General features: G+C 40.9%; 49 protein-coding genes, 1 tRNA gene and 1 other annotated feature (1 of these 51 cut by a window edge). Of the genes, 48 read left to right on the forward strand and 2 right to left on the reverse strand.

Translation table 11 applies throughout. From position 1 onward, the window contains the following. Positions 1 to 62: 62 nt before the first annotated feature. The 16 genes from rplS (at position 63) to WKT03_RS03075 (ending at position 14,388) form a co-directional block, all read left to right on the forward strand. Positions 63 to 413: a 50S ribosomal protein L19 gene (rplS, locus tag WKT03_RS03000; RefSeq protein ID WP_021943941.1), complete on the forward strand. Its 351-nt coding sequence runs from the start codon at positions 63 to 65 to the stop codon at positions 411 to 413. A gap of 80 nt (positions 414 to 493) precedes the next feature. Beyond that, positions 494 to 1,066, forward strand: a complete 573-nt coding sequence (gene lepB, locus WKT03_RS03005) for a signal peptidase I (RefSeq protein ID WP_021943940.1) — start codon at positions 494 to 496, stop codon at positions 1,064 to 1,066. Further along, entirely contained in the window at positions 1,063 to 1,920 is an 858-nt protein-coding gene (gene ylqF / locus WKT03_RS03010; protein WP_021943939.1) for a ribosome biogenesis GTPase YlqF, read from the forward strand. Before lepB (WKT03_RS03005) ends, ylqF begins: the two co-directional genes overlap by 4 nt. Before the next feature lie 5 nt (positions 1,921 to 1,925). Next, positions 1,926 to 2,837, forward strand: coding sequence for a signal peptidase I (lepB, locus tag WKT03_RS03015; RefSeq protein ID WP_021943938.1), 912 nt, complete (start codon positions 1,926 to 1,928; stop codon positions 2,835 to 2,837). A 60-nt stretch (positions 2,838 to 2,897) separates the two neighbouring features. Then, entirely contained in the window at positions 2,898 to 3,671 is a 774-nt protein-coding gene (locus WKT03_RS03020) for a ribonuclease HII (RefSeq protein ID WP_021943937.1), read from the forward strand. Positions 3,672 to 3,700: 29 nt separating this feature from the next. Further along, a complete protein-coding gene (locus WKT03_RS03025) occupies positions 3,701 to 4,072 on the forward strand; it encodes a YraN family protein (RefSeq protein WP_278286970.1) in 372 nt (123 codons plus the stop codon). Positions 4,073 to 4,089: 17 nt separating this feature from the next. After that, complete coding sequence (gene pgeF, locus WKT03_RS03030; RefSeq protein ID WP_021943935.1) at positions 4,090 to 4,965, forward strand: peptidoglycan editing factor PgeF; 876 nt, start codon at positions 4,090 to 4,092, stop codon at positions 4,963 to 4,965. Beyond that, the gene (der, locus tag WKT03_RS03035; RefSeq protein ID WP_021943934.1) at positions 4,958 to 6,280 is read left to right on the forward strand and encodes a ribosome biogenesis GTPase Der; all 1,323 of its coding nucleotides are present in this window, start codon (positions 4,958 to 4,960) and stop codon (positions 6,278 to 6,280) included. Before pgeF ends, der begins: the two co-directional genes overlap by 8 nt. Next, positions 6,280 to 6,957, forward strand: a complete 678-nt coding sequence (gene plsY / locus WKT03_RS03040) for a glycerol-3-phosphate 1-O-acyltransferase PlsY (protein WP_118674605.1) — start codon at positions 6,280 to 6,282, stop codon at positions 6,955 to 6,957. The genes der and plsY overlap by 1 nt, the downstream gene beginning before the upstream one ends. A 51-nt stretch (positions 6,958 to 7,008) precedes the next feature. After that, positions 7,009 to 8,010, forward strand: coding sequence for an NAD(P)H-dependent glycerol-3-phosphate dehydrogenase (locus WKT03_RS03045; RefSeq protein ID WP_021943932.1), 1,002 nt, complete (start codon positions 7,009 to 7,011; stop codon positions 8,008 to 8,010). A gap of 143 nt (positions 8,011 to 8,153) precedes the next feature. Further along, positions 8,154 to 9,626 (forward strand): stage IV sporulation protein A, encoded by a 1,473-nt coding sequence (spoIVA, locus tag WKT03_RS03050; RefSeq protein ID WP_021943931.1) that lies wholly within the window; start codon positions 8,154 to 8,156, stop codon positions 9,624 to 9,626. A gap of 62 nt (positions 9,627 to 9,688) precedes the next feature. Next, positions 9,689 to 10,576, forward strand: coding sequence for a segregation and condensation protein A (locus WKT03_RS03055; protein ID WP_021943930.1), 888 nt, complete (start codon positions 9,689 to 9,691; stop codon positions 10,574 to 10,576). Further along, entirely contained in the window at positions 10,557 to 11,252 is a 696-nt protein-coding gene (gene scpB / locus WKT03_RS03060; protein WP_340390893.1) for an SMC-Scp complex subunit ScpB, read from the forward strand. The genes WKT03_RS03055 and scpB overlap by 20 nt, the downstream gene beginning before the upstream one ends. 54 nt (positions 11,253 to 11,306) lie before the next feature. After that, positions 11,307 to 12,668 (forward strand): D-alanyl-D-alanine carboxypeptidase family protein, encoded by a 1,362-nt coding sequence (locus tag WKT03_RS03065; protein WP_340390894.1) that lies wholly within the window; start codon positions 11,307 to 11,309, stop codon positions 12,666 to 12,668. 96 nt (positions 12,669 to 12,764) lie between these two features. Continuing rightward, positions 12,765 to 13,622: a dipicolinate synthase subunit DpsA gene (locus WKT03_RS03070; protein ID WP_173788682.1), complete on the forward strand. Its 858-nt coding sequence runs from the start codon at positions 12,765 to 12,767 to the stop codon at positions 13,620 to 13,622. 181 nt (positions 13,623 to 13,803) lie between these two features. After that, complete coding sequence (locus tag WKT03_RS03075) at positions 13,804 to 14,388, forward strand: dipicolinate synthase subunit B (protein WP_117822617.1); 585 nt, start codon at positions 13,804 to 13,806, stop codon at positions 14,386 to 14,388. 361 nt (positions 14,389 to 14,749) lie between these two features. On the opposite strand, the gene asnB is transcribed toward WKT03_RS03075, so the two are convergent. Then, on the reverse strand, positions 14,750 to 16,606 hold the full coding sequence (asnB, locus tag WKT03_RS03080; protein ID WP_340390895.1) for an asparagine synthase (glutamine-hydrolyzing): 1,857 nt from the start codon (positions 16,604 to 16,606) through the stop codon (positions 14,750 to 14,752). Positions 16,607 to 17,050: 444 nt separating this feature from the next. Between asnB and WKT03_RS03085 the strand changes: the two genes are divergently transcribed. The 11 genes from WKT03_RS03085 (at position 17,051) to WKT03_RS03135 (ending at position 33,118) form a co-directional block, all read left to right on the forward strand. Next, positions 17,051 to 20,572 carry an InlB B-repeat-containing protein gene (locus WKT03_RS03085; RefSeq protein ID WP_340390896.1) on the forward strand — a complete coding sequence of 1,174 codons (3,522 nt, stop codon included), beginning with the start codon at positions 17,051 to 17,053 and terminating at the stop codon, positions 20,570 to 20,572. Between the two features lie 14 nt (positions 20,573 to 20,586). After that, the gene (locus WKT03_RS03090) at positions 20,587 to 23,763 is read left to right on the forward strand and encodes an InlB B-repeat-containing protein (protein WP_340390897.1); all 3,177 of its coding nucleotides are present in this window, start codon (positions 20,587 to 20,589) and stop codon (positions 23,761 to 23,763) included. Between the two features lie 18 nt (positions 23,764 to 23,781). Then, entirely contained in the window at positions 23,782 to 24,729 is a 948-nt protein-coding gene (locus WKT03_RS03095) for an AAA family ATPase (RefSeq protein ID WP_340390898.1), read from the forward strand. A 48-nt stretch (positions 24,730 to 24,777) separates the two neighbouring features. Then, positions 24,778 to 25,425: a hypothetical protein gene (locus WKT03_RS03100; protein WP_340390899.1), complete on the forward strand. Its 648-nt coding sequence runs from the start codon at positions 24,778 to 24,780 to the stop codon at positions 25,423 to 25,425. A 2-nt stretch (positions 25,426 to 25,427) separates the two neighbouring features. Continuing rightward, positions 25,428 to 27,746: a transglutaminase domain-containing protein gene (locus tag WKT03_RS03105; protein WP_340390900.1), complete on the forward strand. Its 2,319-nt coding sequence runs from the start codon at positions 25,428 to 25,430 to the stop codon at positions 27,744 to 27,746. 16 nt (positions 27,747 to 27,762) lie between these two features. Beyond that, positions 27,763 to 28,812, forward strand: coding sequence for a DUF58 domain-containing protein (locus tag WKT03_RS03110; protein WP_340390901.1), 1,050 nt, complete (start codon positions 27,763 to 27,765; stop codon positions 28,810 to 28,812). 80 nt (positions 28,813 to 28,892) lie between these two features. Then, positions 28,893 to 29,156: a binding site (T-box leader), on the forward strand. 87 nt (positions 29,157 to 29,243) lie between these two features. Next, a complete protein-coding gene (gene ilvB / locus WKT03_RS03115) occupies positions 29,244 to 30,968 on the forward strand; it encodes a biosynthetic-type acetolactate synthase large subunit (RefSeq protein WP_118674588.1) in 1,725 nt (574 codons plus the stop codon). A 13-nt stretch (positions 30,969 to 30,981) separates the two neighbouring features. Beyond that, positions 30,982 to 31,488 carry an acetolactate synthase small subunit gene (gene ilvN, locus WKT03_RS03120; protein WP_021943922.1) on the forward strand — a complete coding sequence of 169 codons (507 nt, stop codon included), beginning with the start codon at positions 30,982 to 30,984 and terminating at the stop codon, positions 31,486 to 31,488. 14 nt (positions 31,489 to 31,502) lie between these two features. Further along, positions 31,503 to 31,949 (forward strand): D-aminoacyl-tRNA deacylase, encoded by a 447-nt coding sequence (gene dtd, locus WKT03_RS03125; RefSeq protein ID WP_118674586.1) that lies wholly within the window; start codon positions 31,503 to 31,505, stop codon positions 31,947 to 31,949. 155 nt (positions 31,950 to 32,104) lie between these two features. Next, positions 32,105 to 32,776 (forward strand): DivIVA domain-containing protein, encoded by a 672-nt coding sequence (locus WKT03_RS03130; protein ID WP_118674584.1) that lies wholly within the window; start codon positions 32,105 to 32,107, stop codon positions 32,774 to 32,776. A gap of 15 nt (positions 32,777 to 32,791) precedes the next feature. Further along, entirely contained in the window at positions 32,792 to 33,118 is a 327-nt protein-coding gene (locus WKT03_RS03135) for an SCP2 sterol-binding domain-containing protein (RefSeq protein WP_021943919.1), read from the forward strand. A 162-nt stretch (positions 33,119 to 33,280) separates the two neighbouring features. On the opposite strand, the gene WKT03_RS03140 is transcribed toward WKT03_RS03135, so the two are convergent. Continuing rightward, positions 33,281 to 34,309 (reverse strand): 3-deoxy-7-phosphoheptulonate synthase, encoded by a 1,029-nt coding sequence (locus WKT03_RS03140; RefSeq protein WP_021943918.1) that lies wholly within the window; start codon positions 34,307 to 34,309, stop codon positions 33,281 to 33,283. Positions 34,310 to 34,509: 200 nt separating this feature from the next. Between WKT03_RS03140 and WKT03_RS03145 the strand changes: the two genes are divergently transcribed. From WKT03_RS03145 to ilvA, 21 genes are all read left to right on the forward strand, one after another. Then, positions 34,510 to 35,748: a D-alanyl-D-alanine carboxypeptidase family protein gene (locus WKT03_RS03145; protein WP_340390902.1), complete on the forward strand. Its 1,239-nt coding sequence runs from the start codon at positions 34,510 to 34,512 to the stop codon at positions 35,746 to 35,748. A gap of 11 nt (positions 35,749 to 35,759) precedes the next feature. Continuing rightward, a complete protein-coding gene (locus tag WKT03_RS03150) occupies positions 35,760 to 36,623 on the forward strand; it encodes a metallophosphoesterase (RefSeq protein ID WP_021943916.1) in 864 nt (287 codons plus the stop codon). A gap of 12 nt (positions 36,624 to 36,635) precedes the next feature. After that, positions 36,636 to 38,129, forward strand: a complete 1,494-nt coding sequence (locus WKT03_RS03155) for a L,D-transpeptidase family protein (RefSeq protein WP_021943915.1) — start codon at positions 36,636 to 36,638, stop codon at positions 38,127 to 38,129. A gap of 138 nt (positions 38,130 to 38,267) precedes the next feature. Then, positions 38,268 to 38,355 (forward strand) — tRNA-Ser (locus tag WKT03_RS03160). A gap of 125 nt (positions 38,356 to 38,480) precedes the next feature. Continuing rightward, entirely contained in the window at positions 38,481 to 39,302 is an 822-nt protein-coding gene (locus WKT03_RS03165; RefSeq protein ID WP_445293042.1) for a purine-nucleoside phosphorylase, read from the forward strand. An 87-nt stretch (positions 39,303 to 39,389) separates the two neighbouring features. Continuing rightward, complete coding sequence (rnhA, locus tag WKT03_RS03170; RefSeq protein ID WP_008400901.1) at positions 39,390 to 39,875, forward strand: ribonuclease HI; 486 nt, start codon at positions 39,390 to 39,392, stop codon at positions 39,873 to 39,875. Continuing rightward, positions 39,868 to 42,291, forward strand: coding sequence for a homocysteine S-methyltransferase family protein (locus tag WKT03_RS03175; RefSeq protein ID WP_021943912.1), 2,424 nt, complete (start codon positions 39,868 to 39,870; stop codon positions 42,289 to 42,291). Before rnhA ends, WKT03_RS03175 begins: the two co-directional genes overlap by 8 nt. A 102-nt stretch (positions 42,292 to 42,393) precedes the next feature. After that, positions 42,394 to 42,882, forward strand: a complete 489-nt coding sequence (gene ilvN, locus WKT03_RS03180; protein WP_008400899.1) for an acetolactate synthase small subunit — start codon at positions 42,394 to 42,396, stop codon at positions 42,880 to 42,882. 91 nt (positions 42,883 to 42,973) lie between these two features. After that, positions 42,974 to 43,996, forward strand: a complete 1,023-nt coding sequence (gene ilvC, locus WKT03_RS03185) for a ketol-acid reductoisomerase (protein WP_008400897.1) — start codon at positions 42,974 to 42,976, stop codon at positions 43,994 to 43,996. Positions 43,997 to 44,133: 137 nt separating this feature from the next. Further along, complete coding sequence (greA, locus tag WKT03_RS03190; protein ID WP_117807758.1) at positions 44,134 to 44,631, forward strand: transcription elongation factor GreA; 498 nt, start codon at positions 44,134 to 44,136, stop codon at positions 44,629 to 44,631. Between the two features lie 42 nt (positions 44,632 to 44,673). Then, entirely contained in the window at positions 44,674 to 45,282 is a 609-nt protein-coding gene (locus tag WKT03_RS03195; protein ID WP_340390903.1) for an anti-sigma factor family protein, read from the forward strand. Next, positions 45,260 to 47,896: a DNA polymerase I gene (gene polA / locus WKT03_RS03200; protein WP_340390904.1), complete on the forward strand. Its 2,637-nt coding sequence runs from the start codon at positions 45,260 to 45,262 to the stop codon at positions 47,894 to 47,896. The genes WKT03_RS03195 and polA overlap by 23 nt, the downstream gene beginning before the upstream one ends. Next, entirely contained in the window at positions 47,883 to 48,566 is a 684-nt protein-coding gene (gene coaE, locus WKT03_RS03205; protein ID WP_340390905.1) for a dephospho-CoA kinase, read from the forward strand. Before polA ends, coaE begins: the two co-directional genes overlap by 14 nt. 112 nt (positions 48,567 to 48,678) lie before the next feature. After that, a complete protein-coding gene (locus WKT03_RS03210; RefSeq protein WP_117807541.1) occupies positions 48,679 to 49,866 on the forward strand; it encodes an acetate/propionate family kinase in 1,188 nt (395 codons plus the stop codon). A 96-nt stretch (positions 49,867 to 49,962) separates the two neighbouring features. Next, entirely contained in the window at positions 49,963 to 50,478 is a 516-nt protein-coding gene (locus WKT03_RS03215; protein ID WP_118674576.1) for a DUF177 domain-containing protein, read from the forward strand. A 13-nt stretch (positions 50,479 to 50,491) separates the two neighbouring features. Then, positions 50,492 to 50,674: a 50S ribosomal protein L32 gene (gene rpmF, locus WKT03_RS03220; RefSeq protein ID WP_008400890.1), complete on the forward strand. Its 183-nt coding sequence runs from the start codon at positions 50,492 to 50,494 to the stop codon at positions 50,672 to 50,674. A gap of 235 nt (positions 50,675 to 50,909) precedes the next feature. After that, positions 50,910 to 51,926 carry a phosphate acyltransferase PlsX gene (plsX, locus tag WKT03_RS03225; RefSeq protein WP_021943905.1) on the forward strand — a complete coding sequence of 339 codons (1,017 nt, stop codon included), beginning with the start codon at positions 50,910 to 50,912 and terminating at the stop codon, positions 51,924 to 51,926. Positions 51,927 to 51,928: 2 nt separating this feature from the next. After that, a complete protein-coding gene (gene rnc / locus WKT03_RS03230; RefSeq protein WP_117807543.1) occupies positions 51,929 to 52,621 on the forward strand; it encodes a ribonuclease III in 693 nt (230 codons plus the stop codon). A 3-nt stretch (positions 52,622 to 52,624) separates the two neighbouring features. Continuing rightward, a complete protein-coding gene (gene smc / locus WKT03_RS03235; RefSeq protein ID WP_340390906.1) occupies positions 52,625 to 56,182 on the forward strand; it encodes a chromosome segregation protein SMC in 3,558 nt (1,185 codons plus the stop codon). A gap of 13 nt (positions 56,183 to 56,195) precedes the next feature. Next, positions 56,196 to 57,170 (forward strand): signal recognition particle-docking protein FtsY, encoded by a 975-nt coding sequence (ftsY, locus tag WKT03_RS03240; protein WP_021943902.1) that lies wholly within the window; start codon positions 56,196 to 56,198, stop codon positions 57,168 to 57,170. Between the two features lie 108 nt (positions 57,171 to 57,278). Next, on the forward strand, positions 57,279 to 57,671 hold the 5' portion of the coding sequence (ilvA, locus tag WKT03_RS03245) for a threonine ammonia-lyase (protein WP_021943901.1). Its footprint extends 837 nt past the window's final position; the window shows 393 of its 1,230 coding nt (coding positions 1–393); the start codon lies at positions 57,279 to 57,281; its stop codon lies beyond the right edge, outside the window.

Below are 57,671 nucleotides of genomic sequence, written 5' to 3' on the forward strand. Positions count from 1 at the left end.
ATCGATGGTCCTCTGTACCGGTGTGGTAGTAAGAACATCTAAATATCAAGGAGGTCACACAAATGAATAGCGATTACATTAAGAATCTTGAAGCTTCTCAGATGAAGACAGAAGTTGCTGACTTTGCAGTAGGTGATACTGTTAAAGTACACAACAAGATCAAAGAAGGTAACAGAGAGAGAATCCAGATTTTCGAAGGAACTGTTATTAAGAGACAGGGTGGAAGCAACAGAGAGACTTTCACAGTTAGAAAGTTCTCAAACGGTGTTGGCGTAGAAAAGACATGGCCAGTACATTCACCATTTGTTGAGAAGATTGAAGTAGTTAGACATGGTAAAGTAAGACGAGCTAAGATTTACTACTTACGTTCAAGAGTTGGTAAAGCTGCAAAGGTTAAAGAGCTTGTTAAATAATTTTTACAGGTTACATGAAAAAGTGGCTGGGGTTGATAGCTCCAGCCATTTTTGTAATATGAATCTATCGGAGTAGAGATATGAGCGATAAAAGTGAACGCAGAAAAAGAATACGGCGGGAGAAACGTCGGCAGAGAAGAAAAGAAAGAAGCTTTAGGCGTACGGTCAGAACGATATTTGGCTGGCTGTTGTCCGTTCTGATCGCAGTTGTGCTGGGATATGGAATGGTTTCTTATTGTTTTCAGTCTGTGTATGTCGTTGGTGATTCCATGAATCCGGTGTGTACTAATCAGGAGAAGGTTACAGTAAATAAGTTATGTTACCTTCTTAGCTCTCCGGATCGATATGACATTGTTGCATACCGAAGTGTTGATACGCCGGATGCTTATTATGATATTAAACGTGTGATCGGATTGCCGGGAGAGACCGTTCAGATCAGAGATGGAAAATTATATATTGATGGCAGTGAACGGACGGATCTGCCATTTGATGATTATATATTTACAGCAGGACTGGCAGAGAATGAAGTAAAGCTGGGGGATGATGAGTATTTCCTGCTTGGTGATAATGTCAATAACAGTGAAGATTCCAGATTCCTGAAAGTGGGAAATGTGAAAAAAGCAGAGATATTAGGAAGGATAAAGACACGATGAATATACAATGGTATCCCGGACATATGACAAAAGCAAAACGTATGATGCAGGAAGACATCAAGCTGATCGATGTTGTGATCGAGCTGATCGATGCCAGAGTGCCATATAGCAGCAAGAATCCGGATATTGATGCACTTGCAGCGAACAAATACCGCCTGATTCTGTTGAATAAGACAGATCTGGCAGATGCATCAGCAACAGCAGAATGGGAAAATTATTATAAAGAAAAAGGATTTTTTGTAGCAAAGATCAATGCAAGATCCGGTGATGGCATGAAGAATATCAGTAATGTGGTAAAGGAAGCTTGTAAAGAAAAGATCGAGCGGGACAGAAAGCGTGGTATCATTAACCGTCCGCTTCGTGCGATGATTGTTGGTATTCCAAATGTCGGTAAATCTACATTTATCAATTCTTATGCCAGAAAAGCATGTACAAAGGTTGGAAATAAGCCGGGTGTTACAAAGGGAAAGCAATGGATACGTCTTGGAAAAGATATTGAATTATTGGATACCCCAGGAATATTGTGGCCCAAATTTGATGATAAAGAGGTTGGATTACGACTTGCTTTTATCGGTTCGATCAATGATGAGATTTTAAGTATTACCGACCTTGCGTATGAATTGATCAAATTTTTACAATTAAACTATTGTCAGAGCCTTGTTGATAGGTATAATATTAATGAGGATGCCGATTCTGTTCATATTCTGGAACAGATCGCAGAAAAAAGGGCATGTATAAAAAAAGGCGGCGAACTGGATATCGATAAAGCTGCAGCGCAGCTACTGGATGATTTCCGGGCAGGAAAGCTTGGCAGGATATCACTGGAACGACCGGCTGTTGTAAAGGATAAGTAGTTGATATGAAAGATGATAACGAACGTGTGGAAGCACTGAATGCTATATTTGACGATGATCCCGCAAAAAAAGCACGGGAAAAAGAGATTGAAAAGCTTGAAAAGAAGCGTGAAAAGCAGCTTGCAAAGTTAAAGAAAAAGGGAATAGATCCGGAGCAGAAGAAGGAAGAAACAGAAACAATTCCTTCGGAGCAGGCAGAGACGGAAGAAAAGAATGAAGCAGCGTCTGATGTTGTAAATGAAGCCGGAGAAACAGTAACGAATTATTTTGCTGATTCAGATGCATCCTCCAATACTCATGTACTGGAGGAAGAAGAACAGCCGGGAAAAAAGAAGAAAAAAGACAAGAAAAAGAAGAAACAGGAGAAAGAAGAGATCAATATCGTAAAAGATTTAATCAGTCTCGCTTTATATATTCTGGCGATCGTTGCAATATGCTGGTTGATCCTTACATATGTTGGACAGCGTACAGAGGTGAGCGGAGACTCCATGAATGATACCCTTCATAATGGTGACAGCCTTTGGATCGATAAACTGTCCTATCATTTTAAAGATCCGGAACGTTTTGATATTGTTGTATTTCCATACGAGGAAGAAGATGATACCTATTATATCAAACGTATCATTGGACTTCCGGGTGAAACCGTATATATTGATGAAGATGGTGTGATCTATATCAATGATGAACCATTGGAGGAAGATTATGGAAAAGAAGTCATAGAAGAAAATCACAGAGGGCTTGCGGCAGAACCGGTCACACTTGGTGATGATGAGTATTTTGTTATGGGTGATAACCGGAATAACAGCCGGGACAGCCGGTTGTCGGATGTCGGTAATATCCATAAGAATAAATTTGTGGGGAAAGCAGTATTCCGGTTTACCGGTGGATTCGGTTTTTTAAATAAAGAAGAACAATAAGTACAGATAAATGGCTGTCGTGTAAGAAACAACAGCCATTTATGCTTATATGAGGATGAGATGGAAAATAAAAGAAAAAGTATAACAGAGATTAAATCCGAATTTGCAAATGCAGATATACATTCAGTCAGACATGTGATGGAAAGATATGCAGAGGATGACAGGGAAGGTGTAAAAAAACTGATCCTTTCTGCTGAAAAGAAGCTTACAGCACATCAAAAAGAGCTTGACCGGATGGAGCATATGTTTGAATATGAGAGACAGCATGCGGACTGTCAGTATATCTGTGGAATTGATGAGGTAGGCCGTGGCCCGCTTGCAGGTCCGGTAGTAGCTGCGGCTGTCATTCTGCCGGAGAATTGCGATATTCTATACCTGAATGATTCCAAGCAGCTCTCTGAAAAGAAGCGTGAAGAATTATATGATGAGATTATAGAAAAAGCGGTTGCTTACGGAATCGGTATGGCAGATGAGAAGCTGATCGATCAGATCAATATTTTAAATGCAGATTATGAAGCCATGCGGATCGCAATCCGTAAGCTTACGGTTCAGCCAGATTTGTTATTAAACGATGCGGTTAAGATACCGGAGGTAGAGATCCCACAGGTTTCGATCATAAAAGGAGATGCAAAATCTGCTTCGATCGCTGCCGCTAGTATTATAGCGAAGGTAACAAGAGACCGTCTGATGGTTTCTTATGATGAGATCTATCCGGGATACGGATTTGCAAAGAATAAGGGGTATGGATCTAAGGAGCATATAGAAGCATTAAAATTACTTGGACCATGTGAGATCCACAGAAGATCTTTTATCACACATTTCTGGAAAGAATAGAAGATAGACAGAAAAAGGAGAACAACTGTATCGACCATTATAATACAAGAAAAAAGGGAACAGAATATGAAGAGATGGCTGCATCATATCTGAAAGATGCAGGTTACCGGATACTTGCGAGAAATTACCGGGTCGCATCCGGAGAGATCGACCTGATCGTATCAAAAGATGGGTATCTGATATTTGTAGAAGTAAAATATCGGAGCAACAGCAGATACGGATCGCCGGAGGCGGCGGTAACACCTGTCAAACAGCGTCAGATCAGCAGGGTAGCCCTGTATTATATGAAACGGTATGGATATGATCCTTACAATACACCGGTACGATTCGATGTGGTTGCGGTGGCGGAGAATGAGATCCATCATATGAAAGATGCCTTCCCTTATCAGGGATATTATTAAGGTTATGAGGTATGAAAATGTATAACATAACATATATCAATCAGGATAAGACAACAGAGATAAAAGAGGAAAACGGAGTTCCGTATATTGTATTTAAGAATCTGGAACTGCCGGGGATAGTTCATGGATTTTCAACGAGACTTGGTGGGGTCAGTGAAGGAATATATTCTACGATGAACCTGAGCTTTCATCGTGGAGATGATATGGATGCAGTTATGGAGAATCACAGGAGGCTGGCACAGGCAGTCGGATATGATTACAGAAGACTGGTATTTTCTGATCAGGTACATGAAACTGTGATCCGTAAAATAACAGAGGAAGATGCCGGAAAAGGTATCACAAGAGAATCGGATATAACGGAAACAGATGGTCTGATGACGAATGTAAAGGATTTGCCATTGATCACGTTTTATGCGGACTGTGTACCGGTCTTTTTCTATGATCCTGTAAAAGAGGTTGTAGCCATGAATCATTCCGGCTGGCGCGGAACCGTTAAGAATATCAGCCTCCATATGGTCGAAGCCTTGAATAAGGAGTATGGATGTGAGGCTTCGGATCTGATCTGTGCGGTCGGACCGTCTATTTGTCAGAACTGTTATGAGGTAAGCGAGGATGTAGCTGAGGCATTTCAGGATGCTTATTTACCGGAACAGTATGATAAAATGACAAAAAAAATTGGAAATGGTAAGTATTTGCTTGATTTACACCGGGCAAATTATTATAATCTGACTGGTGCAGGTATATTGCCTGACCATATAAATGTAACCGACATATGTACATGCTGCAATCCGGATTTCCTGTTTTCACACAGGGCGAGCCATGGGAAACGTGGCAATCTGGGAGCTGTTATCATGCTGAAATCGACAGCAGACGGAGGAAACGTAAATGAGTAAACCGATAGTAGCCATCGTTGGACGCCCAAATGTAGGTAAATCTACCCTGTTCAATGCACTGGCAGGAGAGAAAATTTCAATTGTAAAAGATACGCCTGGCGTAACCAGAGACAGAATCTATGCAGATGTGAGCTGGCTCGATTATAATTTTACGATCATAGATACCGGTGGAATTGAGCCGGAAAGCGACAATATTATTTTAAAAAGTATGCGGGAGCAGGCAGAGATCGCCATTGAGACTGCTGATGTTATCATATTTATGACAGATGTCAGACAGGGACTTGTGGACGATGATCATAAGGTAGTCCAGATGCTCCGTAAATCGAAGAAGCCGGTGATCCTTGTTGTAAACAAGGTGGACAGCTTTGAGAAATATATGAATGATGTATATGAGTTCTATAATCTCGGACTGGGCGATCCTGTTCCAATATCCGGTGCATCCAGACTTGGAATCGGAGATATGTTAGATGAAGTTGTGTCTCATTTTGATGAAGAATCAAAAAATGAAGAGGAAGATGACAGACCTAGAATTGCCATTATCGGTAAGCCGAATGTAGGTAAGTCATCGATCATCAATAAGCTTTTGGGTGAAAACCGTGTGATCGTATCTGATATTGCCGGAACGACAAGAGATGCGATCGATACCGAAATCGTCAGAAATGGAACGGAGTATGTGTTTATTGATACTGCAGGACTTCGAAGAAAGAGCAAGATCAAAGAAGATATTGAGCGTTACAGTATCATCCGTACTGTATCGGCTGTTGAACGATGTAATGTAGCGGTTCTGGTCATTGATGCAACAGAGGGTATCACAGATCAGGATGCGAAGATCGCAGGTATTGCACATGAACGTGGAAAAGGTATGATCATCGTTGTAAACAAATGGGATGCTGTGGAAAAAGACGACAAGACCATTTATAAGTTTACAAAGGAGATCCGGGAAAAGCTGTCTTATATGCCTTATGCAGAGCTGTTATTCGTATCGGCAGCGACCGGACAGAGACTTCCGAAATTATTTGAAACAATCGATGCTGTCATCGAGAATCACTCGCTTCGTGTTGCGACTGGTGTATTGAACGAGATCATGACAGAAGCAGTTGCGATGCAGCAGCCGCCTACAGATAAAGGTAAACGTCTGAAGCTGTTTTATATTACGCAGGTAGCTGTTAAGCCGCCTACATTTGTTATATTCGTAAATGATAAAGAACTGATGCATTTCTCTTATACACGTTATATTGAAAACAAGATCAGAGAAGCATTTGGTTTCCGGGGAACACCTTTAAAATTTATTATCAGGGAGAGAAAAGAAAAATAATGTTAGTACTGGCGAGAATCATATGTCTGATTGGAGGATATTTCTTTGGTATCATCCAGACAAGCTATATTTACGGTAAATTACATGGTATTGATATAAGGGAATATGGAAGTGGTAATGCAGGAACGACAAATGCACTTCGTGTACTTGGAAAGAAGGCTGGAGCAGTTGTATTCCTTGGTGATCTGTTTAAATCAGTGATCGCATGCAGCGTCACACATATTATCATGAATGCTCTTGGCATTGAAAACGTATATTTGTTTGTAATCTATACAGCGGCAGGCGTTGTACTTGGACATAATTTTCCGTTTTACATGCAGTTTAAAGGTGGTAAAGGAATTGCAGCGACATCCGGAATCGCAATCGGTTTACTGGATTGGAGAGTTGCGCTTATTGAACTAGGATTATTCGTATTCTGTGTGGTTGTAACTAAATATGTATCCGTAGGTTCTATCTGCCTTGTCCTGGGACTTTTAGTTTCCTATACAATATTTGCATATACAGGTTCTTATGGTTTTACATCCGATTCGATGAAACTTGAAAGCTGCATTGTTTTAGGACTTATTACCTTGCTTGCAATCTATCGTCATAAACAGAATATTGTCAGACTGATCAAAGGAACAGAGAATAAATTCTCTTTAAAGGGAAGAAATAAGACAACAGAAGAACAGGCATAGTATGTTAAATTATATCGACCACAAAGTTATAAAGATGGAGAGGTATTTAGTATGATAATAGGTATTTTAGGAGCAGGGAGCTGGGGATCTGCACTTGCAAACCTGCTGGCGGGGAATGGGCATGATGTTACCGTCTGGTCCATTGATGAAAAAGAGATTGAAATGCTGAACACATACAGGGAGCAGAGGGATCGTCTTCCAGGTGTTCATCTGAATGAAACAATCACATTTACAACAGATTTGGAACAGACGATAAAAGGGAAAAAAATGATCGTCTGTGCAGTTCCGTCCCCATTTATCCGGAGCACAGCAAAGAAGATCGCGCCTTACATTACAAACGATCAGTTGATCGTCAATGTCAGCAAGGGCATTGAGGAGGCAACCCTGACTCCGATCGTAGAGATCATCGAGAGTGAGATCCCTGGAGCAAAGGTTGCAGTTCTTTCCGGACCAAGCCATGCAGAGGAGGTTGGTATTGGTATTCCGACAACAGTAGTAGCCGGAGCACGCGATATGGATACTGCTAAGCTGATCCAGAATACGTTTATGAATGATGTATTCCGTGTGTATACCAGTACAGATGTAACCGGAATCGAACTTGGCGGATCTGTTAAGAATGTTATTGCGCTGGCTGCAGGAATTACGGATGGTCTTGGTTTTGGAGATAATACGAAGGCAGCGTTAATGACCAGAGGAATGGCAGAGATCTTACGACTCGGAACTGCGATGGGAGCACATGTAGAGACACTTGCCGGTTTATCCGGTATGGGTGATCTGATCGTTACCTGTACGTCCAAGCACAGCCGTAACCGGAATGCCGGTTATCTGATCGGACAGGGCAAGAGCTACAAAGAAGCAATGGCTGAGGTCAAGATGGTAGTAGAAGGGGTATATTCCGCAAAGGCGACACTGAAGCTTGCAAAGAAGTACGGAGTCGATATGCCGATCGTTGAAGAGGTAAATAAGGTATTATTCGAGGGCAAGCCTGCCCGTGAAGCAGTTGTGGATCTGCTTACCAGAGACAGAAAGGCAGAGATATCTGTAGAGGAGTAAGTTTTTGACATACTTGTAAAAGCTCTTTCATATATTACTTATATGATAATCTTTACATAGGAAACAGATTTTGTATTTCCATTTTTTATGATACAAATACAGGAGCAGAAACGGAAAATGTGTAAGAAATGCAGGAGGTATATATGGGAGGCTTTAATGTGTACAACGACATCAATGCCAGAACAAATGGTGAAATTTACATAGGTGTTGTAGGTCCGGTACGAACCGGAAAATCAACATTTATCAAACGGTTTATGGAAATGATGGTCATTCCAAATATAAAAGATGAGAATGACCGTGAGATTGCGCTGGATGAAATGCCACAGTCTGCGTCCGGTAAGACAATCATGACGACAGAACCCAAATTCATACCCAAAGAAGGCGTCGAGATCCGGGTAGATGATGAGATCGATATGCGTGTCCGGCTGATCGACTGCGTTGGCTATGTTGTAGATGGAGCGGAAGGTCAGATGGAGGATGGAAAAGAACGGATGGTCAAGACTCCATGGTTTGATTATGATATTCCATTTGCAAAAGCGGCAGAGATCGGAACCAGGAAGGTGATCAACAGTCATTCAACGATCGGGATCGTGGTGACCTGTGATGGTAGCTTTGGCGATCTGGCAAGAGAAAACTATCTTGCAGCAGAAGAGAAAACGATAGCGGAATTAAAAGCTATTGGAAAGCCGTTTGTGATCCTGTTGAATTCAAATCGACCGGGAGCAAAAGAAACAAAAGAGCTTGCAGCAACGATGGTAGATAAATATGGTGTTGCGGTTCTTCCCGTAAACTGTGATCAGTTGAGCAGAAATGATATCAATGCGATCTTTACTTCGATGCTGTATAGTTTTCCTATCACCTGTATTAATTTTGTGATACCAAAGTGGCTGGAGGTGTCCGAGAATGACAATAAGATCAAAAAGAGTGTGATCGAGAATGCCATGGACATCATGAACAGCAATCAGCACATATATGATATGGTTCATTTTGCTTTTCCGGAAAATGAATATGTGGAAAAGTATACATATAACAATGTAAATCTTGCAGACGGTTCGCTGAGTGTTCAGGTTACGATCTATGGAAGATATTATTATGAGATGCTTTCCGATATGCTTGGGACAGAAATCCATAATGAGTATGATTTTATTACAGAGATCAAAGATATGGCAGAAAAGAAAAAGTTCTGCAATGGGGTTATAAATGCACTTGACAGTGTGAAAAATGGCGGTTATGGTCTGGTAATGCCGGAAAAGAAGGATATTACACTGGAAACACCGGAGCTGATCAAGGCAGGCAACAAATATGGAGTAAAGATCAAGGCAGAGGCACCATCGGTTCATATGATCAAAGCGAATATTACAACGGAGATCGCACCGATCGTTGGTACGAAGGAGCAGGCGGAGGATCTGGTCGAATATATCAAAACAAGCACCGGAGAGAATGGAGAAGATATCTGGGATGTGAATATCTTTGGCAAGTCGATCGAGCAGCTTGTAGAGGATGGATTAAATACAAAGACAAATAAGATGAATGTAGAAAGCAAGCAGAAGCTTCAGGATACCATGGAGAAGATCGTAAATGATGGAAATGGCGGACTGGTCTGCATTATTATATAGGCATACAGAGAACAGATGCGAAAAAACCTTGATGGCGTCTGTATGGGATAAAGGGAGACAATATGTCGGCAATCGATGTAAAACTGAATGTATTTGAAGGACCACTTGATCTGCTCCTTCATCTGATCGAAAAGAATAAAGTAAATATTTATGATATACCGATTGTAACGATCACAGAGCAATATCTGGATTATGTGAATCATATGGAAGAGGAAGACCTGGATGTTATGAGTGAATTCTTGGTCATGGCGGCGACTCTGATCCGTATCAAATCCAAGATGCTTCTTCCGAAGGTAACAGAAGAGGATGAGGAGGGAGAGGATCCGAGAGAAGAGCTTGTCCGCAGATTGCTGGAGTATAAGATGTACAAATATGCAGCAAGTGAGCTGAAAGATCTGGAGTTTGACGGTGCAAAGGCATTTTATAAAAAAGAAAGCATTCCTGCAGAGGTGAAAAATTTCAAGCCGGTCGTGGATCCGGTTGCACTGATCTCGGAATATGATATGAATCTGGAAAAACTGAATGAGATCTTCAAATCCGTGATGCGGAAACAGGTTGAAAAGGTAGATCCGATCCGTAGTAAGTTCAAAAATATCGAGAGAGAGGAGATCTCACTGGAAGCAAAGATGGCGGAGGTACGGGAACAGGTCCGCGGACTTGCAGGCATCAATTTCCGGACACTGCTTGAAATGCAGGCATCGAGATCGAATATTATCGTAACATTTCTTGCAATATTAGAGCTTATGAAGATTGGAGCCATTCAGATCCGGCAGGAAGAGATATTTGGAGAGATCATCATTGATTCCAGAGATGACATTGCTGCATATGAGTTGAACAGCCAGAATACTGATACAGATAAAACAGATGCAGATGTGCCGGATTCAATAGAGACAAATGCAGAAACCATTCATCAGGCAGATGGTGAAGCCAATGAGACAGAACGAGGATAAGATGGGTATGGGTGAGATAAAAGAGAACGAAGCAACAGTAAATGAGATAACACAGGAAAATATAGAAGAACAGCCGGTAGTTTATAAAGAATACAGTACAGAATATCTGGTTTCTGCAGTTGAAGCAATATTGTTTTCCATTGGGGAGTCTGTGTCAGTAGATCGACTGGCTAAGGCACTGGAGATGGAGACAAAGAAGCTGTCCAAGCAGATGGAAGAGGTGCTGGAAATTTATAATCAGTCTGACCGGGGCATTAAGATGGTCGAGCTTGAAAATGCATATCAGTTGTGTACCAGAAATGAGTACTACGATGTGCTGACAAAGGTTGTCTGTACACCGAAGAAACCAAATCTTACGGATGTACTGCTTGAAACCCTGTCGATCGTTGCCTATAAGCAGCCGATCACCAGACCGGAGATTGAAGCCATCCGTGGAGTTTCCTGTGCACATGCGATCAATAAGCTGATGGAATACGGACTGGTAGATGAGGTTGGACGACTGGATGCTCCGGGACGACCGATCCTGTTTGGAACGACAGAGGAATTCCTGCGAAGCTTCGGCGTTGCATCGACAGAGGAGCTTCCGATGATCAGTCCGGATAAGATCGAGGACTTTAAGAAGGAAGCACAGGAAGAGGCAAATGAGATCACACTCGGGCTGGATAATGAGTCATAAAACCGACAGATCCGGAATATATTTTTATGAAGAAAGAATATATCCGGTGATCGTATGTTAGGGTTATATTTCAAATATCATAAAAGAAAACAGAAACCTGCAGGAAGAAGGCGACAGAAGATTCCCGCAGGTTTTCTGTTTGTATGGATCCTTGTCACTGTAGTATTGCTCTGTTCTGTGATTCCTGCGAAAGCATTTGTGATGCCGCCGCAGCAGCAAAGGATAGTTCATTGGAATAACCGCAGCAAACAGAACAGTAATACCCTTCAGGTAGATAGAGAGCAAAAGATCACAGACAATGATCTTCATGCACTGTCGGCTGTTCTTATGGATGGAGAAAACGGCAGGATCCTGTATGATAAAGCAGGTGAAGAAGTTCGTGCAAATGCCAGTACGACGAAGATCCTTACCTGTATCCTGGCACTTGAATATGGTGATCTGGACGATACGGTGGTCATATCTTCCTATGCAGCAAAGATGCCGGATGTACAGCTTAATATCAGAGAGGGAGAGGAATATAAGTTAAAAGATCTTCTGTATTCGCTGATGCTGGAAAGCCATAATGACAGTGCGGTTGCGATCGCAGAGCATATTGGCGGAAGTGTGGAACAATTTGCGGAGCTGATGAATCAGAAGGCAGTGGATATTGGCTGCATGAAGACACATTTTATTACGCCAAATGGCTTAGATGCAAAGGATAAACATGGAATACATGGAACAACGGCTGCTGACCTGGCTCGGATCCTGCGGTATTGTATCAAAGAGTCGCCTGAAAAGGATACATTTCTTACGATCACAAGAACGTCTGTCTATTCTTTTACCAATCTTGCAGGAACCAGAAGTTTTACCTGCAATAATCATAATGCATTTTTGAATATGATGGATGGAGCACTGACAGGTAAAACCGGTTTTACAGGAACAGCCGGTTACTGTTATGTTGGAGCGTTAGAAAGGGATGGAAAACTGTTCATCGTAGCTTTGCTTGGATGCGGCTGGCCGGGGAATAAAACTTATAAATGGGCAGATACGAAAAAGCTTATGAACTATGGACTGGATCATTATCAGGAACATACCATAAAAGATGATATCCTGCAAAAAACGGACATTCCTATTCAGTATGATCCCAATTACAGAAGACAGCAGGATGCAGAAAAGGCCACGATCGCATGGGACTGCAGCTTTTCAGAAACATTGTTACTGCGGGAAGATGAGCAGATCACTGTCCGGTATATTCTGCCGGAGAAACTTGGACTTCCGTTGCAAACCGGGATGCAGATTGGTTCCGTTGTTCTGTCAATTAACGGTAAGGTCTATGCTATTTATCCGGTATTTATTACAGAAACAATATCCGAAATGACATGGAAGGATTTTATAAGTGGGTACATAAAGTATTATATTGACAGAAATTATTCCTGATCGTTGAATTATAGTTGTATTATACGGGCAACAGATGACAGGTTACTATATAATATGGAGCATAAGATTGATGAAAAGAAACAGGGAGGTTATTATTTGAAACAGTTTGTTGTAGTGGGTGGTGACCTGCGTTGCCACTATCTGGTTTTATATTTAAAAGAACAGGGCTATCCGGTTTTTACATGGAAGGTGCCGGAACTTGCAGATACCGGAGAAAAATTACAGGATATAATTGGAAATCTCAAGACCGATGATACTTTAAAAGAAACCGGGCTGTTGCTTCCGGTTCCGGTTACAAAGGACGGTATCCATATCAATGGCTGCTCAGGGCTTACGGCAGAAGCACTTGCTTTCATGGTGGGGGACTTTGGTCTGGTATGTGGGGGCGTGATCTCACAGGAACTGACAAAAGCCTGTGCAGAATCAGGTATACCATGTCATGATTATATGAAAGATGACTGTGTTGCACTAAAAAATGCGGTTGCAACGGCAGAAGGTGCGATCACGGAAAGCTTTATGATGAGTGATATCAATATAGAAAACAGCAAATGTCTGGTTACCGGTTATGGAAGATGCGGGCGTGTCCTTGCACAGAAGCTGCTTCGTATGGGAGCGGAGGTGACGGTTACAGCCAGAAGTGTGGAAGCCTGTATTAAGGCAGCCATGGGAGACTGCCATACGATATTGTTGAATCAGTTGGCTTCCTGTGAAAAGCTGGATACATTTGATTTCTGTTACAATACGATACCGGCGCCTGTGCTTGATCGGGCAGTCTTGTCAAAGCTTCGTCCGGATGTTGTTATCTTGGATATAGCATCCAAACCGGGCGGAACGGATTTTGCATATCTGGATGAGCAGGGAATCTGTTATAAACATAGTCTGGGGATTCCGGGACGGTATTCACCAAAAACTTCCGGTGAGATTCTGGGCGAGGCCGTTTTGTCGTATCTTTGATAAAACAGTCACATAATTTATGATCCTGCATATACTATAATAAACATAAAATCATTGTCAGGCAGTAGTATTTGTCTGGTTCTGTTAAATAGTTGGAACCAGACACAACAGCTTGGAATTGATAAAACAGTATGGATCAGAATGATTTTATGGATTGTATTGAATGGAAAGGATTATAGATATGAGTTTATCAGGGTGCAATTGCGGCGTTGCAATAACCGGTTCGTTTTGTACTTTTGATAAAGTAAAGATAGAGATAGAGGAAATGACAAAGCTTGGAATATCGGTATATCCGATCTTCTCCGAACGGTCTGCAACGTACGATACCAGATTTGGCAGAGGGGATGATTTTGTAAAAGACATTCAGAGGATAACAGGGAAGAAAGGGATTTTTACCATCCAGGAGGCAGAACCGATCGGACCAAAAGCATATCTGGATGTACTGGTGATCGCTCCATGTACAGGCAACACACTTGCAAAGTTATGTAACGGTATCACGGATTCTCCGGTGCTGATGGCAGCGAAGGCGCATATCAGAAATAATAAACCGCTGATCATCAGCATTTCAACAAATGATGCGATGGGGATGAATTTTAAGAATATCGGAATGTTGATGAATATGAAGAATATTTATTTTGTTCCATTTTATCAGGATGATCCGGTAAAGAAGCCGAATTCCCTGATCGGAAAACTGTCCATGATACCGGAGACGATAGAGGAGGCTTTAAAGGGGAAGCAGCTTCAGCCGGTGTTATGTGACAAATAAAAAGAATTGAGAGCCTGTAACCTTAATTTCATTTGATGCCCTATATAATTACATGACTTGCTTCATTTCTATTCGACTCGCACACCTATTTGTCAGCAGTCGCCCAAACTCACCCTAACGGGTTCAGACATGGGCTTGGTGTTGACAGCTAGTGCAAGTCTCATAACGAAATTACGCAAATGTCAGTAATTTATATAGGGCATCATATTGAATTACAGGTTACAGGCTCTTTATTTACTTTATAAGAAGGTTCGTTTTTATAAGATAAATAATCTGTTGTCAGAGGGTGGAAAGAGTATCGGGGTGTGTTTTGGTTCTGGTATATAAGATATAAACACCCACCGGCTGGTGGGTGTTTTGGTCAGAGTTCGATGGAGATCTGGTATTCTTTCAGCCAGAAGTTGATCTGTAATAAATATGCCATCATCTGTGGGCCTGCCATTAACTGGCCGTACCACGGTTTGCCATAATCCTTCGGAGATTCCAGGAACTGCAGAACCGCTTTTTTATCCAGAAACCGGTTGACAGGGCTTGCAACATCGTGGATCACTTCTCTTAACCGGTCGGCAAGGATCGTTTCATAAAGCGGGTTATAGGTCTTAGGATACGGGCTTTTCTTCCGGAACAGGATTTCATTTGGAACCAGATTTACAGCGGCATGACGGAGCAGGCTTTTCTCTGTCTGGTTTCGGTATTTGTATTTCCATGGCACATTAAAGACATACTGCAGAAGATGGATGTCAGCAAATGGGACTCTTGCCTCCAGACCATGATACATACTGGTACGATCCATACGGTCAAGCAGGGTCTGCATGAACATCCGGATATTCATGTAACCGATCCGGCGACGGGATTTCTCGATATCGGATTCTTCCGGCAGCACCGGAATCTCGGAGATGATCTGATGGTAAAGATTTTTTACATAGTCATCCATCTGCAGAGCATCTGCAAATTCCGGATCCAACAGTTGCTTTCTTGGTGTAAGATCGGTCATCCATGGAAAAGTATCGGATGCAAGCAGATCTTCCCGGTAGAACCATGGATATCCGCCAAATATTTCATCGGCACATTCCCCGGTCAGCACAACCTTATTGTTTTCAGATACCAGCTTACAGAAATACAGCAGGGATGAATCAACGTCTGCCATGGTCGGCTGGTCTCTGGAAAGAACGGAATCATAAAGCAGGTCGGCAAGCTCTTCCATATTGCAGGTCAGGTAGTGATGTTTCGTTCCGAGGAAAGAGACCATCTGATCTACATATGGCCGATCCTGTTCCGGCTGAAAAGCATTTGATTTAAAATAGCGTGAATTATCGGTAAAATCAAAGGAATAGGTATCTAATATCTGCCCCTGTTTCTTCAGTTCTTCCGCACAGATGGCACTGACGATCGAGGAATCGATACCGCCGGACAGAAAGGTACAGATCGGAACATCGGATACGATCTGTCGTTTTACTGCAGCGTTTAACAGATCAGAGGTCTTTTCCACGGTTGTCTGATAGTCATCGGTATGAGGTATGCTTTGGATCCGGAAATAGCAGGTGGTGGAACAGCCGAATCGGTCATATCGTATATAATGACCGGGTTTTAGTTCGTCGATTCCTTTGAAGACACCGCAACCGGGCGTTTTGGACGGCCCGATGGCGAAAATCTCACATAAGCCTTTTTTATCCAGTCTTGGAAATGTGCCGGGATAACAGAACAGTGCCTTTCGCTCTGATGCAAAGACAAGTGTCCGGTCAGATAAAAAGGTATAATATAAAGGCTTTACACCGAATGGATCCCGGTAAAGGAAAATGGCTTCTTCTGTATGATCGTAGATTGCAAAAGAAAATATACCATTGATATGTTTTACAAAGTCAGGCCCATAGTATATGTATGAAAACAGCAGTACCTCGGTATCGGATGTTGTGGAAAAGGAATAACCGCGTAAGATCAGTTCCCTTTTCAGTTCATCTGTATTATAGATTTCTCCATTGAATACGATCGTGAACGTTCTTCCCTGTACTGTGCGGGACATGGGTTGAAGTCCGGCTTTGATATCCCGGATGGATAATCTTGTATGAGACAGTCCGCATGTATCCGTCAGAAGAATACCATCATCATCCGGCCCGCGATGCTTTTGCTTTGCATTCATGGCAGACAGAATATCACGAAAATGTCCGGGCGTTTCCAGGTATCTGCCATGTACATTATAAAATCCAGAAATAGAACACATAGATAACTCGTTTCGGTTTCGTCGTATAATTGTATGAAACAGGGCAGTAAAATATGCAGAAAAAGAAATCCGAAAAATACAAAACAAAAGTGCCGAAAAATACAAAATAAAGTTGTTTCGATTGGATGTTTGCGGGATTGATAAAAGTAAAATATAATATATATACAAAACTATTTACAAAAATTGGTCAGATTGCTATAATATACGAGGTGCGACATAGAAATTAACAAAACATAAGGAAGAGATTGGAAATAGATTCATGAAAGCCGGAAAGATCCGGCAGGGGGAACATAGATGGACAACAGACAATTCTATATCTGAACCGAATAGTGTTGTAAAAAGCATATGGAGAAGGCATATGTTTTTTACAGCACTTTTTTTACATAAAAAATTATTTTGAATACAGAGGTATAACGATTAAATATTGTAAAGGGAGAGAAGAATATGAGGAATCATTCAAAGGCATTCAGACATTTTATGATCATGATGATAACGGGCATCCTGATCCTGACAGGAAGTTTATTCTGTTCTGGTACAGCAAATGCAAAGGAAGGGGATTGTGGTAATACTTCAGATGGAAAGTTCTGGTATGAAGTGATTACCGATCCAAAGGGAAAGACACCTGGAAAGGTTTCAATTTCTGCTGAAGTATCAGGTGGGCATTTTGGCAATAAGATAGTTTACCCAAATACGATCATAGGTAAAAATAAAAAGAAATATACTGTTGTAGAGATTGATGGTATGTCAGTTGACGAGAACGATTATTCAAATGTAGAAGAAAAAATCACCGAGATCACAATTCCAAAAAATTGCGAAACAATAAGTGATTATGCATTTGAAGATATGAATATAAAAAAAGTAACATTTGAATCAGGCTCGAAATTAAAAAAAATAGGAGAAGAAGCATTTTCTACCAAAAAAACGATATCTACAATTACCATTCCCAAGTCTGTAGTTTCAATTGGTGCCGGAGCATTTAATGCCGGAGTATTAAAAGTTAATTTTGAAAAAGGATCGAAATTCAAAGATATATCAAAAATGAAAAAGGGCAGTTATTGGTGGGTGAATGAATGGTGGACCGCCGATGAAATCTATAATTATCGTATAATTTCAGAACCGAACGGTAATAATCCCGGTAAAGCAGAACTGATAATGTATGATCCAAAATCAACAAAGAAAATAGCATCATATACAATCCCTAATGTAATTACAAACCCTGCGAATAAGAAGTATAGTTTATATTCGATTGGTGAGGATTGCTTCGCATGTGATGAATCGATTTCCAATATCACGATTCCAAAGAACTGTGTCATCATTGGTGAAAATGCATTTATGAGTTGTGAATTAAAAAAGGTTATATTTGAAAAAGGTTCATGTTTGAAAGAGATAGATGAGGCTGCATTTTATAGCTGTGTGAATTTAAAAGAAATTGTTATACCAAAGCTTGTAGAAAGGATAGGTGTAACAGCGTTCGCTTATTCTGGTTTGAGAAAGATTACATTTGAAAGTGGTTCTAAATTAAAGTTTATTGGTGGACTGGCATTCGATGAATGTGATCTTGGAAATGTATATCTGCCAAATAACAATATTACCTTTGATACCGCTGATCTGGAAATGGGAAGTGCGTTTGGTACGGGTAATAAAACAATTTATACTGCCAATAAAGCGACATATCAAAGAATGATAAAAGAGCTGCAGAATGAAGAAAATTATGGAAATGTTGATTATAAGGCGGTCTACACCGGACCATATAAGATTACATATATGATACCAAAGACAGTAGGCTCTAAGACTTATAATAAAGTAGAACAGACGAACCTTCGATATAATACGCAGGTAACACTGAATCCATCATATGATAAAAATGTATATAAAGGATACAGTTTAAAGTTTACCGGTACTTTGACAGACAGTGATGGAGAACAATATACAGTAACTTATAAGTATGGTCAGAAGGTGGATCCTTCCGGACAGGGAGATGTCGTATTATATGCATCGGCTGTTCCAAATACATATCAGATCCGCTACAATGCAAACGGTGGTATTGGTTCTATGAACATTCAGGATGGGGTTGTGTATAACCAGTATATAGAATTGCGACAGAATAATTTTATGAAGAGCGATTCTGTCTTCAAATGCTGGAATACAAAGCCGGATGGAACAGGAACATCTTATAAAGAAGGTCAGAAGGTCACAAAACTGACAGCCGAAAGCTCTATTACACTTTATGCGATCTGGGAAAAGAGAAGCATTAAGATCCGTTTCTCTGCCGGTGAAGGTCAGGGAACCATGCAGGAGGCTACCGTAAAGCAGGGCGAAACCTTGAAGCTTCCAAAGTGTACATTTACCTGTCCTGGAAAGAAATTTTACAGATGGCAATGGATATATACGAATCCGGATGATTCCCATAGCTTTATTGTCGGAACCTACGAGGATGAGGCAGAATTCAGTGATACACAGAATATTTATGCAACGGCATCCGGATATTATGAATTTCTGGCGGTGTGGAGTGATGCCTCCGGATATAATCTGACACTTGTTCCGAATGGCGGAACTGGTACGGAAAAGAAAATTGTGCTCTCAGCAGATAATCTGGATGATTCTAAAACAGCATATGAAATTTTCTCAACGGATTTTCAGAAAGAGGGAAGCTCTTTGATCGGTTTCCAGTTTGATAAGGATGAAACAATCTATCCGGTCAAAACCATACAATCCTGGAGATTGAGCAAACTGTATTCCTACCTCAGGGAATTATATGGGGCTAATACAGAAGTTCGGATAAATGCTGTCTGGGAACAGAAAACATACAGTATTGTTTTCGACGAAACAGATGGTGAAGGATATATGGAAGCAGTTGTCTTTAAATGTGGAGAAACAGCAAAGCTTCCAAAGTGTACATATGAAAAGGATGGATATCAGTTCATCGGATGGGCAGAGGAATCAGATAAGAATGTTGTTGTATATGAAGATGAAGCAGAGATCCTGCATAATACGGAAGATGGTATTGCGTTATATGCAGTATGGAGCCCGGTAACCTATCGTATCGTTTATAATGCGAACGGAGGATATGGAAGCATGAAGGGTGAGACTGTTACATATGGAGAATCCATTAAACTTGCAGCATCAGCATATCGGAGACCGGGATATACCTTCCATGGCTGGAGTACCGATAAGACAGGTGGAAAGGTCTATAAAGATCAGGCAACTGTAAAGAATCTGCTTCCTTATGAAGGAACCGTGACGTTATATGCAAGATGGACAGAAAATGATGTTACGATCACATTTAATCCAAATGGCGGAACCGTTGGACGGACCAGCAAGGTTGTAGGCTATGGGGATACCTGTGGCACGCTTCCAACACCGGTAAGGGATGGATATGAATTTAAAGGCTGGTTTACAAGCAAGTCCGGAAAAATTCAGTATACCAGTTCAACAGTTGTGGATCTGGAAGGCAGTCTGACGTTATATGCAAGATGGCAGGCAAAGAAGATAACGGTTACATTGAATGCTGCAGGTGGCAAGATCAATGGAAATAAGAGCAAATTTTCAATTGATACCGGAACAGGAATTACGGGACTTCCTGGAGCAAAAAAAGAGAATTATACCTTTGATGGATGGTGGACGGATTATACCGGAGGCTCCAAGGTAACGGCAGGAACGACATTTGCAAAAGATACACAGATTTATGCGCATTGGAAATCCAAATCAACCGGCAAGGTAAATGTCCGGTTGACGATCCGGAAATATGCAGGTGCGGAAGGCTGTATTATTTATTATTCAAAATACAGTGATTTCTCAAATGCAAAATCTGTTAAGATACAGAGTTCAAAGACATCATTATCAACGATGATCAGCGGACTTGAAAATGGAACAAAATATTATTTCAGAGCCAGACAGTACAAAGTAAAGAATGGCAAGAAGAAATATGGAAAATTTGGAAGTACGATCAGTAAAAAAATACCATAAGGAGGGCAAGTAAGATGAGTAATAGTATAAGATTTAAAAAGCTGATCCTGGCAGTTGCAGCAGTTCTTTGCTGCGGAATCTGTATTTTCAGTATATCAGGGAATGCATCTGCAGCAACATATACCGATAAGTCGGGCAAATGGACCTGTACAATCGTAGATGAGACGGCAAAGACAGTATCGATCAAACCTGCAAAAACAGGAGTAGCAGGTGTCAGCAAGGGTGCAATCACAATTCCTAATACAGTTGTAGTGAATAGTAAAACGTATAAGGTAACTATGATCGCAGGATCTGCATATGCAAATAATAAAACGATCACATCTGTAAAAACGGTATCCGGAAGCTCTCTGGTTCAGATCAATGTAAATGCATTCCAGAATTGTACAGCACTTACAAATGTGGATTTCAGTATGTCAAATTCTCTGACAAAGATTTACGGTACTGCATTTGCAAACTGTACTGCAGTTACGAAATTCAATTTTAAAAATTCAAACCTGACCGGAGTTGCAGCAAATGCATTTTCAAAGGCAGGAAAGAGTACTACAAATATCTGGGTAAAGAACAGCGGATCATATAATAAAGTTAAGGCAAGTGGTACGTTAGTTTCTTCACCTGTAGCATATAACTATACGATTACTTATAATGGAAATGGAAAAACCGGTGGAACAGTACCTGCTGCGGCAAGTGCTGTATATACAACAAACATTACATTGTCTTCCAATGCGTTGACACGAACCGGATATACATTCGGCGGCTGGAATACAAAAGCAGATGGAACCGGCACCAACTACAAGGCAGGACAGTCTGTTAAGGGAATTACAAAGACTGGCGTGATCACATTATATGCTAAGTGGACACCGATCCAGTATAATATTCGTTTTCAGCATCGATATTCAACAGAAAAGGGTGCTATGTCGGATATGACATTAACCTATGATAAAGCAGCAAAATTAGATCCGTGTAAGTTTACCAGAGATGGTTATATATTTAAAGGATGGGCGGTCAATGGCAATCCGGATAAAGTTGTATATGCAGATCAGGCAAGTGTAAAGAACCTGACAACGAAAACAGAGATCATATGTTTATTCCCTGTCTGGACACCGATCACATATACAGTTACTTTTGTGGAAAGAGATGACAAGACTCCGGAGGTTGTAAATGCAACTTATGATCAGAGCCTGCCAAAGAATATTCCGGGGCGTACCGGCTATACATTTATGGGATGGTCCAGAAAGGCGGACAGATCAACAGTTGATTATGCGCCAAGAGCCAATATGATCAATCTTACAACTACAAATAAAGCAAATGTGACACTGTATGCGGTCTGGGAGAAAAAGTCATATACATTTACATTTTATCCGTATAAAGAATATGGCACAAACGATGATCCGGGCTATACCGTAAGTGGCGTACAGCCGGATAAAAAATGTTATTATGATACAGCGGCAAAATTAGATAAATGTGTATACAAGAGAGCTGGTTATACATTTGCCGGCTGGTATACAGAGCTTCCATCCAAACAGGTGCTGCCAGATGGTGCGGATGTTACAAACTTTATTGATACATCAGATACCATTCCATTATATGCGTTATGGGAGCCGATTAATTATACGATCACATTCAGTCTGGAGAATTCGGATGATGATGTAATCGGAACAGCACCGGAATCCATAGCATGTACATATGATGCGGAATATACGATCCCTGCATATGATATTTCCCAGTTCAGTAAAGAGGGATATGTATTTGCGGGCTGGGTTCTGGATGATACAAAGAATGTGACCGAGGATATAAGGAATACTGTTTTTGAGCCGGGCGAAACATATAAGAAAAACCTGACAACAAAAGCAGGAAAGGATGTTGTACTGGTTCCTAAATGGGTGGCATTTAATTATCGTCTGGAATATAAGCTTGGTAATCAGGTGATCGCACCAAAGGATTTCCTGTATGGTGAGAATGTAACCATATCAGATGTGGATGAACAATATTACAAAGCCGGATATACCTTTGACAGATGGAATACAAGGGAAGATGGAACCGGAACGGACTTTTTTGCCGGGGATATCATCCGAAAGAAAAATCTGAATCAGATATTAAAGGATACAAAAACGGAAGATAACCATGTGACGATCACATTGTATCCAAAATGGACGGCAAACCGGTATAAGGTCACTCTGATCTATAACGATGGAGAGGCGAATACTTCAGGAACGATTTATGTAACCTATGGTTCTACATATAATAATCTTAAAAATCCAACCAGAACCGGATATACTTTTCAGGGCTGGTCAACAGATGAAAAGCAGTTAAAGGTGCGAAAGAGCACAGATCGTGTAACGATACTGGATAATGTTACATTGTATGCATTCTGGAAAAAGAATACATATAAAGTAACCTATAATGCAAACGGTGGAAAAATAAACAACAAGTCATCTTATGTGAAAACTTATCAATTTGAAGATTCTGCCAATACCGGATTTAAAAATGGAACACTTCCTGTACCAAAACGTGCCGGATACCTGTTCTCCCGGTGGACTTATAAATCAGGAACAAAGACTTATACTCTGATGCAGGGAACGGCGATCAAACAGAATGTCACAGCGACTGCAGAATGGACAAAGGTCAAAGCGAAAAAGGTTACAGCGAAAAAGACTACCTTTAACAAGATAACAAGAGGCAGAAATAAAGGAAAATATAAAGTTACATTAACCTGGAAATGTGAAAAAGCCGATGGATATGAATATCGGTATGCACCAACTGCTAAAAAGTTAAGCAATGCAACGACCTTTGATATCAGAAATAAGAAAGAAAAGATCCTTCCTGCGATCAGCCTGCAGACCTATGCAATTTTTGAAGTCAGAAGTTATCGTTATGATTCGACCGGGGCAAAGATTTACAGCAAATGGACAAAGATCTATGATGTCGGAGCAGATAAAGTCAGTGTAACCTTCGATGCGAATAAAGGAAAATTTGGCAGTAAGAGTACAAAGAAAGTAAAAGTAGTAAGAAATCAGAGTGTAGCGACCGGATTCTTAAAGGGAAAACTTGCTGCATTAAAGCCAAAGAGGGCAGGTTATAAACTGGTCGGCTGGTATTACATCAATAAGGACAACAAAAAAGTTAAGGTAAAGAACAGCACAAAGATTAAAGATAAAAACATTGTGATTTATGCAAAATGGAAGAAGAAATAACATACGGGGTAGAAAAAGATGAATAAAAAAATTGCAGATCTTAGAATGGAAATGAACAAAGTCATTAAAGGCAAGGATGATATCATTGTTAAGATCATTATGACCGTTCTTGCATCCGGACATATCCTCTTGGAGGATAATCCGGGACTTGGCAAGACAACACTTGCAAAGACATTTTCAAAAGCAACTTCTATGCAGGATAATCGTATCCAGTTTACACCGGACACAATGCCAAGTGATATTCTTGGATATTCCATGTATAATCAGCGGGAAGGAAAGATGGAGTTTGTGAAAGGACCGGTATTCACGAATCTGCTGTTAGCTGATGAGATTAACCGTACTTCCAGTAAGACACAGGCGGCATTGCTTGAGGCTATGGCAGAAGCAACAGCAACGGTTGATAATGTTACGTATCAGCTTCCAAAACCATTTATAACGATCGCTACACAGAATCCTATCACCAGTGGTGGTACTCAGGCACTTCCGGACTCCCAGCTTGACCGTTTTATGGTGCGCTTAAGTATGGGATATCCTGATGTACAGAGTCAGGTAGAGATGCTGATGGAGGATCATGGTCAGAATCCGATTGATGCAGTACAGCCTGTCATGAGTGTAGAGGATCTGATACAAATGCGTACAGATGTAGCGAATGTATATATTTCTTATGAGATTGCAGATTACATTTCCAGACTGGTTGATGCAACCAGACATCATGATAAGATTGAGTGTGGTATCAGTCCACGAGGCACAAAGGCATTCGCTAATATGGCAAAAGCATGTGCCTATATGTATGATCGTAACTATGTGATTCCGGAGGATGTTATGTATGTTATTTATGATATATTCAAACATCGTCTGATCTTGACCCCTTCTGCACGCAGAGAGAAGAATGGAGCAGAAAATATTATTTACGATATCTGTCAGACGACAGAAGCTCCTTCTATGGCGGGAGAAAGATCCAATTAAAACAGAAGCTGAGTTAAGGTAAGAAGATGCGAGAAAGGACCTGATGAAATGAGAAAAAGAAAAATCTTGTTATTTGCATTGTGTCTGACTCTTGGATGTTCCCTGACTGCATGTAAGCGTGACCGTTCGGAATTCGAACGTGAGGATTATATGAAAAATCAGGAGGCAGATAAGGAGCAGGCGGCTAAGTTATCCGGACAGGACCGTTCAGAAGACGATACAGAGAATACGGAAGATACTACGACTGAGAGTGATGCGACGACGGAAATGCAGGGTGGCAATGCTATGCTCGAGATCACAACAGAGTCTACAACGGAATCAAGTACAGAAACGACGACTGAAATGACGACAGAATCTACAGAACAGGCGCAGACAACAGAAGAAAAGACATCTGAGCCTAAAACCGATGCACCGGCACAGAATACGGAAGCTAATACTGAAAAGCCAAAGGATGACCCGAAAAAGGATAGTAAAAAAACATCAGACGACGGTGATTCATCAAAAAAAGACGGTAATAAGCATAATAATGATGGCAATGGCGGTGATGGTGGAGATGATTTTGGTGACGGAGATGATTTTGGCGACGATGACGGTAACGGCGATGGCGGCGGAAGTGGATCCGGCAATAAAAAGGGATCAGACGACGATGATGAAGATCTGGATGCTCCGGATATAGATGTAGATTTGGTTGAATAATTATGAAAAACAAAAAGACACAGATAGAGAAAGAACATAAAAAAGACAGAAAAAAACGAATGATTCCAAAACGTAAGCTGCAAAATGGATTAAAGCTGCAAAATAACAGACAGGAGATCCGGCTCGATCTGCAGGCACTTTCCGTAAAAGAATCCAATTATCTTGCAATTCGTATAGTGCTTACCTTTTTGGCATCGGTGAGTGTATTATTTTGCTGCTTCAGTGCATTTCAGGTTAAAGTTTCACTGATTGTGACAGCGGTTCCGGCACTTGTTATGGCAGTTATTTCCCAGATCCTTTTTCTCAGGAAAAAGTCAGGCTGGATCGGCGGTACAGGGATGGCTATTGTGATCGCTGTCCTGTCTGTGATCCTGTTGAACAGTGTTTCAAATGGTTTTTCAGCAATCGCAAATGATGTACTCAGATCGGTCAATAAGAATATGGCGATGGCAAATCTGATGTTTGTTGTGAATGAGGACAGTCTGGTTGCAGATGAATATATTGCATCCATAATTCTTTCTCTGCTCGTAACATTTGTATTTGCAATTTTCATTCGGTTTCATCTGAATGCCTGGGTAGTGCTGCTCCAATTCCTGCTTTGTGCATCCGGATTCATGTATAAATGTATTCCGTCAGTATGGACGCTCGTACTTGCCGGAGTTACGATGGTGGGAATTTTGCTTGCTGGCAATATCAAAGGACGGATCACGAAGGACATGTATGCAGGAATGCTTGTATTTGCAGGAGTTCTGGCAGGAGCTGCATGTCTGATCTTTATACTGCTCACATACATACCGATCCCGGTGGTTGATGATATAAAAGATTCAATTGTATATAACGGCGGCAATCTGATCTATGGCAAAAATGATTATCCGGAGGGATCGTTCAAACGGTTTCATACAGTTGAAACAAATGGAAGCAAAAAACTCCATATCGAGATGTCAGAGCCTGCTGTGATGTATCTTCGGGGCTATGTCGGTTCCAAATACACGGAAGACGGCTGGACAGAAAACGATAAGGATATTTACGGCGGAGATTATGAAGGTGTATTTGAATACTTTGCAAAATTTAATTATTATCCTTTAGCAACACTTGCAAGTTATATGGATATTACAAAGATCAATGATGCAGATATGCCGTTGTCAGATATTATATCGGTTGAGGTTGAAAACCTGGCTGCAAGCAGTAAATATCAATATCTGCCTGAAAATATGACCTACGATTCTCTTCCAGATCTTTATGCACCAAAGAAGGATGTAAATTTTGTAGCACAGGGATTTGGAAACAGAAAGCCGTATAGATTTTATATGGATACACTTTCGAAGAATGACTATGAGAGTATCTATAATGAAAGCTGGTATACGGAAGGCACCGGTGATACGGATTTTATTGACTGTGAACAGACATATGCTTATTTTGCAAGCAAGAATTATACAGAGGTTTCGGATGAAATGAAGCAGTATTTTGACCGGACTCTGCCGGAAGCCGGGAAAAAACTAAATCCGTTTGATGCGATTGATGTAGTCAGACATTATCTGCGGGACACTATAACTTACAGTGAAGATGTAACAGCTAATGATCCCGGAACAGATTTTGTAAAGAATCTGATCGAGAATAAAAAAGAAGGATATTCCGTTCATTTTGCAACAGCCGCTGCTATGATGTTCCGATATTATAATATTCCGGCAAGATATGTAGAAGGATATCTGGTTGCTCCGGAAGAGGGAGAGACATCGATTGATGTTCTGGATCAGGATGCACATGCATGGGTAGAGATTTATGTAAATGGGCTTGGATTTATTCCGGTTGAAGTTACACCGGGCTTCTATTCTGAGGATGATAACAGTACCATTGGTAACGGTGCGGTCAGTGGTTCCGATAATCAGGATTCGGAATCAGAAGATTCCAGCAGTGATCAGGACAATAATGATAATGATGATTCAACGGAGATCAATCTGTTATATATTCTGATCGCAATTGTTTCACTGCTCGTATTATTCCTGATCGTTGTTATTGTCAGACGTGCAGTGGTCTGCAGCAAACGAAAAAAAGCAATGAAGAGTGAAAACCGGGAAAAAGCAGTTGCAGCAGCCAGTCTGTATATAGAAGCCTTGTACAAATATGCCGGTAAGAAGATGGAAGAATCCCTTCCGTCAGAAGTTATTACGGTTTTACAGAAAAACAGATTCAGTAGAGAAGAACTTGACTATACGGATGTTGCGGTTGTAAGAGACTATGCACAAACGGTAAAACAAGAGGTTTATCATTCCAGTAATCTCTGGGGCAGATGCAGGATGCGGTTTGTCAAATGTCTGATATAGGAGGAGAGAAAACGATATGAAGAAAAAAATTGCATATATTATTTTTATCGTTATCTTGTTGCTTTTATTTATCTGGACAAACAAACTGCAGACCTTATGGCTGTTTGGAATGTTTGGGATTATCTGGCTTCCGATGTTTTTTATCAATCGGTATAATGCGGGGAAGATTGCAGTGAAGTTTGATATTATCAATGAGTTAAAGGAAAATCCTGCCTTACTTCTTGAAATAGAGAATTCATCTTTTTTTCCGGTTCCAAAGATCAGGATAGAGTTTAACTGTGAAAATGTTGTATTTGGAACAGAATTCCCTACTTATATTGAATGTTCGGCGGCAAGAAAAAGCAGAGAGAAATACCAGTTTCCGATAGAGAGTAAGTACTGCGGACAGATTAATGTTGAAATATATAAAATCTATATTTATGACTATTTCGGTTTGACGAAAGCGGAGATCCGTTCACATAAGGATTGTATGTTTTATCAATATCCGAAAGAGCGTTCCATGGATCTGTATGATGTAGAAGGCAGTCTTGTGAGCGAGAATGATGTGAATTACAAGCATGTAAAAGGAAATGATATTTCAGAGATCCTTCAGATCAAGGAATATATGAAAGGTGACAGTATCAAAAATATTCATTGGAAAATGTCAGCTAAGCTGGGAAAGACCATGGTAAAAGAACTGGATACACCAAATGATAATTCCGTCATGATATTTTTTGATTATGCTCCTAAGGAAGACAGGAAGACGAATCAGAAGCTGATCGAAGCACTTGCATCTGTCAGTCATGAGCTGATCCGTCTGTCAACAGGTCATACGATCTATCATATGGATACAAAAGAAAATCGTGTTGTTCACCGTGGGGTATTTGAACTTACGGAATATGATGTTATGCTTCAGGAGGTTCTGGAAACGGTAGCGGATAAGAGTGAGTACCGTGTTCTGGATTATATTTTGGAGCGTGGAATTATTCATCGGTTTGCAAAGGTGATCTTTATTACATATGATGCCAACCGGGATGCAGCCTTTGAGATCGAACGTTTAGAAAAGGGGATTGTCCTGTATGTTTGATGCAGGTATTTTGGTGATTTTTCCCAGAAAACGCATTGACTTTTTTTCTCATTTATGCTAAAGTAACAACAGTTTATATGTCAAATGCAATGACAAGGAGGAGTACATACAGGACCGGCTCCCAGAGAGAAGATGGTGGTGAGAATCTTCAGCTAGGATGTATGGAAGTAGCCTTCGAGCAGTGGACTGAAAAGCATGACTTCGTAAGAAGTGCTGAGTAGGATTCAACGGATTTCCCCGTTACAGGAATACAATATAACGCAGATAAGATTTGTAAGTATTGGATGAGAGCAGGAAGAACCTGAATTTAGGTGGTACCACGGATATGATTATTCGCCCTAAGCTGATATACGGCTTAGGGCTTTTTTAGTGGATGGGAAACGCTCTTTTTGGAAATTTATATGGATGACAATTAAAGGAGGATATAGGTTATGGAGATTAATGGAGCACAGATGTTTGTAAAGGCATTACAGGAAGAACACGTTGATACACTGTTTGCCTATCCGGGTGGAACAGCGATCGACTTATTTGACGCATTATACGATGCAGAGGGAATCGATATGATTCTTCCAAGACATGAGCAGGCACTTGTTCATGCAGCAGATGGATATGCAAGATCAACCGGAAAGGTTGGTGTATGTCTGGTTACAAGCGGGCCTGGTGCAACGAATCTGGTTACAGGAATTGCAACAGCAAATTATGACAGTGTTCCTCTGGTATGTTTTACCGGACAGGTACCGATGAATCTGATCGGTAACGACGCCTTTCAGGAGGTCGATATCGTAGGTATCACCAGAAACATCTGCAAATATGCAGTAACAGTCAGAAAGAGAGAAGATCTGGCAAGAATTATCAAGAATGCATTCTATATCGCAAGAACCGGTAAGCCGGGTCCTGTACTGGTTGATATACCAAAAGATATCCAGCTTGCAATGGGTTCGGATGAATATCCGGATGAAGTAAATATCAGAGGATATAAGCCATCAGAGGGTGTACATTCTGGTCAGCTTAAGAAGGCTCTGGCAGAATTAAATCATGCAAAGAAACCGGTATTTCTGATCGGTGGCGGTGTGAATATCGCACATGCAAGAAAAGAAATGCAGGAATTATGTGAATTAACAGGAATCCCTGTTGTTACTACGATCATGGGTAAGGGAGCAATTCCGACGGACCATCCTTTATATGTTGGTAATATCGGAATGCATGGTAATCTCGCATCCAATAAAGCAATCATGGAATGTGATGTCTTATTCTCGATCGGAACCAGATTTAACGACCGTATCACCGGTACGATTGACACATTTGCAAAGAATGCAAAGATCATACATATCGATATCGATGCAGCATCAATCTCCAGAAATATCGAGGTAGACATCCCAATCGTAGCAGATGCAAAGCTTGCGATCACGAAGATGTTAAAATATGCAAAGAAATTAGATATATCCGATTGGGTAGCTGAGATCATGGAAGTGAAGAAACAGTATCCGATCAACATGAATTCTTATAAAGGTGTTACACCTGAGAAGATCATTAAGACCATTAATGAGATGTATGACGATCTCATTATTACAACGGACGTTGGCCAGAATCAGCTGTGGACAACCCAGTATATCGCTCTTGGAGGAGAAAACCAGCTCTTAACCTCCGGCGGTCTTGGTACGATGGGATATGGACTTCCTGCTGCCATCGGGGCAAAGATCGGTAACCCGGATAAGAATGTTATTTGCATTTCCGGTGATGGTGGTATACAGATGAATATTCAGGAGATGGCGACTGCGGTTGCACAGGAGCTTCCGATCACGATCTGTATCTTAAACAATGGTTATCTTGGAAATGTACGTCAGTGGCAGGAGCTGTTCTTCAACAAGCGTTACAGCAGTACCTGTCTGAGATACAGAAAGAGCTGTAATCATGACTGCCAGAATCCTGACAAATGCTGTCCGAAATATACACCGGATTTTGTAAAACTGGCGGAAAGCTATGAGGCGCTTGGAATCCGTGTTACAAAGGAAGAAGAGATCAAAGCAGCATTTGAGCAGGCAAAGGCAAATACAAAGGGACCTACAGTTATAGAGTTCTATATTGATCCAACTGCAAATGTATTCCCTATGGTTCCGGGTGGCAAGTCATTAAATGATATGATCATGGATTGTTAAGGAGGATAGACAGATGAGTGAAAAGAAAAGATGGATATGTTTATATGTTGAAAATGAAATAGGTGTACTTGCAAGAATCTCCGGTCTGTTTTCCGGTAAATCCTATAACCTGAACAGTCTGACTGTAGGAGAAACAGAGGATACGACGGTATCCAGAATGACGATCAGTTTTACCAGTGATGACCGTACTTTTGAACAGGTAAAGAAGCAGTTGAACCGCAGCGTGGAAGTAATCAAGGTGGTTGATTATACGGATATTCCGATTCATAATAAAGAGATCTTATTCATCAAGGTAAAAGAATGTAATACCGATGATAAGGATGAAGTATTCCGTATTGCAAATGCATTTAACTTCAAGATCACGGACTATGACAGAAAGAATATTCTGGTGGAATGTTTACAGACAGAAAATCAGAACAATGATGCGATCAAGTTATTCAAGCAGAGTTTTCCAAATCGGATCGAGGTTGTCCGTGGAGGAAGCGTTGCAGTAGAAGCAATCAGCATGTCGGAGCGCTAAAGGGGATAAAAATTATGAGATTTTTGATTCAGAGAGTGAATCATGCAAGTGTAACAGTAGATGATAAAAAGGTAGGAAAGATCGGAAAAGGTCTGTTGGTATTTGTAGGTGTATTCGAAGAAGATACAGAAGAAGTTGCAGACAAATTAATCCGTAAACTGCTGGGACTTCGTATATTTGCGGATGAAAATGGCAAGACAAATCTTTCTCTTACAGATGTAAACGGTGAGCTTCTGATCGTATCACAGTTTACCTTATGTGCAGACTGTAAGAAAGGAAACCGCCCATCTTTTACAAAGGCAGGCAACCCTGAAAAAGCAAATGCGTTATATGAATATGTCCTGTCTGCTTGCAGGGAAAAAATCGCAGTTACAGAAAGCGGTATTTTTGGTGCGGATATGAGAGTGGATCTGTCCAATGATGGACCGTTTACGATCCTGTTTGATAGCCGTGAAATGTAAAAAAATACATGGGAATGGATCCAAATTGAATATCTTGCATGAAAAATTGTAAATTTTTTTCAAAAACATACGATTATTTCTTGAAAAACATACAAAGAATTAATATAATTGAGTTTAGGTTATGTTAAATAAACACGTAAAGGAGAAGCGCTATAATGTTAACAAAGGAAAGCATTGAAGAAAAGACCTTTAAAAAGGGGCTTTTTGGTTATAATAAAGATGAAGTAAATTCATTTATGAGAGAAGTATCGGATGAGTTTGCTTCATTACAGGCAAAATATGATGCCGCTGTAGCAGAAAATGAACTGGCTCAGAATTCTCTCAGAGATAATAGTGTAAAGATCTATGAATTAGAGAAACAGTTAGAGCAGGCTGCTCCGGGTTCCAAAAAGGAACAGAATGCGGCAAACAGTGAAGCAAACAAAATCATTAACGATGCAAAGAAACGTGCAAATGAAGTCCTTTCCAATGCAAAGGCAGAACTTGCAAAGTTAAAAGCGGAGATGGAAGAGCTTAAGGCAAATGGCGGTACTGTAACAGCAACAGCCAGCACGACAGCTTCATCAATCAATGAAGATACGTTAGAAGCTGATCCGATTACAAAGCTGAAGATGAAGTCTCAGACAACAGCAGAACCTCAGAAGCTGAAGATGAAGCCAAAGGAAGAGCCAAAAGAGGAAAGCAAGCCACAGGCATTTGCAGGGAAGAGTGCTGTAACAGAGGATGAAGAAGACGAAGTAATCGTAGGAGAAATCGAAGAAGGCGTTAAACGCAATCAGGTTCTGATCGGTGATGGCGATGAGGATGACGATTTCGAATTCTTATAAAGCAGGCTGATTTGTATGACATATAGGGAATGCCTCGATTATTTTCATGAATTATCAGTACATAGGAACATAGATGGATTACAGGATGATACCTATTTCCAGTTTGATGTTATTGGACGTGACAGTGGACATTTTTATATTCATTTGAAAGATGGTACACTTGAGGTCATTTCGGGGGAATATAAACAACGAAATGTTCAGTTTATCGTTACAATATCCAGTCTGGAACGGGTGATAAATGGAGTAATGGATCCGATTTATGCATATGCTACAGGAAAATTAAATATTGCTGGTGATGTGTCGTTGGGAAGAAATTTCCTGTCACGCATCATCAAAGAGTAAAAAAGAAGAAACCTGTCAGATATTAACTGGCAGGTTTCTTTTTGCCTTTATAGCTATAAACGATGTGTTACATCTTTATTTATAAAAGAAGCTTGGATATTGTTGCATTACATCTCAACTTAAAAGATGTTTGATATCATTGCATTACACGGTATCAGATTTTTATAACAGATCAGCAACTTCCTTTAAGAGACGTTCTGTCTTATCCCATCCGAGACAAGGGTCTGTGATGGATTTGCCATAGCATCCTCCACCAACCGGCTGATTACCGTCTTCGATATAACTTTCAACCATAACACCTTTTACAAGTTCTTTGATATCAGGATCGTAATTGCGGCTGTGGATAACTTCTTTTACGATTCGTGGCTGCTCATCAAATTTTTTGCCTGAATTGTTATGATTTGCATCAACGATACATGAATGATTTACTAAATTGAACTTCTGGTATGATTCATATAAAAGACGAAGATCTTCGTAGTGGTAGTTTGAGATGGAACGACCATGTTTGTTTAATGCACCTCTTAATATACAATGGGTCAGTGGGTTTCCGTCTGTGTGGGCTTCCCATCCGGAATATAAGAAAGTATGCGGATGCTGTCCAGCAAGACAAGAATTCATCATAACAGTATAATCCCCACTGGTTGGGTTCTTCATGCCAACCGGAATGTCCATTCCACTTGCCGTTAATCTGTGCTGCTGATCCTCAACGGAACGTGCACCGATCGCTACATAGGATAAGATGTCGTCAACATATTGCCAGTTCTCGGAATAGAGCATTTCGTCTGCTGCTGTGAGTCCGGTTTCTTTGATCGCGCGGATATGCATTTTACGGATTGCATATAAACCTTCTAACATATCAGAAGCCTTATTCGGATCCGGCTGATGCAACATCCCTTTGTATCCATCACCCGTTGTTCTTGGTTTGTTCGTATATATACGTGGAATTACAAGAATTTTATCTTTGACCTGTTCTGCAACCTTTGCCAGTCTGTTCTGATAGTCGCATACAGCATCTTCGTTATCAGCGGAACATGGACCAATTATAAATATAAATCGCTTGTCTTCTCCGGTAAAAATTTTTCTGATCTCTTCATCTCGTTTTGCTTTAATGTCTTTGAGTTCCTGTGAGAGAGGATATAACTCTTTGATCTCTTCACCGGTTGGTACTCGTTTGACCAATTTCATACTCATTGATTTTTCCTCCTGTTATAATTTGTCCAGTTAATAAATGACGAAAGTGTCATTCTTTCTTAAATTACCGCATATTGCGCATAATTCTGTAGTATTATAGCAGAATATAATTAATTATGAAAGAAAAATATCAACACAAACATTCTTTATTCATTTTTTTAAGCATAAATTGTATAAATGAACAAATTAGAGGGATGTTATTGAAACGGGTAAAAATGGGAAAGAGGATAGGCAGAGCATTTGCAGGTACGGTTCTTGGAATAGCACTTGTAGTCGGACATATCGGCCAATCGGTAATATATAGTGTTGCTGTAACAGATGGAACAGCAACAGATGAAATAGCGACAGATCAGTCCGGACTTCAATTGGAATCACAATCATGTATCCTTATGGAAGCAACGACAGGAACGGTATTATATGAGAAAAATGCAGACGAAGCAAGGAAACCTGCATCCGTCACAAAGGTAATGACGCTGCTTCTGATTTTTGAGGCAATGAAGGCAGGTGATTATCAGATGTCTGATATTGTAACTGTGAGTGAACATGCAGCTTCTATGGGTGGTTCACAATGCTTCTTTGAGACCGGGGAACAGCAGACGGTTGAAGATATGATAAAATGTATCATTATTGCATCAGGGAACGATGCGGCAGTTGCTATGGCAGAATTCACGGCAGGAAGCGAGGAAGCCTTTGTTCAGAGAATGAATGACCGGGCAAAGGAACTTGGAATGGAGCATACACATTTCGTCAATGCATGTGGACTGGATGCAGATGGACATGAGACATCGGCAAAAGACATTGCGATCATGTCCAGACAGTTGATTGACGAACATCCTGAGATCCTGAATTATTCCGGTATCTGGATGGATTCAATCGTACATAAAACCGCAAGGGGAGAGTCAAGATTTGACCTTGCTAATACAAATAAATTCCTAAATATGTATACCGGGGCAACCGGGCTTAAAACCGGATATACGGCGACAGCTAAATACTGTATGTCGGCGACGGCGAACAGAAACGGCATTACATTGATCGCAGTCATCATGGGAGCTGAAACAAAGGATATCAGAAATAAAGAGGCCTGCAAGCTATTAGATTATGGATATGCAAATTGTAATCTGTATAAAGATGAAAATGTACTTGACACCCGCAGCGTTTCTATAGAAAATGGTATCAGTGACGAACTGACGATTGACAGTGCATCGGACTTCTCATCCGTTCTGCTTCGCGGGGAAAAGGCAGATGATGTAAAGAAGATACTGGTTCAGGGTGAACCGCTTACAGCACCGATAAAAAAAGGAAATGTTGTCGGTCATATAGAATATTCAATCAATGGTCGTATCCTTGGTTCAGTCGAGGTCGTTGCAGCAGAAAATATAAAGAAAATGACGTTTGGCTACAGCTTTAAAAAAGTATTATATCTTGCCTTTCGTTCCTAGAGGAAGAGAAAATGTTATTCGATATTATCAGTATCGTCTGTATATTTGCGATTATCTGTCTGTGCGCAGTTCTGATCGAAAGCAGACGGGAGAATCATATGCTTTCGGTATCTCATTATACAATCACGGATAAAAGGATAAAAAAGTCTGCTACATTTGCGATGATCGCAGATCTTCATAATGCAGAATACGGAGATAAAAATGAGAAGCTCATCAAAGAGATAAAAAAGATTGCTCCTGATGCAGTTTTGATCGCAGGAGATGTTATAGTCGGAAAGAAAGATGTCAGTCCAGGTGTTGCGATAGACCTTCTGCAAAAGCTTGGAAGCGAATTTCCTGTTTATATTTCAAAGGGAAATCATGAGATGCGAACCGGTTTATATACAGAGCAGTATGGAGATATCTGGGAATGCCTGTATGAACAGACAAAGGATTACGCTCATTGGCTCATAAATGAGAAAGCTACTCTGGCATCTGACAACATTCAGATCGTGGGGCTTGACATAGATGCAGCTTATTACAGAAGATTCCGGCTTCAGAAGATGGAGACGGACTATCTGGTGAAGCTTCTTCCAACAAGGCATCAGGATGCATATACGATTCTACTGGCACATAACCCGGATTATTTTCCGGTTTATGCAGAATGGGGAGCAGATCTGGTATTATCCGGTCATGTGCACGGGGGCATGGTCATACTTCCTGTTCTTGGAGGTGTGGTATCACCGATGGTACGGTTGTTTCCAAAATATTATCGGGGTATGTATGAATGTCGTAATAAAAAAATGATCTTAACAGGTGGACTTGGTGGTCATACTTTAAAGTTTCGGGTCAATAATAAACCCGAGATATGCGTGATCCATCTGGAAGGAGAATAACAGGGGAAGATTATGAGTGAGGAAAACAAAGAAGTAGAGCAGACAGAGGTTGCTGCCACGGAAACGGCTGCTGCCATGCCGGCAGATGTCTATATCGATAAAAGTGTCTATGAACAGATCAATAAACGGAAAAAAGGAAAAAAGATCGTTGCTATTATATCAATTTCTGTGGGCGGAGTTATTTTTCTTTGTTATCTTATATTATCGATCTGGTTCAGCTTTCATTTTAATAAGAATACATATATTGACGGACAGAATGTATCTTATCATACAGTGAGATCCGTGAAAAATACGATCGATACATATATGAGGGAATATACGTTGACTGTAAATGGCAGGGAACATGCATCATTTGTGATCTGTCCGGAAGATATCGATATGACGATACAGGCAGTTTCCAATGAGAAAAGCATCAAGAAGAAACAAAATGGATTTTTATGGTTTCTGTATTTGAATGATAATCGGAAAGATTATAAAACCAGTTATGAAGTAACCTATGATAAAGAAAAGCTGTATCAGTTCTTAAAAGATCAGGACTGTATGCAGGAAAAGAATATGGAAAAGCCAAAGGATGCCTATGTAGCAGTTGAAAAGAGCGAGGCGGTTATCATACCAGAGACAGAAGGCAGTTATCTGGATACAGATAAGGTTCAGAAAGTGATAGAAACGGCACTTGAACAAGTGAAAGCTACTACAGACCTTGATAAAGAAGCGTGTTATGAGAATGCAGAGATCACGGCAGACAGTAAGGAGATCGCAGACCGGAAAAAAGCACTGGAAACATATCTTGCGGTTCAGATCAACTACAGCATTGATCGTGTATCATGGACGCTTGATGCATCAACATTTGGAGATTGGTTGTATTATGATGCAGGCAAATGGAAATTCAAGAAGAAATCGGTCCAGGCATATGTCGAGCAGCTTGCAGAGATATATGATACTGTCGGAACAACGAGAACCTTTCAGACCTATACCGGAAGATATGTAGAAGAAACCGGAAGCCGATATGGCTGGAAGATCGATGTAGAAGCTGAGACAAAAGGACTTCGGGAAACTCTTGCAAGTGGCAGATCGCAGGAACGAATCCCTGAATTTTCTCAGACAGGAGCAGCATATACAAAATCGGATGACATTGGATATTCTTATGTAGAAGTAGATCTGACGAATCAGCATGTTTATCTGATTGTAAGTGGAAAACTGGTCACAGATTCCCCTTGCGTTACCGGATGCGTGAAGAACGGTCATGGCACACCGGATGGATTATATTCGGTTACATATAAGGAATCACCATCGGTTCTAAGAGGTGAAGATTACGAGACAAAGGTAAATTTCTGGATGCCGTTTAATCGTGGTATAGGACTCCATGATGCAACCTGGCGTAGTGAATTTGGAGGAGATATTTATTATTCCAGCGGTTCACATGGATGCGTAAATCTTCCATATAAAAAAGCAGCGGTTATTTATGAAAATATATACGCAGGTATGCCTGTGATCTGTTATTATTAAGATGTTCAGCTTATCAGAAAAAAGCAGGTTGATATTGTGAGCACAACTCATTTAATACAGGCGAAATCGTTTTTTACAAACAAAAAATAGTTGTATATTTTGTGTATTAATGGTATTATAGCAAAGTCATAGGAAAAAGGAGATATACCCAAGTGGCTGAAGGGTCCGCTCTCGAAAAGCGGTAGGTCGGGCAACCGGCGCGAGAGTTCAAATCTCTCTATCTCCGTTTTATGAAAATAAGCTGACATTCAGATGGGTGTCAGCTTTTTTACCATATGGATATATGTGGATAATCGGAATTATGTATTTCAGAGACTTGGTACAGGTGAGCTGCGGCATTGGGATAAGGAGATGTTATTTATGTATGATGAGGCTGTTCGTTATATCACTGACAAAATAAAGATGAAGCCGGAGATAGGGATCGTACTTGGAAGCGGACTGGGTGATGCATTTACCGTAGATGATCCGGTGTATGTTTATTATAAAGAGATTCCGGGCTTTCCTGTTTCGACAGTTGCCGGTCATAAGGGACGGTTTATATTTGGTTATTCCTGCGGAAAGCCGATTGTTGTCATGCAGGGCAGAGTTCATTACTATGAGGGATATTCCATGCAGGATGTCGTGAAACCAATCCGGCTGATGGGGCTTCTTGGAATACGGTGGCTGATCCTTACCAATGCGGCAGGAGGAATCAGTGAAGAACTGGTACCGGGAGATATCATGATCATTTCGGATCAGATATCAAGCTTTGTTCCATCTCCATTGATTGGAAGAAATATAGACAAGTTTGGTGTCAGATTTCCGGATATGAGTCATATATATGACGAAGAAAAAATACAGATAAGCAGGAAAATATTTGAGAGAATGGGACTTCATACTGTGGAAGGTACTTATCTTCAGGCATCAGGACCTCAATATGAGACGCCGGCCGAGATACGGATGTTTCATATGCTTGGCGCAGATGCGGTTGGTATGAGTACAGCATGTGAGGCAATCGCGGCCTGCCATATGGGAATCCGGGTATCCGGTTTTTCGGCAATTTCAAATAAAGCGGCAGGACTTGGTGCTGAATTAAAGCATGAGGATATTCTGGATCGCAGTAAGGAGATGTCTGATAAAATGAGCAGACTCCTTACAGAATTGATCGAAAGTTATAGTGATGGCATAGAATAAAATATTCCGATCATTTGATGAAAAGTGATAATCAGTCATTTATAAGCGGATATGGATTAATTAGAATAGATATGAGGTGCGAAAAGAATGGATGTAAAGATATATACAGATGGTGCAGCGAGAGGAAATCCGGACGGACCGGGCGGATATGGTACGGTTATCCAGTTTATAGATGGAAAAGGAACGCTCCATGAACGGGAATTTTCACAGGGCTATAATAAGACTACAAATAACCGCATGGAGCTTATGGCAGCTATTGTTGGTTTAGAAGCATTGATAAAACCCTGTAATGTGGAATTATATTCAGATTCCCAGTATCTTGTAAAGGCATTTAATGAAGGCTGGATATGGGGTTGGATCAAGAAGGGCTGGAAACGTGGCAAGAATGAACCGGTAAAGAACCGGGATCTGTGGGAACGGCTGTTAAAAGCAAAAGAGCCGCATACAGTAACCTTTCACTGGGTAAAGGGACATGCAGGACATCCGATGAATGAACGATGTGATATGCTTGCAACGACAGCGGCAGACGGAGATAACAAAATAGACGACGAAGGTGTGATAACGAATGAATAAACACGAATTTAGACAACTGTTCAATGAGAAAATACTGATCTTAGATGGAGCAACCGGAACAAATCTGATGAATGCAGGCATGCCGCTTGGTGTATGTCCGGAAAAATACATCCTTGAGCATAAGAAAGTTATGCTGGAACTTCAGACGTCGTATCTGAATGCAGGCACAGATATCTTATATGCTCCGACATTTACCTGTAATCGTTTAAAACTTCGTGAATATGGATTGGAAACTGATCTCTATCAGATGAATATGGATCTGGTAGCTCTGTCAAAGCAGGCCGTTGCCGAGTGCGGGCATGGTTATGTCGCAGGTGATCTTACCATGACAGGTGAGATGCTGTATCCGATGGGAAAACTTCAGTTTGAAGAGCTGGTTGATATCTATAAAGAACAGATCAAAGTTCTTGTTGAGGCGGGTTGTGATCTTCTTGTTGTAGAAACAATGATGAGCCTTGCCGAAACCAGAGCTGCTGTGATCGCTGCAAATGAGATCTGTGATCTCCCTATCATGGCGAGCCTTACATTTAACGAGGACGGAAGAACCTTGTATGGAACGGATCCGGTAACCGCGGTCAATGTATTACAGAATCTTGGCGTGGATGCAATAGGTGTAAACTGTTCCACAGGACCGGACAAGATGACAGAGCTTGTGGCTGCCATGAAAGAGGTAGCATTTGTCCCCGTATTTGCGAAGCCGAATGCCGGTATGCCTGAACTTGTGGATGGTAAAAGTGTATATGCCATGACACCGGAAACCTTTGCAGAAGATATGAAGATGATCATAGAAGCAGGAGCCGGTATGGTCGGCGGCTGCTGCGGAACAACTCCTGCCCATATCAAAGCACTTTCCGATATGGCAAAGACAATGGATATTCCTGAGATATCAGACAAGAAAGAACGTTTGCTATCATCAGAACGCATGACAAGACAGATCAACTTAGATGGTTCTTTTATGGTAGTTGGAGAACGAATCAATCCAACCGGTAAGAAGAAACTGCAGGCGGAGCTTCGGGAAGGAGTTCTCGATACTGTTATGACGATGGCAGAAGAACAGATGGAAAAGGGTGCATCAATTCTTGATATCAATGTCGGCATGAATGGTATTGATGAGAAAGAAATGATGGTAAGGGTTGTATATGAGGTGTCACAGGCAGTGAATCTTCCGTTATGTATTGATTCCAGTAACCCTGCTGTTATCGAAGCAGCACTTCGTATCTATCCGGGACGTGCACTTGTGAATTCTGTATCTCTGGAAAAGGTAAAAATGCAGGAGATCCTTCCGTTGGTCAGAAAATATGGTGCGATGTTCATTCTTCTTCCGCTTTCTGATGAGGGACTTCCAAAGGACAGTGATGAAAAAGAAAGCATTATACATACAGTTCTGGATGCTGCTTATAAGATGGGCTTTCAGAAAGAGGATGTTGTGGTCGATGGTCTGGTTGCAACAGTCGGAGCAGAGAAAGCTGCTGCTGTCAACTGTCTGAAAACAATCCGTTATTGTCATGATATGGGGCTTGCTACGATATGCGGACTTTCGAATATCTCATTTGGATTGCCGGAGCGTATGTTTGTAAATGCAGCTTTTCTTACGATGGCGATCCAGAATGGTCTTACGATGGCAATTGCAAATCCGTCACAGACCATGCTTATGAATATGGCATATGCATCGGATATGCTTCTTAACAAAGACGAAGGAGATATCCGGTATATCCAGAATGTAAAACCTCTCGGGATCACAACGGCTGCACCTGTACAGAATGGAGGCAGTCAGGAGGATGAAAAAGAAAGAAGTGTTATCTACACAGATGTTGTAAAAGGAAATAAAAGAAATATTACAGAAGATGTCAAAAAAGAACTGGAACAGGGGATAGATCCGCAGAAGATTATTGATGATGAGCTGATTCCGGCAATTAACCGTGTTGGAAAATTATTTGAACAGAAAAAATACTTTCTGCCACAGTTAATCGCCAGCGCAGAGACGATGGAGCTTGCGATCAATCATATCACACCACTTATCGTACGGGAGGATGATGGAAAGTCAATGCCTGCGATCGTGGTTGCTACCGTAGAGGGAGATATCCATGATATCGGAAAGAATCTGGTTGTCCTGATGCTTCGAAACTATGGATTCCCGGTTATCGATCTTGGAAAAGATGTACCTGCGGATGTGATTGTTGATGCAGCCATAGAAAATGATGCCAAGGTCATCGGACTTTCGGCACTGATGACAACAACTATGATGAAAATGGTGGATGTCGTGGAACTGGTAAAAGCAAAAAATCTGGATATTAAGGTCGTTATCGGCGGAGCTGTTATCACAGAGAGCTTTGCTGAAGAGATTCATGCAGATGGTTATTCAGAGGATGCGGCAGAATGTGTTCAGGTTGTAAAAAGATTGCTTGATATTGAGTAATTCTTCGTTGACAATAATTGACAAGATAACTATAATAAAACAAGGATTTGTGCTGTATTGATTATACAGCCGTTTCATAGGTTTGAAAGGTGGTACTTATTGATGGATAATATAGTTTTGTCACTTCTTGTAGATAACACATCAGGTGTACTGAGCAGAGTTTCAGGTTTATTCAGCCGCAGAGGTTATAATATCGACAGCGTTACGGTAGGTGTTACGGAGAATCCTGCATATTCCAGAATGACTGTAGCAGTAAGCGGAGATAATGCAAGTCTGAGCCAGATCAAGAAACAGTTGAATAAGCTCGAGGATGTCGTAGAGATCGTTGAACTGGAGCCGGGCAAATCAGTATGCAGAGAGCTTGTACTCGTAAAGGTGAGAAGTGATAAGGATACCCGTCAGGATATCATGTCCATTGCAAATATATTCCGAGCAAACATCGTTGATGTTTCAAAAGGTTCCATGATCATTGAGCTAACAGGTGCAACCTCGAAGTGTGAAGCATTTCTCGGACTGTTAGATGGATTTGAGATCATTGAACTGGTTCGTACCGGTCTGACAGGACTGGTGAGAGGTCAGCGTCAGGATTAATCAAGTGCACCTTAGTTAACTATTGATAGATTGATTGCAATTATGCAGTTAATTATTATAAAGAAGTCATTTATATCAGGAGGACAAAATAATGGCAGAAGCAAAAATTTATTATCAGGAAGACTGTAATTTATCATTACTGGACGGACAGACAATCGCTATTATCGGTTATGGTTCACAGGGACATGCACATGCACTTAACTTAAAGGAATCAGGCTGTAACGTAATTATCGGTCTTTATGAAGGAAGCAAGTCTTGGGCAAAGGCTGAAGCACAGGGATTTGAAGTATATACAGCTGCAGAAGCTGCTAAGAAAGCAGACATTATCATGATTCTTATTAATGATGAGTTACAGGCTGATATGTACAAGAACGATATCGAGCCAAACCTTGAAGAAGGCAATATGTTAATGTTTGCTCATGGTTTCAATATCCACTTCGGAACAATTGTTCCACCTAAGAATGTTGATGTAACCATGATCGCTCCTAAGGCACCTGGTCACACAGTACGTTCTGAGTATCAGGCAGGAAAGGGTACACCTTGTCTTGTAGCTGTAGAGCAGGATTACACAGGAAAGGCTCTTGACAGAGCATTAGCTTATGCACTTGGTATCGGCGGAGCTCGTGCTGGCGTTCTTGAGACAACATTCAGAACAGAGACAGAGACAGACCTCTTTGGTGAGCAGGCAGTTCTTTGCGGTGGTGTATGTGCACTTATGCAGGCTGGTTTCGAGACACTTTGCGAAGCCGGTTACGATCCAAGAAATGCATACTTTGAGTGTATTCATGAGATGAAGCTGATCGTAGATCTGATCTACCAGTCAGGCTTCAAGGGAATGAGATATTCTATCTCAAATACTGCTGAGTATGGTGATTATGTAACAGGTCCTAAGATCATTACAGAAGATACAAAGAAGGCTATGAAGAAAGTTCTTTCTGATATTCAGGATGGTACATTTGCTAAGGAATTCTTACTTGATATGTCACCTGCAGGACGTCAGGTTCACTTCAAGGCTATGAGAAAGAAAGCTGCTGAGCATCCATCAGAGATCGTTGGCGAGAGCATCAGAAAGCTGTACAGCTGGAATGGTGAAGACAAGCTCATCAACAACTAATCTGAAGTAAATATATTTTATTTTATATAATAACAGGAGCAGATTTTATGTTTTCGGACGTAAAATCTGCTTTTGTTGTATCCAAAAATGTTTTGTGCTATACTGTTAGCAAAAATGTGAACAGGGTGGTTGGTTTTATGTTTAATCAGTTAACAGAATCTGACATCAAGAAGATGGAAGAAGAAATCGAATATAGAAAAGTAGTAGTTCGAAAAGAAAAGCTGGAAGCTGTAAAGGAAGCAAGAGCACAGGGCGACCTGAGTGAGAATTTCGAGTATTATGCAGCGAAGAAGGATAAGAATGCGAATGAAAAAAGAATCCGTTATCTGGATCGTATGGTAAGAACTGCTGAGATCATAAAAGATGAGTCAGCGGATGATGAAGTAGGTTTGAATAATACTGTTCGTGTTTATTTTGAAGAAGATGATGAAGAAGATACTTATCGTATCGTAACGACAGTCCGCGAAGATGTATTAAATGGTATTATCAGCAATATATCTCCGATGGGGAAAGCATTGCTTGGTCATAAAGTCGGTGACCGTGTAGAGGTTGTTCCGGGAAAGGGCGACCCTTTCCATATTGTGATACGGGAGATTGTTAAGACAACCGATGAATCCCAGGATCATATTCGATAGAAGATAAAAATATACGGACAGGATGAAGAAGGTGACAGTCAGATGACATGTTTGGAAGCACAATCAAAGATCATGGCATTCATAGAGAACAAACTCCCGGACGATGAATTGAAGGAGTTTATTAAGCATGTCAAAAATTGTGAAAACTGTTCGGAAGAATTGGAAATCTACTATACCTTGATCGTTGGTATGAAAGAATTGGACAATGAAGAAAATCTTTCCACGAACTTCAAAAAGGAACTGGATGATAAGCTGGATGAAGAAATGACACGTATGACAGCCGTTAAACGAATTGCAACCTCTACAATCGTTCTGGTTCTGGCTGCAATTGTGATCGGACTTGTATGGGTATATAGTGGAGTTCTGGAAAAAGTATATCATTATGAGCAGAATGCCAAACAGAAATCGCAGACAGAATATTATTATAGTGATACTTTTGGAGAAAAGCTGTTTTTTGACAATAAATATATGATCGAATATCTGGAGAAAATTTTATATAAAAAGGATGATCTTCCCGGAACTAGTGATAAAAACGTACAGTTTATGGATAAAATAAAGAGATATAACCAGACACACAAAAACTATCTGGAAGTCGCCGAAGAAACGGCAGAGAAGGACAATTTGGAAAATGAAGAAAATATTATTAATTGATGGACACAGTATATTAAACCGTGCATTCTATGGTCTGCCGGATCTCACAAACTATGAAGGACTGCATACAAATGCAGTTCTTGGTTTTCTTAATATTATATTTAAGATCATGGACGAGGAAAAGCCGGATCATATGTGTGTAGCATTTGATGTGCATGAACCGACATTCCGTCATCTGAAATACAGCGCATATAAAGGAACCAGAAAGCCGATGCCGGAGGAACTTCGTGAACAAGTTCCGCTTATGAAAGAAGTGCTTACAGCTATGCATGTCACGATTGTGGAAAAAGGCGGTTATGAGGCAGATGATATCATTGGTACGATATCAAGGATGGCAGAACGAAATGGCTATGCAACTGTGATTGTGTCGGGTGACAGAGATCTTCTGCAGCTTGCAACAGATACGATCCTTGTGCGGATCCCAAAAACAAAAGCAAGCGGCACAACGATAGAAAATTATTATGCAAAGGATGTTGTTGAGGCATATGGTGTTACACCGGTTCAGTTTATAGATATGAAGGGGCTTATGGGCGATACCTCTGATAATATTCCCGGAGTTCCGGGAATCGGAGAAAAGACAGCGGCAAAGCTGATGATTGAATACGGAAGCATGGAGAATATTCTGGATCATCTGGATACGGTAAAGCCTCCGCGTGTTCAGAAGAATCTGACCGAGAACATGGATCTTGCAGTTATGTCAAAGGATCTTGCAACGATCAAACTGGACTGCGAGCTGGATGTTTCTCTGGATGAAATGACGATCGAATCATTATTCAATGATGATTCATATAAGATTTTTAAAAGATTAGGCTTTAACAGTCTGTTAAAAAAGTTTGGCACAGTGACAGAGACGGCGGAGATCAATCCGGTTATCACCTTGCTTGAAACAACGGAGCAGATAGATGGTTTTCTTGCCGATAAGATGAAAAATATAGATAAGATCGGTTTATATCCAATCTGGAAGGATGGAACCTTATTCGGGCTGTCTGCTGCCACATCTGATAAAGAGGTCTATATTTTGTCGAATCTGAATGGAATGGAGCATGACAGACTGACAGAGAATATAGTATCAGCCACCAGGAACGGTATGCAGATCGATATTCTGGATTTAAAGGAAGCATTGTCAGTCTTTCCGTTTGATGAGAGTGATACAAAGGTGCATGATATCGGTGTAGCGGCATATCTCTTAAATCCGATGGAGGATGTATATTCCTATGATGCGGTCGCAAGGAATTATCTTGGTGCAACACTGCCGTCTGAAAAAGAACTGGTTGGAAAAGATGAACTGAATCTGTTTTCTTTTGCAAATGAAACTTTTCAGAAATTATTTGCATATAAGGCGTTGATCCCATATCTTGTAGGTGATCTTCTGATGGAACATCTGGAAAAACAGGAGATGTTTACCCTCTATAATGAGATCGAGATGCCAACGGTATATACACTTTATGATATGGAGCACCGGGGAATCAGGGTTGACCGAAAAGCTTTGGATGATTACAGCGTAAAGCTGCAGAGCAGGATCGACGAACTGCATACTGATATCATCGGTTATGCAGGAAAAGAGTTTAATATTAATTCGCCAAAACAGTTAGGTGTTATTTTATTTGAAGATATGGGACTTTCCGGTGGCAAGAAGACCAAGACCGGATACAGCACCAGCGTTGATGTGCTGGAAAAGATAAAGAATGACCATCCAATCATACCTGCGATACTGGAATATCGTCAGCTTACAAAGCTGAATTCCACTTATGCGCAGGGATTGACGGCATATATATCAGAAGATGGCAGGATTCACGGAACCTTTAACCAGACGATCACAGCGACCGGCCGTATCAGTTCGACTGATCCGAACCTCCAGAATATTCCTATGAAACTGGAACTTGGCAGACTGATTCGAAAGGCATTTATTCCGGAGGATGGATATGTATTTGTAGATGCTGATTATTCTCAGATTGAACTTCGTGTACTTGCTCATTTGTCCGGAGATCAGGTTATGCAGAATGCCTTTCTGAATCATGTAGATATCCATGCAACGACAGCTTCTGAGGTGTTCGATGTTCCGATCGATCAGGTAACATCCTTGCAGAGAAGAAATGCAAAGGCAGTTAACTTCGGTATTGTTTATGGGATCAGTGCATTTGGTTTGTCGGAGGATCTTGGAATATCCAGAAAAGAAGCGGCTGATTATATTGAGAAATATTTTGCAACCTATAAGAATATAAAGTCATTCCTTGACCGTCAGGTGGAAGAAGCAAAAGCAGATGGTGTTGTGCGGACGATGTTCGGTCGTATCCGTCCTGTACCGGAGCTTCGGTCTTCAAACTTCATGACCAAAAGCTTTGGTGAACGTGTTGCAATGAATTCGCCGATTCAGGGAACGGCGGCAGATATTATTAAGATTGCTATGTTCCGTGTGAATATGGAACTGAAAAGACGAGGATTGAAATCCCGCCTGATCTTACAGATCCATGATGAACTTCTGGTAGAGACTGCAAAGGATGAGATTGACATTGTAAAAGAGATCATGGAAAAGGAAATGATGGGTGCAGCCGACATGGCAGTACCGCTTGAGATCGGTATCAGTGAAGGAGATAACTGGTATGATGCGAAATAAAGATGAGATGCTGATCCTTGGACTAACAGGAGGCATTGGTTGCGGAAAGACAGCAGTTCTTACGATATTAAAGGAAGAATATGATGCATATATAATAGAAGCAGACCGTCTGGCACATGAGTTGATGGAACCCGGGAAAACGGTTTATCAGGGAATTGTGGATGCATTTGGTATGGAGGTTTTGATGGATACTGATATAGATATATCTGTACCTGCTGAAGGAAATGCAGTGACAGACAACGGTCAATCAACGGTTAACCGCTCGATTGACAGAAAGAAGCTTGGAGATATCGTATTCCACGATAAAGATAAGCTGGCTTTGCTGAACAGTATCTCACATCCGTTAGTGAAAGAAGAAATCCTGCGCCGGATTGAGGAACAGAAGGATGCCGGAAAAAAGCTGTTCGTGATTGAAGCTGCTTTGCTGATTCAGGATGGATATAAGAGTATCTGTGATAAGATGTGCTATGTCTATGCAGACTTGGATGTCCGGATATCCAGACTCTGCGAATATCGTGGCTTTACCAAAGAACGAGCGCAGGCGGTTATCGATTCACAGGAGTCGGAAGCTTTTTATCTGGAAGCCTGCGACTATAAGATTGATAATTCCGGGTCGCTTGAAAATACGAAAAAAGACTTGAAGCACATATTAGATGAATGTAGAATATAATGTGTTGTCTGACACATAAAGATTCAAGCAGATAACTGTATAAATAAATTATGTTATATACGACAGGCGTTGTGCCGGTCAGAACAAAATATATAAAGTGAGGATATTTAATATGAAGGTTTTAGTTATTAACTGTGGCAGTTCATCGTTGAAGTATCAGTTGATCGATTCTGATACAGAAGAACTTCTTGCAAAGGGCTTATGTGAACGTATCGCTGTAGATGGAAGACTTACCCATACAACGACAGGAAAAGAGAAATATACAAAGGATCTTCCTATGCCGGATCATAATGCAGCAGTCAGTTATGTATTAGAAGCATTAACAGATAAAGAGACAGGTGCGATCACTGATCTGTCCGAGATCGATGCGGTAGGCCACAGAATCGTACATGGTGGTGAGAAATTTGCCAAGTCTGTTGTGATTACAGATGAAGTAATTGCTGCGATTGAAGAATGTAACGATCTTGCGCCATTACATAATCCGGCAAACCTGATCGGGATTCGTGCATGCCAGAAGCTGATGCCGGGTGTTCCGAATGTCGGTGTATTTGATACAGCGTTTCATCAGACAATGCCGGATAAAGCATATATCTACGGTATTCCTTATGAATATTATACAGACTATAAGATTAGAAGATATGGCTTCCACGGCACAAGCCACAGCTTTGTATCAAAGAGAACAGCAGAGCTTCTTGGAAAAAATATCGAAGATACAAAGATCATCGTATGTCATCTTGGCAATGGTTCCAGTATTACAGCGGTTAAGGGTGGAAAATCAGTAGATACAACCATGGGTCTGACACCGCTTGCAGGTGTGATCATGGGAACAAGATCCGGTGATATCGATCCTGCCATTATCGAATTCCTTGCAAACAAGACAGGAAAGAATATCGAAGAGATCAATACGATCTTAAATAAAAAGTCCGGTGTTTATGGTCTCTCCGGTGGATTCAGTGATTTCAGAGATCTCGGCAAGGGTATGGAAGAAGGAAATGACAGATGTCGTCTTGCACTTGATGTATTTGCATATGGTGTCAAGAAGTATATCGGTGCATATGCCGCAGCAATGGGTGGAGTAGATGCGATTGCATTTACAGCCGGTATCGGTGAGAATAATCCATATGTCAGAAACCTTGCGATGTCAGATATGGAATACATGGGTATCACGATCGATCAGGAAGCAAACAAGGTTATGGGAGATGAAAAGCTGATCTCCACACCGGATTCCAAGGTAAAGGTATTTGTAGTTCCTACAAATGAGGAGCTTGCGATTGCCAGAGAGACTGTTGCTTTAGTGTAACGAAAAAGAAAATATGGCAAAAAATATGTGATTTTATCGTTGACAAAGAGTATTCAAATATGTATAATAACCAATGTGCGATTTTTAGGAGATATTATGTTAATTGATTTATCAGAGATTTTATCGACAGAAGGACAGGTAAAAGACTACGATATTATATCTGAATTGAAGGAATTTTCTTTCAACGGAAATGTATATGTAGTCGATAATGTAAAGGATTTTCATCTTACCGCCAGAAATGAAGGTAAGAGAAAAGCAAGTCTTAAGGGCGGCTGTGTTGTCACACTTAAGATGCTATGTGACCGTTGTCTGGATGAAATTACAGAGGATTTTGAAGTGGACATAGACGAGATGATCGATATGGCTATCTTTGAAACAGATAAAGTTGATGAGATCGAGGAATTAGATTATCTGGAAGATCACATTATTAATATGGACATGCTTTTACAGAAGGAACTAATGACTTTAGTCCCGATGCAGATATTATGCAAAGATGATTGCAAAGGTCTGTGCAAAGTGTGTGGAGCAAATCTGAATCATGAAACATGTGATTGTGATGATTTTGTTCCGGATCCAAGATTATCAGTTTTTGCAAACATCTTGAAAGGTTGAGGAGGTGTGATTAATGTCAATTTGTCCAAAGAATAAGAGTTCAAAGGCCAGAAGAGATAAGCGTAGAGCTAACTGGAAGATGACTGCTCCTGCATTAGTAAAGTGCAGCAAGTGTGGCGAATTAATGGTTCCACATAGAGTATGTAAGAATTGTGGTTCATACAACAAGAAAGAGATTATCTCAGTAGGTGAGTAATTATAAATAGAGCTTTCCGAGCGATCGGAAGGCTTTATTTTTTTGCACCGATATCCCCTGTTGACTTTAAGAAAGGCAAAATATATAATAGCTTTGTGCATTTATACGGTCAGAGCAGAGTCCTATTCTGACAAACCCTGGGGTTGGTCTGCGTAGGAGTCTGGACTCCGATTCGTATAATAAGAAATATGGAAATGCCGGAATAGTTCCGGTATAGAAAGGAAACAGGAATAAGATGAGCGAAGTAACAAGAGTAGTCGTAGATGCCATGGGTGGAGATTATGCACCGGAGTGGATCATAAGAGGTGCAGTAGAAGCGATCAATGAAGGCGCAAAGGCACAGATAATACTGACCGGTAAAGAAGATGTAATAAAGAAGGAACTTGCAAAATATACTTACGATCAGTCAAAGATCGAGGTTGTAAATGCAACAGAGGAGATCACCTGTCATGAAGCCCCGGTACAGGCTGTCAGAAGCAAGAAGGATTCTTCACTGGTGGTTGGTCTGAATATGGTAAAGAACGGAGAAGCTGATGCGATTATTTCAGCCGGAAGCTCAGGTGCGATCCTTGCAGGTGGACAGTTGGTAGTCGGACGTTCCAAAGGTGTAAAGCGTTCACCGCTTGCTCCATTACTTCCTACATCAAAGGGTTATTCCCTTCTGATCGACTGTGGAGCGAATGTCGATGCCAGACCGGAACATCTGTTACAGTTTGCAAAGATGGGTTCTATCTATATGGAGAATATCGAGCATGTAAAGAATCCAAGAGTTGCGATCGTAAATATCGGTGATGAAGAAGAAAAGGGAAATGCTCTTGTAAAAGAGACATATCCGTTATTAAAAGAATGTAAGGACATTAATTTTGTTGGAAGTATCGAGGCAAGAGAGATTCCAAATGGTGCAGCAGATGTCATTGTCTGTGAAGCATTTGTCGGAAATGTTATCTTAAAGTTGTATGAAGGCCTTGCAAAGATGCTTTTAGGTGAGATCAAGAATACGATCATGTCTTCATTTAAAACCAAGATCGGAGGACTTCTGATCAAGAGTTCATTGAACGGCTTGAAGGAACGTTTTAATGCGAAGAACAAAGGTGGTGCACCGTTGCTTGGCTTAAAGGGCCTTGTTGTAAAGATCCACGGTAATTCTCATAACGAAGAGGTTAAGAGCGCTATTTTCCAGTGTATTAATTTCAAGGAAAATGGTGTAAATGAAAAAATTGCCGAGAATATTGGAAAAGAAGTGGCGAAGTAATTATGAACACAGAACGATTTCATAATATAGAAGATATCATTGGGTATACCTTTCATGATCTGGAACTGCTTGTAACAGCGTTAACACATAAGTCCTATGCAAATGAGCGGAAGATCAATAAAGTAGAATCCTATGAACGGTCGGAATTCCTTGGGGATGCAATCCTGGAATTCGTTGTAAGTGAATATCTTTATAAAAATTATCCGGATTACCCGGAAGGAAAATTAACAAAGCTCCGAGCAAGTCTGGTATGTGAATTTACCTTGTCTCAGATATCCAAGGAACTAAAGTTTGGACATTATGTTCTGTTAAGCAGGGGAGAAGATCTGACCGGAGGGAGAAATCGGAACTCGATCATGTGTGATCTGTTTGAGGCAGTTCTCGGTGCGATCTATCTGGATGGCGGCTTAGATGAGGCAAAGAAATTTGTCCACCGGTTTTTACTTGATGATGTTGAGACACATTCACTGTTTTATGATGCCAAGTCAACCTTGCAGGAGCTTGCGCAGAAAGAAGAAAAAACCCTTACTTATGCCTTGTTAGAGGAGAAGGGGCCGGATCATAATAAATCTTATATATCCGAGGTGTGCATTAACGGGGAGCATGTTGCAACAGGTGAAGGAGCATCCAGAAAGGCTTCGGAGCAGACGGCAGCATATAATGCACTGTTACAAATAAAGAAAAAGCAGGGTTAATATATGTATTTAAAAAGTATTGAAGTAAACGGCTTCAAATCATTTGCAAATAAAATCGTATTCAAATTCAATCATGGAATAACCTGTATCGTTGGACCGAATGGTTCGGGGAAGAGTAACGTAGCGGATGCTGTCCGCTGGGTACTTGGTGAACAGAGTGCAAAGAGTCTCCGAGGCTCTAAGATGGAGGATGTAATCTTCTCCGGTACACAGCTTCGTAAGCCACAGGGTTCTGCTTATGTAGCGATCACGTTAGATAACAGTGATCATCATCTGCCGATTGATTATAATGAAGTAACGGTTGCCAGACGTGTGTATCGTTCGGGAGAAAGTGAATATCTTATTAATGGTACAGTCAGTCGTTTAAAGGATGTAAATTCGCTGTTCTTTGATACCGGTATCGGTAAAGAGGGATATTCCATTATCGGACAGGGTCAGATTGAGAAGATCTTAAATGGTAAACCGGAGGAACGACGGGAACTGTTCGATGAAGCGGCAGGAATTGTAAAATTTAAAAAGAACAAAGCGGCAGCCGAGAAATCATTAGAGGCAGAGCGTGACAATCTAAGTCGTGTCAATGATATTTTATATGAGTTGGAAAAGCAGGTCGGTCCATTACAGAAGCAGTCAGAAACAGCGAGAAAATATCTGTTATTTAAGGACGAACTGAAGAAACTGGATATCAATGCTTTTTTCCTTGAAATGGAGCATTTAAAAGAGATTCTTGATAAAGATACAGAGAATCGGGAAATCTTAAATAATGATCTCACGCAGAATAAAGAAGAACTGGAGCATACAAAGGAAGAATATGAGCGTATCGAGCAGGCGTTAGAGGAGATCAATCAGGCAATCGATGCATCCAAGAATCAGGTGCATGAGCTCCGGTTAAAAAATGAACGTCTGGAAGGTGAGATCAACGTTATCAACCAGCAGATCTTGAACTCCCGACAGAATGATAAGAATATACAGGAACAGATCGACAGGATCAACCGTCAGCGGGAAACTGATCGGAAAGAGATGGAGAATTATCAAGGACAAAAGGATGCCCTTGGAGATCAGGTTTCAACCATTTCCGGTTCTCTGGATACTGCAAAAGGAGAAAGCAGCCGCTTGGATGCCTATATCCATGAATGCCAGGATAAGATCGAAGAATGTAAATCCGACATCATCGAATATATCCATGAGAGTGGAAATCTTCAGGCGAAGGTCGGAAGATATGATGCGATGCTTGAGAACATCAACTTCCGTAAGACCCAGTTAAATCAGAGATATCTGCAATTTAAAAGTGATGATAATAACGACCGGAAGGAACATGATGAGTTACAGGCAAAGCTATCTGTATTGGATCAGAATGTATCCGGCATTATCAAGGAACTCGAAACTGCAGAAAAGGATCTGGAAGAAAATCAGAGCAGAAATAAAGTCAATCGTGAGCGGATACATAATACAAACGAAGAATTATCAGCGACCAGATCCAAGATGGAAGCACTCCGGAATATTACAGAACGCTATGATGGCTATGGCAACAGCATCCGTCGTGTTATGGAGCAGAAAAAGAACAATCCGGGCATTATTGGAGTTGTTGCTGATATAATCGATGTAGATAAGAAGTATGAGGTTGCTGTCGAGACTGCACTCGGCGGAAGCATTCAGAATATTGTTACGGAGGATGACAGCACGGCAAAGAAGATCATTCAGTTCTTAAAACAGAACAAATATGGTCGTGCAACTTTTCTTCCGTTAAATACGATCACAGACCGTGGACAGGTTCGAAATGAAGTTCTGTCAGAACAGGGTGTGATCGGTATCGCTTCTTCTCTGGTAAAGGCAGATGCAAAATTTGATCGACTCGTTAAGAATCTGCTTGGCAGGATCGTGGTTGTAGATAACATCGACCATGCACTTGCAGTTGCGAGAAAATACAATCAGTCTCTGAGACTGGTTACGATCGAAGGTGAACTGATCAATCCGGGCGGATCAATGACAGGTGGTGCTTTCCGTAATTCCAGTAATCTTCTTGGACGAAAGAGAGAATTGGATGAGATCAGGAAAAAGATCGATGAGTTAAATCTGATCGCAAAGGATGCAGCCGGACTGGATGAAGAATTAAAAACGTCAAGAGATGCACTCCGCGCGCAGATTGAGAGCTTAAACACAAGACTTCAGCAGGCATATCTTGAGAAGAATACGTTGTCTTTAAATATGGAGCAGGTAGCATCCAAGCTTGCAGAGTCTGAGAAAGCATTTGCATCGATCCAGAAAGAAATCAATGAGTTGAACAGTCAGATAGCGGAGATCAATACAAATAAAGATCAGCTTGCTGATAATAATAAGAAGCATGAAGCTGCCAAGGTTCAGTGTGAAGAAATGATCAAGGAACTGGAAGCCAAGGCTATCGAAGCACAGAGCAAGCTTGCAGCGGCAAATACGAAGGTATCTGAATTACTGATCGAATATAACTCAGTAAAACAGAAGGATGACTTTATTCAGGAGAATATAAGACGTATCCGTCTGGATGATGAGAAATTACAGGAAGAACTGGCATCCTATATAACACAGGTACAGGCGACAGGCACAGATATCACGAAGTTAGAAGAACAGGCAGAGGCGATCCGTAAGACGATCGAGAAAGATTCCGATGAAGTATCTGATCAGGAAGAACAGCTTGCAGCATATCATAAAGAACGGGATGATATGACAGCCAGTCATAAAGAATTCTTTGCGATCCGGGAAGAATTATCCGAGAAGATCGCAGGTCTGGAAAAGGCAGTATTCAAGCTTGATTCAGCGATTGAGAAGAATACGGAGAAGTCGGATGAGCTGTCAAATTATATGTGGGCAGAATATGAATTGACATTAAATATGGCGGCAGAGTTCCGGGATGAGGAATTAAACGATCTTTCATCCTTAAAGAAAGAGATCACCGCAGTAAAAGCAAAGATCAAATCACTTGGTGATGTCAATGTCAATGCGATCGAGGACTATAAAGAAGTATCAGAACGATATGAGTTTTTAAAGGGACAGCATGATGATATCGTTCTTGCAGAGAAGAATCTGTTAGATGTGATCGAGAAATTGAATGTATCCATGCAGGAACAGTTCAATACGAAGTTCAAAGAGATCCAGGTTATGTTCGACAAGGTCTTTAAAGAGCTGTTCGGTGGTGGACGAGGTGCACTGGAACTGGTCGATGATACCAATCTTTTAGAGACCGGTATCCGTATCATTGCACAGCCGCCGGGAAAGAAATTACAGAACATGATGCAGCTTTCCGGTGGTGAAAAGTCACTGACAGCGATTGCACTGTTATTTGCGATCCAGAGTCTGAAACCATCACCATTCTGTTTGCTGGACGAGATCGAAGCAGCACTGGATGATTCAAATGTAAGACGATTTGCACAGTATCTGAACCGATTGACAAAGGACACACAGTTTATTGTCATTTCACATAGAAAGGGAACCATGGAAGCAGCCGATATCCTGTATGGTATTACGATGCAGGAAAAGGGTGTATCCACTCTGGTATCCGTAAATCTGATCGAGAACGATCTGGACAAATAAGGAGGTATAAGCTATGGCTGAGGAAAAGAAGGGATTTTTCAAACGATTAAAAGAAGGACTCAGTAAGACAAGAAATAGTATCGTAGACAGTTTTTCTTCCGTGTTCGGAGCATCCCATATTGATGATGATTTTTATGAAGAACTGGAAGAGACATTCATCATGGCTGATATGGGATATGAGACAACGGAAAAGGTGATCGAGAACCTGAAAGAACGTGTCAAGGAGGCCAGGATCAAAGAACCTGCGGCATGCAAGGAACTGATCATCAATATCATAAGAGATCAGATGATGGTGGATGAAAGTGCATATGATTTTGAAAAGAAAAAATCAGTTATACTTGTGATCGGTGTAAATGGTGTCGGTAAGACAACTACGATCGGTAAGCTGGCAGCCCAGTATAAGAAGAGCGGTAAAAAGGTTCTGATCGCAGCCGCTGATACATTCCGTGCAGCCGCAATCGATCAGTTAAAGACCTGGGCGGATCGTGCAGGTGTAGAGATGATCTCTCATAATGAGGGCGCAGATCCTGCGGCAGTTGTATACGATGCGGTATCTGCTGCAAAGGCAAGAAATACCGATATTTTATTGATCGATACAGCCGGAAGACTTCATAATAAAAAGAACCTGATGGATGAGCTGGCTAAGATGCGCCGCATCATTTCCAGAGATTATCCGGATGCAAATGTAGAATCCCTGATCGTGTTAGATGGAACGACCGGACAGAATGCATTAGAGCAGGCAAGACAGTTCAGCAATGTAACGGAGATTGATGGTATCGTGATCACAAAGCTAGACGGTACAGCCAAGGGTGGTATCGCGATTGCAATTCAGGCAGAATTGAATGTTCCGGTTAAATTTATCGGAATCGGTGAGAAGATTGACGACTTACAGCGTTTTGATCCGTCCGCATATGTGGAAGCACTGTTCTCAGGCTTTGACGAAGACCGAAGCGAGCTTGACATTCTTATGGATGAAGCTGATCTATAATTATGAAAATCGTGCAGTTTATTCTAGTAACTGTTTGAAAATAAAAAAGTAATGACAATGGTGGATAATAACTGTCTGAATATGAAATACAGAAAAAGGAGACTGACAATGGCAGAAGAACTTACATTAGAAAAATTTGAAGAGGCATATAATATAATTAAAAAAGTTGTTTTACCAACAAAGCTGGTAGAGAGCGAATATTACAGCAACCTGACAGGGAATAAAGTATTTTTTAAACCGGAAAATATGCAGCTTACCGGAGCGTATAAGATCCGTGGAGCATATTATAAGATCAGTACACTGACAGACGAAGAAAGACAGAAAGGTCTGATCACTGCATCAGCCGGAAATCATGCACAGGGTGTTGCATATGCAGCAAAAGCATATGGGGTAAAAGCAACGATCGTTATGCCATCGTCAACTCCTCTGATCAAAGTAAACCGCACCAAATCATATGGTGCAGAGGTTATCTTATATGGAGATGTATACGACGAATCCTGC

This window comes from Coprococcus sp. HCN-4056 (assembly GCF_037892645.1).
Lineage (GTDB): Bacteria > Bacillota > Clostridia > Lachnospirales > Lachnospiraceae > Coprococcus > Coprococcus ammoniilyticus.

Bases quoted from the DNA above. Each gene is read 5' to 3' on its own strand.
- WKT03_RS03020 (WP_021943937.1), top strand. From the start codon at position 2,898: ATGGAAAATAAAAGAAAAAGTATAACAGAGATTAAATCCGAATTTGCA.
- WKT03_RS03055 (WP_021943930.1), top strand. From the start codon at position 9,689: ATGTCGGCAATCGATGTAAAACTGAATGTATTTGAAGGACCACTTGAT.
- lepB (WP_021943940.1), top strand. From the start codon at position 494: ATGAGCGATAAAAGTGAACGCAGAAAAAGAATACGGCGGGAGAAACGT.
- WKT03_RS03215 (WP_118674576.1), top strand. From the start codon at position 49,963: ATGTTAATTGATTTATCAGAGATTTTATCGACAGAAGGACAGGTAAAA.
- ilvN (WP_008400899.1), top strand. From the start codon at position 42,394: ATGGATAATATAGTTTTGTCACTTCTTGTAGATAACACATCAGGTGTA.
- WKT03_RS03140 (WP_021943918.1), bottom strand. From the start codon at position 34,309: ATGAGTATGAAATTGGTCAAACGAGTACCAACCGGTGAAGAGATCAAA.
- der (WP_021943934.1), top strand. From the start codon at position 4,958: ATGAGTAAACCGATAGTAGCCATCGTTGGACGCCCAAATGTAGGTAAA.
- rnc (WP_117807543.1), top strand. From the start codon at position 51,929: ATGAACACAGAACGATTTCATAATATAGAAGATATCATTGGGTATACC.
- WKT03_RS03095 (WP_340390898.1), top strand. From the start codon at position 23,782: ATGAATAAAAAAATTGCAGATCTTAGAATGGAAATGAACAAAGTCATT.
- WKT03_RS03085 (WP_340390896.1), top strand. From the start codon at position 17,051: ATGAGGAATCATTCAAAGGCATTCAGACATTTTATGATCATGATGATA.
- WKT03_RS03075 (WP_117822617.1), top strand. From the start codon at position 13,804: ATGAGTTTATCAGGGTGCAATTGCGGCGTTGCAATAACCGGTTCGTTT.
- WKT03_RS03210 (WP_117807541.1), top strand. From the start codon at position 48,679: ATGAAGGTTTTAGTTATTAACTGTGGCAGTTCATCGTTGAAGTATCAG.
- ftsY (WP_021943902.1), top strand. From the start codon at position 56,196: ATGGCTGAGGAAAAGAAGGGATTTTTCAAACGATTAAAAGAAGGACTC.
- WKT03_RS03105 (WP_340390900.1), top strand. From the start codon at position 25,428: ATGAAAAACAAAAAGACACAGATAGAGAAAGAACATAAAAAAGACAGA.
- WKT03_RS03110 (WP_340390901.1), top strand. From the start codon at position 27,763: ATGAAGAAAAAAATTGCATATATTATTTTTATCGTTATCTTGTTGCTT.
- asnB (WP_340390895.1), bottom strand. From the start codon at position 16,606: ATGTGTTCTATTTCTGGATTTTATAATGTACATGGCAGATACCTGGAA.
- polA (WP_340390904.1), top strand. From the start codon at position 45,260: ATGAAGAAAATATTATTAATTGATGGACACAGTATATTAAACCGTGCA.
- WKT03_RS03090 (WP_340390897.1), top strand. From the start codon at position 20,587: ATGAGTAATAGTATAAGATTTAAAAAGCTGATCCTGGCAGTTGCAGCA.
- plsY (WP_118674605.1), top strand. From the start codon at position 6,280: ATGTTAGTACTGGCGAGAATCATATGTCTGATTGGAGGATATTTCTTT.
- WKT03_RS03175 (WP_021943912.1), top strand. From the start codon at position 39,868: ATGAATAAACACGAATTTAGACAACTGTTCAATGAGAAAATACTGATC.
- scpB (WP_340390893.1), top strand. From the start codon at position 10,557: ATGAGACAGAACGAGGATAAGATGGGTATGGGTGAGATAAAAGAGAAC.
- coaE (WP_340390905.1), top strand. From the start codon at position 47,883: ATGATGCGAAATAAAGATGAGATGCTGATCCTTGGACTAACAGGAGGC.
- greA (WP_117807758.1), top strand. From the start codon at position 44,134: ATGTTTAATCAGTTAACAGAATCTGACATCAAGAAGATGGAAGAAGAA.
- WKT03_RS03155 (WP_021943915.1), top strand. From the start codon at position 36,636: ATGAGTGAGGAAAACAAAGAAGTAGAGCAGACAGAGGTTGCTGCCACG.
- WKT03_RS03195 (WP_340390903.1), top strand. From the start codon at position 44,674: ATGACATGTTTGGAAGCACAATCAAAGATCATGGCATTCATAGAGAAC.
- rpmF (WP_008400890.1), top strand. From the start codon at position 50,492: ATGTCAATTTGTCCAAAGAATAAGAGTTCAAAGGCCAGAAGAGATAAG.
- smc (WP_340390906.1), top strand. From the start codon at position 52,625: ATGTATTTAAAAAGTATTGAAGTAAACGGCTTCAAATCATTTGCAAAT.
- WKT03_RS03100 (WP_340390899.1), top strand. From the start codon at position 24,778: ATGAGAAAAAGAAAAATCTTGTTATTTGCATTGTGTCTGACTCTTGGA.
- WKT03_RS03065 (WP_340390894.1), top strand. From the start codon at position 11,307: ATGTTAGGGTTATATTTCAAATATCATAAAAGAAAACAGAAACCTGCA.
- ilvN (WP_021943922.1), top strand. From the start codon at position 30,982: ATGAGTGAAAAGAAAAGATGGATATGTTTATATGTTGAAAATGAAATA.
- WKT03_RS03130 (WP_118674584.1), top strand. From the start codon at position 32,105: ATGTTAACAAAGGAAAGCATTGAAGAAAAGACCTTTAAAAAGGGGCTT.
- WKT03_RS03165 (WP_445293042.1), top strand. From the start codon at position 38,481: ATGTTATTTATGTATGATGAGGCTGTTCGTTATATCACTGACAAAATA.
- WKT03_RS03045 (WP_021943932.1), top strand. From the start codon at position 7,009: ATGATAATAGGTATTTTAGGAGCAGGGAGCTGGGGATCTGCACTTGCA.
- pgeF (WP_021943935.1), top strand. From the start codon at position 4,090: ATGTATAACATAACATATATCAATCAGGATAAGACAACAGAGATAAAA.
- ilvB (WP_118674588.1), top strand. From the start codon at position 29,244: ATGGAGATTAATGGAGCACAGATGTTTGTAAAGGCATTACAGGAAGAA.
- WKT03_RS03150 (WP_021943916.1), top strand. From the start codon at position 35,760: ATGTTATTCGATATTATCAGTATCGTCTGTATATTTGCGATTATCTGT.
- spoIVA (WP_021943931.1), top strand. From the start codon at position 8,154: ATGGGAGGCTTTAATGTGTACAACGACATCAATGCCAGAACAAATGGT.
- lepB (WP_021943938.1), top strand. From the start codon at position 1,926: ATGAAAGATGATAACGAACGTGTGGAAGCACTGAATGCTATATTTGAC.
- plsX (WP_021943905.1), top strand. From the start codon at position 50,910: ATGAGCGAAGTAACAAGAGTAGTCGTAGATGCCATGGGTGGAGATTAT.
- rnhA (WP_008400901.1), top strand. From the start codon at position 39,390: ATGGATGTAAAGATATATACAGATGGTGCAGCGAGAGGAAATCCGGAC.
- ylqF (WP_021943939.1), top strand. From the start codon at position 1,063: ATGAATATACAATGGTATCCCGGACATATGACAAAAGCAAAACGTATG.
- rplS (WP_021943941.1), top strand. From the start codon at position 63: ATGAATAGCGATTACATTAAGAATCTTGAAGCTTCTCAGATGAAGACA.
- WKT03_RS03135 (WP_021943919.1), top strand. From the start codon at position 32,792: ATGACATATAGGGAATGCCTCGATTATTTTCATGAATTATCAGTACAT.
- dtd (WP_118674586.1), top strand. From the start codon at position 31,503: ATGAGATTTTTGATTCAGAGAGTGAATCATGCAAGTGTAACAGTAGAT.
- ilvC (WP_008400897.1), top strand. From the start codon at position 42,974: ATGGCAGAAGCAAAAATTTATTATCAGGAAGACTGTAATTTATCATTA.